Raw genomic sequence first — 57,671 nt, 5'->3', positions numbered from 1 at the left:
CATATTAATCCATCAAGTTACACGCAATCAGCAGAAAAAAATGCAAAAGCAATTGCACAAAAATATACCATTGAAAAACTAAAACCGTTTACAACTAAACTTTGGGTTCCAATAGACAAAATGACACTAACAAATCTGGGGAATGGTTACTTCAGAATTTTAGCACAGGTAGATATTGCATACAATGCTATCCCTGAAAGACTAACCTATGAAATTGGTCTGCATTACACAGATACTGATTTAAACAATACCGTTGTCGATAGTTTCAAACGGATTGAAAAGTAAACTTCTCTCTTCATATACTAAATAAAAAGGGGCTTGTGGCGAGCCCCTTTTCTTTTAAGCAGTTCCTTTATTCTTGTCCCACCAGAAAAACAGCATTGCTAAACAATACTTTACCACTCTCCCAAAAACTTCGGAATATTGGATTATCAGCCATATAAATGAATTGACCGGCACCTACTTCTTCAACACCGAAAATCAGCGTGTTTTTTAATTTCGATTTTGCTTTATAACCAACAAAACCACTTACAAGTCCATTGTCGCCAATAACACCTACATTCCAGTTGCCTTTAGGTAAAAGTTGATAAGTGTTTATATCCTGCCGAAGGGAAAAATAAGTGTCGGTATATCCAAAACCAAGTGGATGTGTATTATCCATCTTAATTTTATAAATACTTCCTATACTGTTTTCTGACAAATCATTTCTCGAACGACTGCTATAAGTTATCATATTTCCTTTTTCTGCTGAATTGGTATCGGTATCCTCCGTTTTTTGTTTCAAACTAAACCCGGCCTTACCTGCCAATTGCGCTACAGCATTTTCCATAGCAATAACTCTTCCTCCACCTCTCGCCCAGTCGCGCAGTTTTGAAAGGTCTCTATCAGAAGATAGTATCGAATATGTCCCATTAGGCAATATCAATACATCATAATCAGTGAGTTTGAGTCGATCGAATCGATCAGCCTGAACCACATCAACGGGGTAGTTCAACTGTTGTTCAAAGAAATGCCAAACTTCACCAAACGCATTCTCCGAAACATCATCACCCATTAAAACAGCCACTTTAGGAGCCTTAATCATATGAACAGACGAAGAACCAAAGTCAGCGCCTTTACTAACAAAGCCTGTTAACGTCATATCAATTTGTACACCAGTGGTCTGCGCTGCCGATTTAACAAGCTTATCAAAACTATTACCTACCAACTGATTGCCGGCACGGGTTATAATTAAAGTCCCCGGAGCATAGCTTTTTCCATTTAACTCAAAAGCAGTTTCAGCAAAACGAACCGATACTTTATCTTGCAATAACGCCGAAAGGAATCTTGCCGAAGCAACACTGTTCCATTCGCATAAATAAGCAACAGGCTGAACCGTTATACCTATGGCACTCTCTATTGGCAGCTTTGCAACTGCTGGCTTCAAGAGGGCTGCAGAAGCATAGGCATTTAAACCCCAAGAGTAAGGTAATGCCCATGATGTTAAATCATAAGTGATTGAATCGGCGAGCTTAGGCTTTGCATCAAACAATACATTAATGAATACTGATTTAGGTTGATAAGTATTAATAACCAAATCCGTTTTATCAATGGAAAAAGTTTCAACCTTGCCAGTTATGTAATTAAAACCCGATGCTGATTTTACCGATGACCCGTAACCATATTCGATCCCATTTTTATCAAGGAGTTTTGCAAAATCATTGATTTTTGCCGAATTGGCCCCTTTAATAATGTATGATTTATATTGGCCTTTCGGACTTGTTTTAGCTGAAGCAAAGTAGTTTTTAAACTCTTTTACTGCCTTATCGGCATTGGTAGAGGCAACCTCAATGGTGGATAAACTGGTTGTAAAGTGATGGTCAATCCTATTCTTCAATGTCAAGGTATCACCTTCACGGGTAATAACTCCTAAGCCAGCCCGTCCAGAGCCTCCTTGCTCAAAGGTCATCCCAATAGCACCATTAAACATAGGATAAGTATCACCATAACTTGGATAAAACAGGTCAAAAACCTCTTTGGTGAAATACAACCAATTATTCTGATCGAAATACATAGCGTTATTTTTACCAATTTGAACCTGGAAATCACGCTGCCACTGAGTAAGAGCTTCATGATATGGCGCAGCTGCTGGAGCAAAGAAATATGGCTCATTTATTCCCATTTCATGAAAATCAACGTGAACCTGCGGCAACCATTTATTATACAAGGCCATGCGATATTGGGTTTCCTGCTGCGTTTGCCAAGCCCAATCGCGATTCAAATCAAATAAATAATGATTGGGACGACCACCTGGCCAAGGTTCCTGATGCTCACGAGTGGCAAGGTTCATATTAGGATTTTTACCCACCCGTTCAGTATAAAAATTAACGTAACGCTCTCTTCCATCAGGATTTAAACATGGATCCATAATTACAATGGTATTTTTTAACCATTGCTTAGTTTTTGCATTTGACGGATTTACCAATTCAAACAAAACCTTCATTGAGGTTTCGGTTGATACCGCCTCGTTACCATGTACATTATAGCTCAGCCAAACAATAACTGGCTGCGAATTAGAAGGCTCACCCTCCTGGACACCGGCAAGCTTCAAGTTGTTATTCCTGATCTCTTCAATTTTAGAACTATTCTCATTTGAAGCAACAATGGCTACTTCTAATGGACGATGTTCATAGGTTTCACCATATTTTTGAAGTTTTACCATTGCAGAGTTCTTCGAAACATAATCGAAATAGGCTAATACCTTATAATGTGGGGTAAAACGAGAGCCCAGCGGATATCCTAAGAACTCATCTGGAGATTGTATTGTTTGTGCCTTAACGCCAATTGCCATTAGCAAAAACAGTAAAGCAGCACTTATCCTTTTATTCATTTCAGTTTTAATAATTGATGTTGAAAAATAAGAAAAACTACCGACAGGAGAGATTCTAAAGAAAAAAACCCGCCGGATCGTATAAAGCGGCGGGTTGATAAGTAAAGTTATACCTGATTAATAGTAGCCTTCATTTTGTGTTAGACTACCTTTAGTTGCGTCTATTTCACGTTTTGGAATAGGCAGGACTAATTCTGGATCATCCCATGAATATCCGCCTGTACTTGCTTTAACGCGGCGTATATCGTGAATACGGAGACCTTCATAAGCAAATTCCAGTTGTCGTTCATGCAAAACATTATCGACAGTTGGACTAGCGATATCAGTCACCCCTGCACGCTTACGAATTTGGTTTAGATCATTTGCAGGAGTATCTCCAATAGTTGTTCCTAAGCGCAGATTACACTCAGCACGAGTTAAATACATTTCAGCTAAACGAATAACAGGAATATTTTGACCAAAAGAAGTGAACTTACCCGTACATAAAACACTGGTCGATCTAGCTGAACCTTCTTCCGCATGATAGATCAAACTCATTTCACCACGTGTGTCATTATCCTCATAAGAATCAGCAAAGGCTGAATTTACCTGAGCATCCCCTCTTCCAACACTTCCTGCCTTACTTGCATAAAAGGTGGTTAATCCGTCATTGGCAGTTCCTGCATTATTCTGATCATTTTGTTGAATCTCAAAAATGCTTTCACTTGAATTGCGGTTATTAAAAGCGATTGTTACAACCGGATTCAGTCCGTAATTGCCACTGTCGATTACCTCATTTGCTGCATCTCTAGCTTTAGCATAGTCGCCCATTTGCAAATAAACCCTTGAAAGCATAGCCATAGCAGTATACTTTGTAAAGTAGTAAGAATCTCGTTCAGGCAACAATGATGCTGCTTCTGTTAAGTCGGTAATAACTTGATTATACACGACGTTTACCTTTTCTCTATGAGGAAGTACGGCTGCTCCTTCTTCATCATATACCGCAATTAAGGACAACGGCACCCCATCATTTGTGGCTGCAGTTGCTGCATCATATTGTTTAGCATACAAGCGAACTAATTCAAAGTGCATCATTCCACGCACCATTAATGCTGTTCCTTTAACTCTGTTTTGTTCATCAGTAGTAGTAGCAATTGAATATTTGTCCAAAATAACATTAGCCAACTCGATCGCTTGATAAGCATCAATCCAGGTACGTTGAACATCTGCATTATCAGTAAGCATGTTTCTTCTGGCAATCTGACGGTAACTTTGAAAAGATCCGCGCCAGGTTAAATAGCTATCCGACCCCAAAAGCTCAGGTACTAGATTCAGGTTAGTCCCATACAATGAACCCTTAGCTAACATTCCGTAACAGCCAATTCGTGCCGCTTCAAGATCTTCAGCAGTTTCAATGGCTACAGCAGCATCTACACCCTGTTTGGGTTTTATATTTAAGTTCTTATCACATGCTACCAATGAGGCACCAAGGAATAAAAGCAGCCCGTATTTTTTTATAATTGTTAATCTCATCTGTGTTAATTTTAGCATCTCATTAAAAACCTACATTTACACCTAACATAATAGTTCGTGCCTGAGGAGGAGTATAAAAATCATGTCCCAAGTTTACATTACCTGTATAGCTTGCATTCACTTCCGGATCATACCCTGTGTAATTTGTCCAAGTGAATAAATTTTGGGCCGAAGCATAAATTCTCAGATTTTCAATACCTAAACGTTTAGTGGTAGCAAGAGGAATGTTATAACCCAGCGTTACCGCTTTTAAACGTAAATAAGAACCGTCTTCAACCCAACGCGATGATTTACCAGCACCGTTTCCTTCATATAAACGAGGCTGAGGAATATTGGTGATCTGACCAGGGGTTTTCCAATAATTCATTTGATCAACCGTCTGATTGTCGAAATAATCACCATTAACTGATTGGAAGAAGCCTGCAATATTGTAAAGGTCGTTACCTGAAACAAATTGCGTTTGAATATCCAAATCAAAATTGTGATAAGAGAACTTGTTGCCTAAACCTCCGGTAAAATCAGGATTAGGGTTACCCAAAATCATTTCATCAGCAGCATCGTAATCATTGGTCTTCGATCCATCTTTATTCATATAAAGTGCATCACCATTCTCCGGATCAACTCCGGCATATTTTTTTCCGTAGAAAATGCCATATGGTTGGCCTTCCTCAATACGACTTAAAGTTCTTGACCCGCCAGAAATTATAGCTCCATTCATGTTAGTAACCTTATTTCGGTTAAATGAAATATTAAAGCTGGTTGACCATTTAAATTCATGAATTAAGTTTTGAGTATTTATGCTGAACTCAATACCACGGTTTGTTAAATCTCCAATGTTTTTGGTTATACCTGTATAGCCGTTTGTGGATGGAAGCGGTAATACCAACAATAGATCATTAGTTTTCTTTTGGTAAATATCTATCTCACCCGAAATACGATTATTGAAGAACCCATAATCAATTCCTATATCTCCCTGAGCGGTCCTTTCCCAACCTAAATCAGGAGAACCCAATGTAGTAGGAATTAATCCCGATTGATCAGCGTAGAAGATAGAACTATATAAAGAACGCGACGCAAAGTTGCCTATCTCTGAGTTTCCGGTTACACCATAACTTGCGCGAAGTTTTAAGAAGCTGATTGCATTATTGTTTGCTAAGAAGTTTTCTTCACTGGCAACCCAGCCGGCAGAAATAGATGGGAATGCACCATACCGATTATCTCTACCAAATCTTGAAGAACCATCGACACGAAGAGTGGCTCCGAACAAGTAGCGATCCTTAAATTTATAGTTACCACGTAAAATATAAGAAACAAAGCTATAACCAGTTTCGCTAGTTGAACCAGCCGAAATTACTGCTGCATTCTGGATTTTTTTGAATGTATCACTTGCAAAGTTTTTTCCTGAAACGGATGTCCCTAATAGTGTGCTCTCCTGGTAATCAAACCCGGCCAATACTTGTAAGTTATGGAATTGACTTAGCGTTTTATCCCAAGTTAGGTTGTTCTTGAATACCCAGTTGCTTGAACGAACCTGATTATCGCTCGAGAAGCCTTGCGGACCTCCATCTAATGTTTTACGTCCATTCCAAACACTTTCCTCAAGGTTCAAATAATCCAAACCTACCTCCGAACGGAATGTCAATTCAGGAATAACATTCCAGCTTAAATAAGCATTCCCTAGCGTTCTGAAGTTGGTTTGCGTATTCAAAGCATTATCAAGGTTAATCAGATTATTATAATATAGTGTTGCATTATTGTATTCCCCATCCTCAGCATACATTGGCTGAATAGGAGGAATTGCATTTAGCTGTACAGGGTTAGAAAACTCATTGTCAGCTGATACACGATCGTTTACTGATTTTACCAGGTTAATTGAAGTCCCAATTTTCACTTTTGGAGAAATCCCATGATCCAAACTTAAACGGCCGCTCATTCTTTTAAAATTATTGCCGAGAATAACCCCCTTTTGATCATTTAAGGTTGAACTTACAAAAAATGTAGTTTTGGCATCACCACCAGTTACTGATGCTGAATATTGCTGAACTGCGCCTTTTTGAAATGCAGCATTGTTCCAATCTGTTTCAAATGATTTGTTCCAGTCATCACTTCGAGATTCTGCTTCAAACTCTTCGGCAATATTATAGTCCATATTTTCGGCTGCGGCAGTAAATAACTCGCGATATTGTGCAGGGTTTAAGAATTGACGGAGATGGGTAGCGTCACTTACACCTCCAAAAGCGCTAAAAGAAACTTTTGTTTTACCAACTTTCCCCTTTTTGGTTGACACTATAATTACGCCGTTAGAAGCCCTGGAGCCGTAGATAGCTGCCGAAGCAGCATCCTTCAGCACTTCTATCGATTCAATATCATCCGGATTAATGTCTGCCATCGGGTTCATCGGCTCTCCTTGTGAACCTAAATCTTCAGTTACTACAGGAACACCGTCAATAACAAACAAAGGCTGGTTGCTTGCAGATATAGAGGAGATACCCCTAACACGAATATTCATGGCCTGACCGAGTTTACCACTTCCTGAGTTAATGTAAACACCTGTAGTACGTCCCTGCAAGGCACTCTCAAAAGAACTTAATGGTTGTTCCTTAAATTCTTTCGAGGTAACTTTCCCAATGGCTCCAGTTAAATCTCTTTTTAACTGAGTTCCATATCCTACTACAACCACCTCTTGCAATTGTTTCTGATCAGATAGAAGAGAAACATTTAAAACATCTCTGCTGCCCACTTTAATTTCCTGGTCCGAAAAACCTACTGCCTTAAAAACCAGTATGGCGGAAGCTTCTGCTTTAATCGAAAACTTTCCATTCCCATCTGTTTGAGTACCGTTTGAAGTTCCCTTTACTACCACACTTACTCCTGGTACAGCAGCACCGTCTTCTTTCGAAGTAACAGTACCACTTACTTGTTTCACTTGTGCCCAACTAAACAGGCAAAAGCAATTGAATAATACTAATAGTACAATTTTCCTCATATATTTAATTTTTGAATTATTCTTCTGTTAAATGAATGTTTTTCGAAACAGTAGTTTTTGAAAAATAGATGTATCCCAGTCTATAACTAGTGTTTATACAATATAGGGTTATATTTTAATTCCATTAATTTTTTATTAAATATATAACATAATTGTTATATAAAAGTATCAGAGGCTAAAAACATTCATCGGCACAGCTCTTTTCGAGAAAAAAAAATTCTTTATACAACTTGGTCTGTATTATTCATAGTAATCTTAAGTTAATGGAATATCCAATTAGCAATAACGATACTCCCGCTTATATTAGGTGCGCTATTAAATGGATTAACACTGTTAGTGAGTAATTACATTAAAAAAATAGCATTAAAAACTCATAGAACCCAAAAAACTGAGACTCTTTTAAGATTTACCAAACAAAAACGGTCGGCTTCATTTAAGAAACCGACCGTTTTAATTAGATCAAAAACTTTCTATTTAAACATAATTAGAACCTGATTTTTCTCAACTGTATCCCTTTCACCTACTTTAATAGCCTTAATAGTTCCATCGGCCTGAGCTTTAATAATATTCTCCATCTTCATCGCTTCAAGAACCAATAAAGCGTCGTCTTTCTTAATTTCATCCCCCTCCTTAACTAAAACCTTTAAAACCAATCCAGGCATTGGGGCTTTCAAGTCGTTTACTTTATGTGAACCTACAGCATCCATCCCAAGGCTACGTAATAATTCGTCAAACTTGTCTTTTAGTTCAACCACGTATTTAGTACCATTAACCAAAACAATTACACTCTTTTGTTCCGTGTTTAATTCCAAAATTTCAGCACTATACGATTTGCCATCGTCATTTATAATATAGAAGTTATCAGCAGATAGTTCCTGAATATCAGTTTTCAATAATTGATCATTAACTAAAACCCGACCATTGTCAGTTGAGATTGACAGTGTTTCCTTTTTATTGATAGTGGCTTTGTACATCTTAAGGTTTAATGATAAAGGCTTCAAACATAATTAAAATTCCCCTTATTGCAATTAATTGCTCATTGCATATTGTACCAGGTTAGCTCCCATTTGCAATGCCTTCTGATGCGTTTCCGCCGAGTCATTCGTATATATACCCTGATCTTCCCAGCCATTCCCTAAGTCAGATTCATAATCGTAAAAACACACCACACGGCCCTGATAAATCAAGGCAAAAGGTTGTGCTCTCTTTCCATCATGCTCATGAACTTTAGGCAAGCCGTTAGGAAATTTGAACTTCTGGTTAAATATTGGATGATTAGGAGGGAGTTCTACGAATTCAAGTTCTGGGAAAACTTTCTTCATCTCCAAACGCACAAATTTATCGAACCCATAGTTATCGCATATATGCAGAAAGCCTCCACCAATTAAATAACTACGAAGATTTAGTGCCTCCTGCTGCGATAAGATAATATTGCCGTGACCGGTTACAAATATGAATGGATAATTGAAAATTTCGGCGCTACCAGGTTCTACGATTGCCTCGTCAGGGTAAAAATTCGTGCCGATATTATCATTACAAAACTTAACAAGGTTTGGCAATGCGGTACGATCACCATACCAATCTCCACCACCGTTATATTTTAAACGTGCTATTTTATATGAAGGAGAATTAAAAGATGTAAGAAATAGGAAGGCGAAAAAAAATAGTGTAAGAAATGAAGTGTGAGCTATCAAGTGAAAGACCTTACCATTTCCGTTCAAACTTTTAAGCAGGGAATATGTTTTCGTTCGCATCATATTGGCTCTAATAATTAAAAGTGGTGTAATAAACTTTTACCGCATTAAAAGGATAACACACTGTTGTAAGTTAGCTTATTCATTCATGAAATTCAACTGAGCACAGGCTACTATTCCGGCAGTTTCGGTTCGAAGCCTACTTTCTCCAAGGGTTATTGGTTCGAAACCGTGTTTCATGGCCAATGTTATTTCATCTTCTGAAAAATCACCCTCAGGCCCTATTAGAACAAGAACATCAGTCTCTTTATGGTACGACTGGCCCAAAGATTTCCTACCTGCATCTAAACAGTGAGCAATGAATTTAACTTTTTCGTTTGACTGAACTATAAAACGTTTAAAATCGATGCTTTCATTGAGTTTTGGTTGGTAGGCTTTGAGGCTTTGTTTCATGGCAGAAACAATAATTTTATTCAACCGATCGAGCTTCACTTCCTTACGTTCAGAACGCTGACATATAATCGGAGTGATTTCATCAACACCCATTTCGGTTACTTTCTCCAGAAACCATTCAATTCGTTCAATACTTTTAGTTGGAGCAATCGCAATATGTAGGCGAAAGTTTCTTTTACCATAGCGCTCAGTTAGCTCCAAAACTTTTAATGCGCATCTTTTCGGATGCGCATCAATAATTTCTGTTTTATAAAATCCACCCTTTCCGTCAATAAGATAAACAATGTCTCCATTGATCAGGCGCAAAACTCTTATACAATGTTTGCTTTCTTCTTCATTCAACTGATATAAATCGCCCGAAATATCAGGCGTAAAGAACAAATGCATAAGCGAAGATTTAAAATTGAAAGGCAGCAACTATAATTGTGGTTCTCCAGGCTCCTGACTATGCATTACAATTCGAACAGATTCAACCATTCTGTTTGATTTCTTCAGAATTGTAAAGTTATATCCATATGCATCCATGCTGTCACCAACATCAGGAATACGTTCAAAAATAACATTCATTAACCCTGCTACTGAATCATAGTCATCATCTTCGGGCAATTCACTCGGAAGAAACTCATTAACATCAGTAATTGGAGCTGAAGCATTTACAATCCATTCGTTCTCTGCCACAGCTTCTACAACAGGAGCTTCCTCATCATATTCATCCTGAATTTCACCAACCAATTCTTCAACAATGTCTTCAAGAGTTACCATTCCGGCTGTACCGCCGAACTCATCAAGCACTATAGCCATAATTGGTTTCTTCTGTTGACGCAGCTCTGTAAGAAGATCGCTTATTTTTTTTGACTCAGGAGTATACAAAGGATCTCTTAACATTTCCTTCAAAACAATAGCCTGCTTAGTGGCAACTTTGGCTAATACATCCTTTGCATGAAGAATTCCAATAATGTTATCTATTGTTTTATCATAAACCGGTAACCGGGTATAACCTTCATGAACAACTGTCTTCACCACTTCATCGGGAGGCATACTAATATCAATAGCGGCAATTTGAGTCCGAGGAATCATGATATTCTTCACAATTCGCTCCTGAAAGTCGAATACATTCTGAATTAAATCATGCTCAGATTCCTCCAAAGCACCGCTCTGTTTTCCTTGTTCAAGAATCAACTGGAGTTCTTCAGAACTATGTGCTTCATGACTGTGTGCAGGGTCGATTCCAAATGCTTTTAATACAAGATTTGCAAAGCCATTTAAAAGCCAAATGGCCGGACGCGCAATGATGTAGAAAAAGTGAAGCGGATAAGATATAGCTATTGAAATAGCAATTGGTCGCTGTATTGCCATCGATTTGGGAGCAAGCTCACCAAACACAATATGCAAAATAGTTATTACAGAAAATGCAATAGGAGCAGCAATTGAATGGCTAACTAGTTCAGGATTAGCAAAATGAATGTTTAGCAAATTAAATGTCCCGATGATTATTTGAGACATTGTTTTTTCACCAAACCATCCTAAGCCTAGACTGGCTAATGTTATTCCTAGTTGAGTTGCCGCTAAATATCCATCGAGATGACGGATAATGTGCTTGGCCATTTTGGCAGGGGCACTACCTTCTTTGGCCTTAAGATCTATTTGTGAAGAACGGACCTTCACAATTGCAAACTCAGCTGCAACGAAAAATCCGTTCAGAAATACCAAAAATAGGATAAGAATTATATCGAATATCGTGACGGGATCTGTCGCCATGTAGTTTAGTTCTTATTCCTAAATGTTTTATCGTAAAGCTCCAACGCCTCATTAATCACCTTGTAAGCATAACGCTTGCCTAAAAAATGCTCTACTTTAACGTCTTTATGTTCCAAAGCCTTGTAATCCGAAAAGAAACGTGCAATTTCTTTTTCAGTATGTGGAGGCAATTCTGATAAATCATTAATGTGATTTACAGACATATCATTATTCGCTACAGCGATAATCTTGTCATCACGTTCATCGCCATCAATCATATGCATTACCCCAATAACTTTGGCTTCAATAATAGAAAGAGGAATTACTTCTTCTGAACAAAGTACCAAAATATCTAATGGGTCATTATCATCACAATAAGTTTGTGGTATAAAACCATAGTTAGCAGGGTACATAACTGATGAAAACAAAACACGGTCTAATTTTAATAAACCGGTTTTCTTATCAACTTCGTACTTTGCTTTTGACCCTTTAGGGATCTCAATAATAGCATTTACAATCTCCGGACTCTTATCACCCGGTTCTACCGAATGCCACGGATCAACTCCCATATTTATCTTTATATAAATTAAAACTTAAATTAAACCTCAGCGCCAGTGCCACTATTAACTTTCGTCCTGGTTTTTAAATAACCTATAATAACAGGCGTAGTAGTAATAACCACCAGACCAATTACAATAAGCTCAAGATGATTTCGTAGCCAAGGGAAAGCCTGACCAAGAAAATAGCCACCTAAAACCATTGACGCTACCCATCCTATACATCCCAATATGTTATAGAAAACGAATTTCTTCGAATCCATCTGAACTATCCCAGCAACAATAGGAGCAAAAGTACGAATGATAGGCAGGAAGCGAGCTAAAACAATCATTCCGGCTCCCCGTTTCTCATAAAACTCTTTTGCAGCATGTAAATGCTTCTGTTTGAAAAAGAAGGTATCCTTCTTCTTAAATAAAGAAGGCCCAGCTTTCAATCCAAACCAATATCCCACTGTGTTGCCTAATATCCCGGCTATAATTACTGTAATAGTAACAGCAGCAACCCCTATTTCAACATTATTAAAAACATTCATTGGATACTCTGCCAAATGCAGCCCTGTAATAAACAGCAGGGAATCACCTGGTAGAAAAAAGCCAATAAACAGCCCAGTTTCCGCGAAAATAACAAACAACAAAAGCCAAAAAGCAAATGGTTGTGCTAATATCCAGTTAGGGTCAATAATGTGTTTGAAAAATTCGAGAATTTCCTGCATGATTTTGAAAGCACTTCTTTAGACTATAAATGTAATGGTTACCGAGCTACCTACAAAATATTTGTAATTAAGCTTGGGGCAATACCAAGCAATATGGTAACTAAAACACAAAAGATAAGTACAAATTGATAAGACCCGTTCAACTGAATTGACTCTCCTGATTCAGAATCACGCAAATACATGGCAATTATCACCTTAAAGTAATAATAAATACCTACTGCAGCCATAAGAACAGCAATAGCAATTAACCATGTGTAATTAGCAGCGATGGCTACACCGAAAATATAAAACTTACCAAAAAATCCGGCAGTTAGAGGAATTCCACCTAATGAACATAGTGCAACGGTCATTACAAAAGCAAGCACCGGATTAGTTCGACCTAAGCCATTGAATGCAGATAAATCATCTGACCCCTTATGCTCCTTAACGGCAACTATAACACCAAATGAAGCAACTGACGCAATAGAATAGGCAACCGAATAAATTAAAATAGCATTAGGAGAGGCCTGTCCCAACAGCAATATGGCAATTAACATATAGCCTGCGTGGGAAATACTTGAGTACGCCAACATCCGTTTAACATTCTGTTGAAATGCAGCTGTTATGTTACCAATCAATAATGTAATAACTACCATTGCAGCAATTGTTACAGTCCAGATTGGAGGAACGGATGAAAATGCAGAGCCAAACAAGCGTAAGAAAGCCGCAAATCCAGCTGTTTTCACAACTGTTGACATATAAGAGGTAACCAACGTAGGGGCACCTTGATAAACATCTGGAGTCCAGAAATGAAAAGGTGCTGCACCTACTTTAAAGGTCATTGCAATAAGCATAAAAATAACACCTGTGTAGAACAAAAACGGTTGTTCTGACGCCTTTCCTGCAATTTCAGTCAAGTTAAAACTTCCGGTTGCACCATAAATCAAAGCAATACCAAAAAGCAAAATACCAGTAGCGAACGAACCCATTAGGAAATACTTTAGAGCGGCTTCATTTGAGCTAGTATCATTCTTTTTAATACCCGCCATTATGTACATGCTTACCGAAAGAATTTCGATTCCAATAAAAAGCATCGTCATATTTTGAAAAGACACCATTGTTATTCCACCTGTTAAGGCAAACAATAGGATGGTATAGTATTCAGCTACATTCGAGCTGATCTTTTCAAAGTAATTGCCAGACATTAAGAAAATAAGAATGGTTGTGGCAATTAGTAAAATACTGAATGCGATGGCATAATTATTAAATACCAACATTTCGTTGAAGTAAGATATATTCTTATCCCACCCACAAACAAGCGAGGCTTCGGCACCTAAAAGTCCTAAAACTGAAACAGGTAGTAAGGCGCCTTTAACCTTATATAAACCAAGGTAAAGAACTACAATCGCGGTAATCGCTATAATGATAATTGATGTCATTCTTTCTTATTATTTTAATCACTTTGATTTAACCGGCTGATACTATGGATCAACCTTTAACCAACGAGATATTTACTATTGCATTTTTAGTTTAATAATTTCCAGCAAGTTATTTACTGAAGCCTCTGAGATATGAAGCAGGTATTGTGGCTTAAATCCGAAGAAAATCACCATAGCACAGATTACAAACAATACTAATTTCTCTGTACCAATAACATCAGCAAAGGTTGAACTGGCCATTCCTTCTTTACCAAACATCACTGTTCCGTACATGCGTAACATATAAACCGCACCGAAAATAATGGTTAATCCTGCAACAATCGCGTACCAAACACCATACTCATAAATACTATTTAGAAGCAGGAACTCTCCAACAAACCCGTTGGTTAATGGTAAAGCAACAGCTCCTAACAAAATAATCAGGAAGGTAGCTGCCAATATAGGTGCTTTAGCAGCAATTCCACCTAACAAGTAGCTTTCACGAGCTTTTGTGCGATCGAAAATGATCTCAATCACAAAAAATAAACCAACCACATTAATACCATGGCTGATCATTTGAATCATTGCTCCCTGCATGCCTTGAACATTCAAAGCGAAGATACCGGCAGAAATTAGTCCAACGTGAGCAATTGAAGAATAGGCAATTAATCGTTTAATATCTTTTTGAGTAAAGGCTATTATCGAGGCGTAAACAACACCAATGATCGATAAAATTAAAGCTGTTTGACCCCATTGCATTAAGCCTAATGGCAAAACAGGTAGCAACCAACGGATTACTCCATAAATACCCATCTTCAGCATAATACCTGATAGTAACATAGTTCCTACAGTTGGAGCCGTGGTATAGGTATCAGGCTGCCAAGTATGGAAAGGGAATACCGGCATCTTGATAGCAAAGGCTAAGAAGAAACACCAGAATAACCAAGACTGCGTTCCTTTATCTAAAGCAACTTGATAAAATTGGTTAATATCAAAGCTATGCCCAGGTGTTTGAATGAACAGGTAGATAATGCCTATTAACATGAACAAACTACCAAACATCGTATAAACAAAGAACTTGAAGGTAACTCGAATTCGATCTTCGCCACCCCAAATTGCCGAAATAAAGTAAATTGGAATTAACGCTGCTTCCCAAGCCACATAAAACAAGAAAGCATCGAGCGAAGTAAACACCCCTATTAAACCAGTTTGCATAAACAACACCAAAGCATATAATGCATGAGGCTTGCGAAACTCTTTACGGAATGAAGACAAAATGATCAACGGAACTAATACTGTGGTTAATAAAACCAACAAGAAGCTAATTCCGTCCATACCTACTTTGAAGTGAATACCTAATGATTCAATCCATGGTTGGTTATAAATAAACTGAGAATCAGGATTCGTATAATCAAACTTAGTCCAGGCAAAAACAGCCATCGCTAACTCGATCAATGAAAAACCAAGTGCAATTTTCTTTACTTGTTCACCGCGAGTAAACGCAACTATTACCGAACCAAGAAGAGGGAATAAAACCAGTAATACTGTTATATAATTGATCATCTCTCTCTAAAACAAAAAGTTAAATACAAGAATTAAAATAATACCCACAACCATCATAAACATATAACTTCCGATGTAGCCGTTTTGAATACGACGGAACTTATCCGCACTCCATTGCGTTAATTGACCAAAGCCATTTACAATTCCATCGATAATTGATTTATCGAGAATCCTGTAGAAAAGCTGAGACAGATTATCAAGAGGACGAGTAAATACTGCATTGTAAATCTCGTCGATATAGAATTTATTGTAAGATGCTTTCTCTAAACCAACTCGGCGGGCCGTTTCTGCAGCGGGAACAGTTTCCTTTCTAACATAAACTGTATATGCGTAGAAAATTGAAATTAGAACACCTAAAACAGAAGCTCCCATTAAAGCGTACTCCGTTTCATGCGATAAATGGCCATGATGAGCAGCATTTAAAATTGTAGTAGATTGACTGAATACCGGTGACAAAAATTCATTAAGAAGGTGTGATTCTCCATGTCCACCAAACAGGTGTGCAATTGCTTCAGGAACCCCAACAAAGCCTCCTACAACCGAAAGAATTGCCAGAACAATAAGCGGAAAAGTCATTGACACAGGTGACTCGTGTAAATGATGATGCTGTGCTTCAGTTCCTCTGAATTTACCATTGAATGTTAAGAAGAACATACGGAACATATAAAACGCTGTAAGCAAAGCACCTAATACTCCTATTACCCAAATAGTAGGACTTACTTCAAATGCATGAGCCAAAATCTCATCTTTAGAAAAGAAACCTGAGAATGGAGGAATACCGGCAATTGCCAAGGTACCCATCAGCATGGTAAACCAGGTAATTGGTAAATGTTTTTTCAAACCACCCATTTGACGCATGTCCTGTTCACCACCCATAGCGTGAATAACACTACCAGCACCTAAGAATAATAAGGCTTTGAAGAACGCATGAGTCATTACGTGGAAGAAGGCTCCTGTGAATGCTCCAACTCCCAAACCTAAAAACATATATCCTAACTGGCTCACTGTTGAATAAGCCAATACTTTCTTAATGTCATTTTGAGTTAAAGCAATAACAGCAGCGAAAATTGCAGTAGCTAAACCAATACCTGCTACCACAGCCATCGAAATTGGAGACAACACATATAGCACATTTGAGCGGGCAATCATGTAAATACCAGCGGTAACCATGGTAGCTGCGTGAATAAGTGCCGAAACAGGTGTTGGACCCGCCATTGCATCAGGCAACCAGGTATATAATGGCAGCTGAGCACTTTTACCCATCGCTCCAACAAACAGTAATAAAGTGATTGCGGTTAAAACAGGTGTGCCAATTGCCTGTGCCTGCGGAAATATATCAGCATAACTGATGCTTCCAAAGGTTGAAAACAACATGAAAATTCCAATCAGGAAACCCAAGTCTCCGATACGGTTCATCACAAAAGCTTTCTTTGCAGCGTTAGCATATTCTGTTTTCTTAAACCAAAAACCAATGAGTAAGTACGAACATAAACCAACACCTTCCCAACCAATAAACATGATCACATAGTTAGAGCCTAAAACAAGCAATAACATAAAGAATACGAACAGATTCAGGTAGGCAAAGTATTTACCGTAGCCCTCGTCATCATGCATATAACCAGTAGAATATACGTGAATCAAAAATCCAACTCCGGTAATAATCAATAACATAATAGATGTTAACTGATCAATAAGGAACGAGAAAGGTATCTTTAATGTTCCTACAGAAATCCACTCATAAAGATCGATGGTTTTTGCACCATTTGCTTTGATATCAAAAAACACCAGAATGCTCAGGATAAACGATCCTAAAACACTCGCACAGCCAACAAGGCCAACTAAACCTTTCGGATTTTTCTTATATCCCAATCCATTGATCAGGAAACCAATTAAGGGAAGTACAGGTATCAGCCAGGCTAATTGTTCCGTCATTTCTTAGTTCAGTTTGCGTATTTATTCAGTGAGATGAATAATCATCAACACATCTTTTGTATTAATTTTTTAATTTATTTAACAGGTCAATATCAATTGAATTGTTGTTCCTGTAGATCATTACGATAATGGCCAGACCAACCGCAACTTCGGCTGCTGCTACTGCCATAATAAAGAACACGAAGACTTGTCCAGCGGCGTCACCTCTGTAGGCAGAGAAAGCCGTCAATAGCAAGTTTACTGCATTCAGCATCAACTCGATTGACATGAAAACGACAATGGCATTTCTTCGGGTTATTACTCCAATAATTCCTATAAAGAAAATAATTGAGCTTAATAGAATGTAATGATTAAGCGGAACCAATGTAATGGCATTCGTTATATTTTCCATATACTTATTTTGTCTCCTTTCTGGCAAGCAAAACTGCGCCTACCATTGCCGAAAGGAATAGAATAGATACAATTTCAAACGGTAAAAGGAAGTCTTTGAATAAAACTTTACCAAGGTTCTTTACCAAGCCCATGTCTACATTCTGAATTACCACCAGGTTTGAAGGATCAGAAGCTTTTAATGAACCTGTTAAAACAACTAAACCGATACCTCCGGTTATAATACCAATGAATTTAATCAGATTAGTCTTTTGAGGTTCGGTTTGAACGTTAAGGTTAAGCAACATGATAACAAATAGGAAAAGTACCATTATTGCTCCTGCATATACGATGATGTTCACAATACCCACAAATTGAGCATTCAAAAGAATGTACTCTCCTGTAAGGGTGAAGAATGTTAAAATCAGATATAAAACACTATGGATGGGATTCTTAGCCAGTACAACAAGTAGTGAACTGAAGATGGCTACAAATGCCAGAAAATAAAATAATGATTGAGTTACTGTCATGATAAAAACGCCGCGAATTTAATCAAATAGTTATTTTTTATGGATAGGTTCAACTAATTTGTCCTTACCATATACAAAATTTTCACGGTCGAAACTTGCCGGAGGAATGTCTCCATCTAAATAGATAGCCTCTTTAGGACAAGCTTCTTCACAAAAACCACAGAAAATACAACGCAACATATTGATCTCGTAAGTAGCTGCATATTTTTCTTCACGGTATAAGCCTTCTTCTCCTGGTTTACGCTCAGCTGCTACCATTGTAATTGCTTCAGCCGGGCATGACAATGCACACAAACCACAGGCAGTACAACGCTCACGACCTTCATCATCACGTTTTAACGAATGAATACCTCTAAAGTTGACAGAGAATTCGCGCTTTACATCAGGATACTGAATCGTCGCCTTTTTCTTGAAAAAGTGCTTAAGTGTAATTGTCAACCCCTGGAAAATAGCAGGCAAATACATCCTCTCTGCAAAGGTCATTGGCTTTTGCTCAACTACTTTTTTTCTATTGGTTAATGATTCCATTTTATCTTTTGTACTCACATCTAATCGACACCGATCAAATGAGGTGGTTTAATTAGTTAATATGTCCTGTTAAATACATTACTATACCTGTAATTCCGATGTTAGCAATTGCCAGAGGCACTAACATATTCCAGCCTAAGCGCATAAGTTGATCGTAGCGGAAGCGTGGGATTGTCCATCGCACCCAAACAAAGAAGAACAGGAAGAAACCTATTTTAAGGAAGAAAGCCAACAGGCCTAAAATTGTAATAACGTTTGACGCTACTCCCGCATTGACTAAAGCCTCTTGTCCCGGGAAGTTATATCCTCCAAAGAACAAGGCTGAGATCACTGCTGATGAAACAAACATGTTGATATATTCAGCAAACAAGTAAAAACCTAATTTCATACTTGAGTGCTCTGTGTGGTAACCCGCAACCAATTCTGATTCACACTCAGGTAAATCGAATGGAGTACGGTTACACTCAGCGAACATACAGATAAGGTAGATCAGGAATGCAACAGGCTGGTAGAACACATTCCATCCTAAACCTTCAGTTCCTTTAAGACCGTATAATGTAGAAGCCTGACCGTCAACAATACCGCGCATGCTTAAAGTTCCAGTCACCATCAATAAAGCAATAATGGCCATACCCATGGCAATCTCATAACTAATACTTTGAGAGGCGGCACGAATAGTACCCATTAATGAGTATTTGTTGTTAGAAGCCCAGCCCCCTATCATCATTCCATATACACCCAATGAAACTACTCCAAAGATGTATAAAAGGCCAACGTTAATATCAGTAACCTGCAAAGAGATCACCTTATCTCCAAATACGAGGTCGCGTCCCCAAGGAATCACTGCTGAGCTTATTGTTGCAGTAAACATGGCCAATGAAGGCCCCATAATGAACAGCAACTTGTTTGCATTTGCCGGAAGAATTTCTTCTTTGGTAAACAATTTAACCCCATCGGCCAGTGGTTGTAGAATACCAAAAGGTCCTGCACGGTTAGGACCCAAACGATCCTGGAAGAAACCCGCAAACTTGCGTTCAACCAAAGTCATGTACATGGCAACCACAAGGCTAACCACTAACACAACTGTTATCAATATGAATTTCTCTATTATTAATGCTGATTCCATTTTTCTTTTATCACGAATTCAGTCGAATTAAAGCGAAGCACATAAATCATTAATTAATGCTCGCACAATTCGTGTTCTGTTAAAAAATCTTTCTATCGATAACTGGCAATAATTCCTTCTCGTCGTAATGGTTTGAAGAAACAACTGAACGACGATCGACTTTGGTCGGGCCTTCAATTGTCCAGTCGCTGGTTTTCTTTTTGTCAAAACGACAAGTATTACAGATAAATTCCTCCAACTCACCATATTGGTCTTTACGACCAGTAACGCGAATCACTTCTTCACCTTTATACCATAAGGTTACTTTACCAGAACATTTCTCGCAATCGCAATGAGCGTTAACAGGCTTAGTAAACCATACACGATTCTTAAAACGGAAGGTTTTATCTGTTAATGCCCCAACCGGACAAACATCGATTACGTTTCCTGAAAAATCATTATCGATAGCTTTTGAAATATATGTGCCGATCTCTGAAGCATCTCCACGACCCAATATACCATGAACACGATTATCAGTAATCTGATCAGCCGTAAACACGCAACGATAGCATAAAATACAACGGTTCATATGCAATTTGATCTTGTCGCCTATGTCGACCATTTCAAACGTACGTCGCTTGAATTCGTAGCGGCTTTGATCTTTACCGTGTTCAAAAGAAAGATCCTGCAAATGGCACTCTCCAGCCTGATCACAAACAGGGCAATCTAACGGATGATTAATAAGCAAGAACTCAACAACTCCTTTACGAGCCTCAATAACTTCAGGAGAAGTAATGTTTTGCACCACCATTCCGTCCATTACAGTTGTACGACAAGAAGCTACCAGTTTTGGCATTGGACGTGGATCTTTAGCAGAACCTTGAGAAACCTTTACCAAACAAGTACGGCATTTACCGCCACTGCCTTTCAACTTGCTGTAGTAACACATTGCAGGAGGAACAATATCCCCTCCTATCATGCGCGCGGCATTAAGGATGGTTGTTCCGGGATCAACCTCAATCTCAATGTTATCTATTGTTACTTTTACCTTTTCAGACATAGTCTTTGTTAGAAGTGAGATTTGAGAAATGAGACTTGAGACTTATAGTAATTTAGTCTCGAATCACATACAACTCTCTTAATTATTTATTTTTCTCATCAGATATGGGATTGGAGACCTACGATTCATGTCTCCTTCTCACATCGGATATCACATATCTCTCTATTAATTTGCTTCTTCAACAACAGGAATTGGGTCAGCGTAATTTGCTAAGCCATAATTTCCATCCATTGCCGCCTGAGGATTGTTAACATGCCACTCAAACTCATCACGGAAGTGACGGATTGCACTAGCAACAGGCCAAGCTGCAGCGTCGCCCAATGGACAAATGGTATTCCCTTCAATTTTCTTCGAAACATCCACCAACAAATCGATATCGCTCATTTTACCATGACCGTACTCGATCCGGTGAAGCACTTTTTCCATCCATCCGGTTCCCTCACGACAAGGTGAACATTGTCCGCATGATTCATGATGATAGAAACGAGAGAAGTTCCAAGTATTGCGTACAATACAAGCATCTTCATCCATTACAATAAATCCACCTGAACCTAGCATGGTACCAGTAGCAAAACCACCCTCTGCCAATGATTCATAAGACATCAAACGAGGTTGACCGTTAGACAGCTTAAGAATTAAATTTGCAGGTAAAATTGGAACAGAAGAACCTCCAGCAACAACCGCTTTAAGACGTTTGCCGTTAGCGATACCTCCACAATATTCATCCGAATAAATAAACTCTTCAACTGAAAGTCCTAATTCAATCTCATAAACACCTGGCTTATTAATATTACCTGATGCTGAAATTAATTTAGTTCCGGTACTTCTACCTATACCAATTTTTGCATACTCATCGCCACCGTTGTTAACGATCCAGCTAACAGCAGCAATCGACTCAACGTTATTGACTACCGTTGGACAACCATATAATCCCGCAATAGCAGGGAACGGAGGTTTAATACGTGGGTTACCGCGTTTACCTTCCAAAGATTCTAAAAGCGCCGTTTCCTCTCCACAGATATAAGCTCCACCACCTGGCTGAACATAAATTTCCAGGTCATACCCTGTTCCTAAAATGTTTTTACCAAGGAATCCAGCATTCTTAGCTTCAGCAATAGCTTTTTCTAAAATGCGGATCTGTGGCATCATTTCACCACGAACATAGATATATGAAGTATTTGCTCCTAAAGCAAAACTCGACACAATCATACCTTCAATTAAAGTATGAGGAGTGTGAGTCATTAAATAACGATCTTTAAATGTTCCAGGTTCTGATTCGTCAGCATTACATACCAAGTAACGAGGAACACCTTCTGGTTTTGCCAGAAAGCTCCATTTCATTCCGGTAGGGAAGCCAGCTCCACCACGACCACGCAAGCCCGATTTTTTAACTTCTTCAACTACGTCATCAGCAGACATAGTTTTCAATGCCTTTTCGACTGCCGCATAACCACCGTACTGGCGATAAACCTCAAAGGTGTTAATTCCGGGAACGTTAATATTCTTTAATAATATCTTTTGAGCCATACTACCCGAATTAATTCTTGTTTTTAAGTTGGGTTAACAATTCGTCAACACTCTCTTCAGTCAAGTTCTCGTAAAATGTGTACTCAGGACCGATTTGTAAAACAGGACCATAACCACAAGCCGCTAAGCACTCTACACCTTTAAATGAAAACAAACCATCAGGCGTTACTTCACCTTCCTTAACTCCTAATTTTCTCTCCAGGATTGATAATATTTTTTCGGCACCAACTAAACAACAAGGTCCAGTACGGCAAACTTCCAGTACATATTTCCCTGAAGGTTTAAGGTGATACATTGTATAAAACGATGCTACCTCATACACTTCAATAGGATTGATGTTTAATAATGAAGCAACATAATCCATTACTTCTGTGCTACACCATCCGAATTCGGCCTGTGCCAAATGTAATAATGGCAATAAGGCTGATTTTTGTCGACCTTCCGGATAACGCGCAACAATCTCGTCGACTTTCTTAAGCGCTTCTGCGGAAAATTTTATTTCTTTTACTGCTAACATTCTTGTTGAGAAGTGAGAACTATGATTTTAATAAGAGGCTCTACCCTCCCTCTTAAATCAATTCTCTTGTGCAATATTTGTTATTTATTTTAATGCATGGAACCCAGAACATATTTGCCAAGGTTTTCACACCAATTGTATACTTACTAAGCGTCCAACTCTCCAGCAATAACATTCAGACTACTCATTGCAAGAATTGCATCGGATATCATACCACCTTTAGCAATATCTACATAAGCCTGATAATTAATAAAGCTTGGACGACGGAAGTGTAAACGGAATGGAGCACGTCCTCCATCTGTCACTAAGTAGAATCCTAATTCACCGTTTCCACCTTCTACTGAATGATAAATTTCAGCCTTAGGAATTGGAACCTCTCCCATCACAATCTTAAAGTGATAGATCAAAGACTCCATTGAACTGTAAACATCCTCTTTTGGAGGCAGGCAATAATCAGGAACTTCAGCATTAAAAATACCTTTAGGCTCATTTTCCATTTTAACTAAAGCCTGTTTAATAATGCTTAAGCTTTGCCACATTTCCTCATTGCGTACAAGGAAACGATCGTAGATATCACCGGTTGTTCCTACCGGAATCTCAAAATCAAACTCTTCATATGAACAATATGGCTTTGCAACTCGAACATCATAATCAACGCCACATGAACGTAACAAAGGTCCCGACCAGCTGTATGCTAGCGCTTTTTCAGCACTAACAGGAGTTACCCCAACACAACGATCAATAAAAATACGGTTCCGGTTAAAGAGGTTTTCGAACTCTCTCATTACATCAGGGAACTCAACGATGAATTTCTTGATCTTGGCAATTGCAACATCATTAAAGTCGCGTTCAAAACCACCAATACGTCCCATGTTTGTGGTTAAACGTGATCCACAGATTTCTTCGAAAATTTCATAGATATCCTCACGTTTTTGAAACACATAAAGAAACCCTGTAAATGCTCCCGAGTCAACACCAATTACCGAGTTACATACCAAGTGATCTGCAATACGACTTAACTCCATTGCAATAATTCGCATGTAATCAACACGTTTTGGCGTTTGTATACCCAATAATTTCTCCACTGTCATATGCCAACCCATATTATTAATAGGGGCCGAACAATAATTCAAACGATCAGTAAGTGGGGTGATTTGGTAAAATGGGCGGTGTTCTGCAATTTTCTCAAAAGCACGGTGTATGTATCCAATAGTCGACTGCGCGCTAACAATGCGCTCTCCATCAAGTTCCAGAATGTTCTGAAATACTCCGTGGGTCGCCGGGTGGGTTGGTCCCAGGTTAAGGGTTACGGTTTCCTTCTCTAATGAGTTATCACCTAATTTAATGTGGGCCATATACTTTTAATGTTGAATTAAGAATTATGAATTATAAATGCGCTCATTTTAAACTCACAACTCAACATTTCGATATTATCTTTTTAATTAGATTTCTTGAATTAAACCAGAATGCACTCTTTAACTAAGAGCATTCCTTCCATTTCTATCGACCAAAATAATCGTCGTTTTTGTCAGTACGATTTGGGTCTTCCAATGGAAACTCTTTTCTCATTGGAAAAGCAACCATATCATCAACATTCAAAATACGACGTAAATCAGGGTGCCCTTCGAAAATGATTCCGAAGAAATCGTATGTTTCTCTCTCCATCCAGTTAGCGCCTAAAAACACACCTGTTAAAGTTTGAATTCTTGGAGCACTTTCAGGTAAAAACACCTTTATACGAACACGAATATTATTGGTTAAGCTATGAAGATGGTACACTACTCCAAGTGGTAATTCCTGATCTGGGTAGTGAACACCACAAATATCTGTTAGAAAGCGAAATTTCAATTCTTCATTATCATATAGGAATTGAATTATTTCGATTACTTTATCTTTAGAAGTGGTTATGGTCAGCAAATCAAATGGTTCGCTAACATTAAAGATAGCATCAGCAAATTTAAACTGAAGTTTATCTAATACAGCTTGGTTATTCATTTCTTTTACTTCTGCCATATTATTGAATTCCGTATTTTGCTAATAATTGCTTGTATTCATCTGAATCACGACGACGAAGTGATTCGTTTTGAACCAATTCCTGAATTCGGGTAAGACCATCAATAATTCCTTCTGGACGAGGAGGACAGCCCGGAACATATACATCAACCGGAATAATCTCGTCAATACCTTGCAAAACGCTATAGGTATCAAACACACCTCCACTTGAAGCACAAGCTCCAACCGCCATTACCCAACGTGGTTCAGCCATTTGAAGATAAACCTGACGAAGAACCGGAGCCATTTTTTTGGCAATTGTTCCCATTACCATTAAAAGATCTGCCTGGCGAGGAGAGAAACTCAAGCGCTCGGCTCCAAAACGAGCTAAATCATAGTGAGAACCCATTGTCGCCATAAACTCAATACCACAGCATGATGTTGCAAATGGCAAAGGCCATAAAGAATAAGAACGCGCTAAGCCTACCGCTTTATCAAGAGAGGTTGCAAAGAAACCAGCACCTTCAACACCCGGAGGGGCTTCAACTATTTTAATATCGCTCATACGATGATAATTATCTCAAAAACCTCTTTTACTTATTAAAAAGAGTAACAAAAGTACAACAATAATCAGATTAATATTGTTCTAAAGTGCCATGGAACCATTTTAGAATGATTCTAAACACTATTCCCAATTAAGAGCGCCTTTCTTAATAATGTAGATAAATCCGAGTAACAGGAAAGTCATGAAGGTAAACATTTCGAGCATTCCCAAAATACCCAGTTCTCTAAAATTAACTGCCCATGGATACATGAAAATAACTTCCACGTCGAACAAAACGAACAAAATAGCTACAAGAAAGTACTTAATAGATATTGGGTGGCGAGCATTTCCCTGAGTCTCAACGCCCGACTCAAATGGGGTTAATTTATCTGAAGTTTTGCGCTTTGGACCAATCAGATGGGTTGCAAGCATTGTAACTACCACAAAACCAATCGCTACAAAGAATTGAAAAGCTACCGGCGCATAGTTAATAGGCAATTGCTCAAGTAATAACATACAGTAGTAATTAGGAATTTTTTGCAAAAATAAAAAAGAGAAGGTAAGTTTAAAACAAACCTTCTCTTTAAATCAATATTTTATTAAGAAATTTTAATATAGCCTAAAGCTAAATTATTTATTCTTTGCTCCTGGGCTATTTAATGCTTTTAAAACATCTAAGGCTTGAGGGTCATTAGGAACCAATTCGAGCACCTTATTGAAATAAGCTTTAGAAGCTGCAACATCTTTTAGAACCGAATAAGAATAGTCACCCATGTAGCGATAAGCATCTAACAGTACTTTCATATTCTTCTGCTTATCAACTTCTCCTAGTTCAATTACTTTCTCATAATACGGCTTAGCTAAACCTAATTTATTGCCTTCATCCATCTTATAATTTGCTAAAGCACGGTATGAATAACCTTGAATATAAGTTGGACTCAACTCAATAACTTTGGCAAATGCACTATCAGCTTTCTGATACTTATCAGAATACAATGCAGCTAAACCATAATATAAATAATCAACCGGTTGCTTTTTAACCTCCGTTTTGGCAAAATAGCCTTCATATGCCTTAATTGCTGCAGGATATTGCTTTGATAAATAACTCATCTTACCCAACATCGGATACAAATCAGTTCTTGATGGATCTTTATCGATTGCTTTCTGAAGGTATGAAATAGCCAAAGAATCCATCTTGTTATCAGACAAAATCTTAGCCATGTACTCATAATCAGTATTGATCAAATTTGATTCTGCTTGCTTAGTAAAGAAGGTGTTCATTGCACTTAAAGCCTCTTTTGGCTTTTTAATTTCATAAGCCGAATAAGCCAGTAAACGATACATTACTGGTTTAACCTGACATGTTTTCATTAACAGGTTAATTTCATCGTAGGCGGCCTGATATTGCTTTGCAAGATATAAAATACTAGCATAACGAGTATTTGAGTTACAAGAAGCATCAGTCAGTGCTAAGTACTTATTCTTGTATACATCTACCGCTTTTGCATATTGACCTGAAGAATAGTATAGCATTGCTAATTCACGATAAGCAGGACCATAATTAGGATCAATTGAAATCGCTTTCTCTAAAGGAGCTAAAGAAGACTCATAGCTCTGTGCACCGCGATAAATCAAGGACTGCTGAACATAAGCTCGTAAGTAATTTTTATCTAAATCCAATGCCTTATTATAATTTGCAATGGCATTATTTGCATCCTTCTTCAGCAAATAAGCATCACCTAAAGCGGTGTAAACTTCGGCGTTTTTAGATGCGATCTTTTTTGCCTGCTCTATGTAGCCAATGGCAGTTTCAAGAGCAGCTGCATCACCACCCTCTCCTGCTAATACATAAGCACGGGCAGTCTCAAGATAAGGACGGTAATCTTTTTCCTTTTGGCCTAATGCAATTGCTTTGTCAAACAATGGTTTGGCAGAATCAAAGTTTTTATTTAAAATATCAAGCTTACCTTGTCCAACATAGTTTAGGGCAAACTGTGGATTTGCCGCCACACCTTTGTCAAAAAATACCTTTGCTGAGTCAGGTTCTACCGTCTTTAAATAAACATCGCCCATGTAGTAATGACTCTCTGCTGCTGTAGCAGGATTCTGAGCCAGCATACTTAATATCGCTTTTGCTTTCTCGTACTGCTCAATTTCAATTGCTTTCCTAGCATCATTAATAGATTGGCTATAAGCAAATCCCGCCATCAAAAACAATGCAGCAACTATGTTTAAAGCCCTCTTAATCATTTTCATAATCACTTTTTATTTTATTGAAACAAATTATTATCAGATATCTGAATTAACCGTATTGGCATTCTTGCAGGAACCAAACCCGACTTTAACACAATACGTTGTCCTTTATCCCCAGCTACAAAAGCTGCAAAACCCGTTCCCAAGCCCATGTGCGATTCTCTGCTTAAGACATATACTCTTCTAACAAGAGGATAAAACCCTTGAGCTATATAGGCTTGGTATGGTTTGCGATATTCACCAGAACCAGGCTGTCCATCATCGGGCGCAATTGCCCCAACCTTGATTTTTTTTAAAAAACCTGTTGCAGTTGAATCATCGCTATCACTAATCCAGTTAACACCGATAATTCCTAATGCGTTTTTGTGTTTGCTAACATACTCAATTACCTCTTTATTTGTTTTAAGAGCAAAGAAGTTTTTTGCAGAAAACTGATTTTTGCCTGCCATCTCTTTCATATACCTAACAGTACTAGAATTAGGATTATCAAACACAACTGTAATATCTTCATTAGCATTAGCTTTATCGAGCTCATTCCAATTGGAAATAGTACCAGAAAAAATATCACGCAGATTAGGCATCGAAAAAGTTGAATCGGTATTCGCTGGATTTATAATTAACGCAATAGCGTCAATTGCAAATTTAGTACTTCGAACAACCAACTTTTTATCCTGAAGGGGTTTAAGCTCGGCAGGAGTAAGCTCACGAGTAACAACGATTGCTCTAGCTGAATCAGTTATCAGGTCATTTATCACATCGCCTTCAGATTTATAATGAGCCTTAATCTTGGCAGTTAAATAAATCGCATGAAACACGTCTAATTCCGCCTGAACAATCGGCTCAAAAGTTTCATCTACTGAAATATTAATCTCTCCTGATGTAGTAGTATCCAACACCTTTTGATTTGAGTTACTCCCACACCCGGAAAAAACTCCTGATATCAAGATAATCGCTCCACTAAGAGTTATTAATCTTCTAAAAGAGATCTTATTCATATTCAGAGTTGTTTTTTTTAACAAGCCTATACCCTCTAAACAATCCATAAAGAACTATGGCACTGCCAAGAATAATTTTATTTGTACTGGAGAGTCCGGAAAGAACATTTGGTTTAAAAATGATCATGCTTCCCAAAACCAGGTAAGCAATAATAAAGGCTACCCCTAAAATTAGCAAAAATCGCTCTTTTGGCGATTTTTGCTTAAAATTATTATCAAAGTTCTGCTCCATTTGAAGCCAATTGATAGTTAGTAATTAATCTAATCTGAACATGATTGGTAAGCTGAAGTGTACACGCACAGGCTTACCATTTTGTTTACCTGGTTTCCACTTAGGCATTGCTTTCACAACGCGCGCCGCTTCTTCATCACATCCTGAACCAATTCCACGAAGAACTTGAACATCAGTAATAGACCCGTCTTTTTCAACAACAAACGTAACAGTTACACGTCCTTGAACACCGTTTTCACGAGCCATCGGAGGGTATCTCAATGTTTTGCTGATAAATCTGCCGATTTGTTCCATACCACCCGGATATTCAGGGTTCTCTTCAACGTGATAGAAAATCTCTTGAGTATCTTCAACTACTTCATTACCAGTACCGGTTCCAATCACAGGTTCCTCAACAGTAGCAGGAGCATCGTCGTTACCTTTTACAGTTTGAGTACTAACTTCCGCTTTGATCTCATCTTGTACCGGAGGTGGCTCTTCGTCACGAACTTCTTCATCCTTCTTAATAACCGGAGGCGTAAACTTAATAGTTGAACGCACCGGTGGTGGTGGAGGCTCCGAAGGAGGAGGTGGTGGAGGCGGTTGTGTTTTATCAACTGGAGGCGGAGCCATCAGTTCATTGGCCTGAACCACTTTAATATCATTATCTTCAGGTATCACACCTGAAATAATGCGAGCAATAACTGGAGCTGCTACGCCTAATGAGAAGAAAATAATAGCCAATATAGTACCTTTCTTCATGTTCTTAGAATACTGCTTGCGCAGATCATAAGCACCATAGGCTTTATTTCGTCCTTCAAAGACGTATTCGCACCATCTGCTGTCTTCTAAATCAATCTTACCTGCCATTTCTAGACAATGTTTTTATCTTACTTTTTAACGTAAGGATTATCATTAATCATTTTCAAATCACCAGGAGTCATATCAACAATCGCATAACGACCATTGTTAGTGATATTCATTTCATCCAGAATATCGACAAGGTTTTTGTATTTAGACTTGTCATCAGCCTTAATCAATACGATTAATCCGTTTTTATTATTCCTGATCCTTGAATAATTCGCCTTAAACTCATCTTCGGTAATTCTACGCTCATTAGCCATCTGTTTAAAAATTTTGATGGAGTCAAGAGACGGGTTACGTTTACGACTTTCTTCTAATAGTACCTTACGGATACCATTAGCACCAAAGTTAGTAACTAAAGGATTTTGCACCTCTTCGCCAATACCGAAGTAATAAACAATTTGGTCCTTACCGGTTAAAAGGATAGTCATTGCTTGAGAAGCTTTAATCTTGGTTTTATCCTCATCTTTAAGCTGCTCATCTTTTACCGGCATATTTATATCCATTACTGATGGTTTACTCATCGAGGTGGTAAGCATGAAGAAAGTGATCAACAAGAAACCTAGGTCAACCATTGGTGTAAAATCTACACGAGTTGAAAGCTTCTTGCCTCTTTTCTTTCCACCCTTCTTATGTCCACCGCCCCCGGAGGTATCTATATCTGCCATTGCTCAAATTTCTTTAAAGGTTTATAAATTAGGAGCTTGTTCCATATTGGTAATAAAATTGAAACGGTTGGCCTTTTGAGCCTGCAACGTTGCAATGATATTTTTTACAACCGGATAGTTAGAATCGCGGTCACCTTTAATAGCAATAACTGCAGCGCTATTGGTAACTCGACGAGATTCAATAATCCAATCTTTCAATTCATTGGTTGCATTTTGAGTAGAGTCACAAGGAATACCTTTTGTTTCCTCATTGTATTTCTTACGTTGATCTTTACTCATTCCCAAATAACTTTTCAATTCACTTAGAGGAGTACCGAAATTGGCTAATTTCGAAAACTCTTCTTTTTCAGTTGCCGTAAAAGTAATTTGTCTTTTTGAGGCAATATTGTCCAATAGGGCTTTTCTAAATTCCGTTCCTTCCAATCCAAAGAAAATCTTACCGGTTTTATCAATAGAGATTTGCATTACTTTGGTATCCGGAAGTTTTATTTCCGATATAGAAGACGGAGTGTCAACCACAACAGCCTCTTCTGGCTTAAATTGTGTTGCCAACATGAAGAAGGTCAACAACAAGAAAGCCACATCGGTCATCGCTGTCATATCCACTACCGTGCTCTTCCGTGGAACTTTAACTTTTCCCATCTATCTTATTATTAACGTATAAACTATCTATTAATTATCTATCAATCAGACTAATACAAGCAAAAATCTTACTTGTGTTTAGCTGCGAAGTTTTGAATGATGCTGTAACCAGCCTCATCAATAGCATAAGTAATAGTATCGATACGTGTAGTAAAATATGCATAGAATACAGCTGCAATAGCAGAGTTACCAATACCTAATGCAGTGTTGATAAGCGCTTCAGAGATACCTACCGCAAGAGCTGCTGAGTCAGGAGCACCTGCATTACCAAGAGCCGAGAACGCTTTAATCATACCTAATACGGTACCTAATAGTGCGAATAAGGTTGATACTGATGCTAAAGTTGCGGTGATCACTAAATTTTTCTCTAACATTGGTAATTCAAGAGTTGTAGACTCTTCAACCTCTTTTTGAATAGCTAAAACTTTTTGGTCAACATCCATTCCTGTTGCAGTTTCCATCTCTTTGTATTTAACCAAAGTAGACTTAACTACATTTGCTACAGAACCTTTTTGAATGTCACACTCTTTGATAGCTGCATCAACGTTGCCTGCGTTCAATAATGAACGAACTTTAGCTACGAATGCTTGAGCAGAGCCTTTACCTGAAGCTGCTGAGATAGTAATGAAACGCTCAATTGCTACTGTAAGGTTAATTAAAACCAACGATAATAGGATAGGTACAATCACACCACCCATGTACACCAAGCCTAAATAGTGACCAGCGCCTTCTGCTATAGGATGACCTCCTACTACTCCACCCTCAAAATTTGACGGGCTACCCAAAATGAATTTGTAAATCAAAATACCTACTAAAATACAAGTAGGAATTACCCAAGCCGCAAAATTTGAATTGAACTTAGTGTTCTCTACTTTCTTAGCTGTTTGTTGTGCTGCGTTTGCCATTGTTTTAAAAAAATTTAATTAATCTTTAATCACTTAATTAAGTTTCAATTATGCTACTTTATTTTTTGAGCGTTTGCAAAAATATTAGTTTTTCGATAATAAAAAATTTTTTTTCAACGAATCTTAATTATTTAATATTGACTAAATCGATACCTGCCAGAATTTTATTCTTTGTTCTTAGCGTAAATCAATTAAAGTTCATTTTTATTAGTTTTAGTTAAGGACAAAACACGTCATTCTTTTATCACTTTTTTAATGAGATGCATTACATTAAATGATTCCATAAACTAGTTTAAAAAAAAATCCCAACATTATGTTGGGATTTATTGCAAACACAAACTATTATAAAAAATTAAACTTGAACGGACATTTTTGGCAATGCTGCTTTCATTTCATCACTCGCACAATCAGCAAATTGTTCAAAGTTTTTAATGAAACGCTGCGCCAAGTCATTGGCCTTTTGATCATAGCCTTCTTTATTCTCCCAGGTGTTTCTTGGATTTAAGACCTCGGAAGGAACATTTGGACATGTTGATGGTATATTTAAACCAAAAACAGCATCCTTGGTGTACTCTATGTTATTAAGCTCTCCTTTTAAAGCCGCTGAAATCATCGCACGAGTATAAGAAAGCTTCATTCGTGAGCCTACTCCATAAGGTCCGCCCGTCCATCCGGTATTAATTAACCAAACATTCACATTGTGCTCATCCAACTTCTTACCTAGTAAATCGGCATATTTTGTAGGATGCAAAGGAAGGAACGCTTTTCCGAAACCTGCTGAAAAAGTGGCTTGAGGTTCTGTAACCCCAGCTTCTGTTCCAGCAACCTTAGCTGTATATCCCGAAATAAAATGGAACATCGCCTGTGATTTTGTTAATCTTGAAATTGGTGGCAATACCCCAAATGCATCAGCCGTTAAAAAGAAAATATTCTTAGGAGATCCACCAATTGAGGGGTTTATAGCATTTGCAATATAATCAATGGGGTAAGAAACACGAGTATTTTCTGTTACATCAATGTTTGAAAAATCAACCGTTGATGTACCTGCATAGCAACGAGTGTTCTCTAAAAGTGAACCAAATTTTATAGCATTATATATCTGTGGCTCTTTTTCAGCAGTAAGGTCAACGCATTTGGCATAGCAACCACCTTCGAAATTAAATACGCTATCATTGGCCCAGCCATGCTCGTCATCACCTATTAAAGCTCTCTCTGGATCAGCTGAAAGAGTGGTCTTTCCGGTACCTGATAATCCGAAGAAAATTGCAGTATCGCCGTCTTTACCAATATTGGCTGAGCAGTGCATTGAAAGAACTTGTTTTTGATGAGGAAGAATAAAGTTAAGAGCGGAGAAAATTCCCTTCTTAATTTCACCAGTATAACCTGTCCCACCAATAATGATCATTTTACGGGAAAAATTCAGTATGGCAAAATTATGCTGCCGTGTTCCATCAATTTCTGGATCAGCTTTAAATCCTGGAGCAGCAATAATTGTCCATTCCGGTTCAAAACTAATTATCTCATCCTTGGAAGGTCGCAGAAATAGGTTATTTGCAAACAAACTCTGATAAGCGGTCTCGGTTACTACACGTACATTCAAACGATGATTTTGAGTTGCACAGGCGTAAGCATCCCGAACAAACACTTCCTTACCACCTAAGTATGCTTGCATACGATGTAAAAGCTGATCGAATTTTGCCGGCTCAAATTTGATATTGATATCACCCCACCATACGGCATCACGAGTTATATCGTCACAAACAATAAAGCGGTCTTTAGGCGAGCGTCCGGTAAATTCTCCGGTATCGATTGATAGTGCACCTGAATCAACTAAATGTCCTTCTCCACGACAAATAGCTTCTTCTACTAGTTCTGCTGGTGTTAAGTTCCAATAGGCAGCGGCTACATTACCTAAACCTAGGCTCAATAATGTAGCTTTCGGAGCCTTGAATCCTAATTCATTCTCCATAAAAATTTATTTGATTGATTGGTATGGCAAAAATGTGCAAAATCGGCCAAAAAGGCAAATAAACAGCGATTAGAACGCACGGATAGCGTTCAAAATACACTATTAAAAACGAGGTTTAAATGAAATAGATAGAGAATTAAAGCGGCAATTTAACCGCCAATTTTTTTTACTTTATAATTCATTGATTGCAAAAGTGTGATTATTCGATCGCGAAAATCACCTTGAATCAAAATTTCACCATTTTTTACTGACCCTCCAACACCACATTTTGCCTTCAACATTTTGCCAAGATCTTCAAGATCAGTTGTTGTGCCGACAAAACCTGTAATTAATGTAACCGCTTTGCCACCTCGTTGTTTCTTGTCCAACTGCACTCTCAAATCTTGCTTGTTTGGAGGCAAGGATTCCTGAATATCATCAGCTTCAAATTGATATTGAAAATCAGGATCTGTTGAATACATAATTCCGGTAATATTCTTTTTCTTCGACATCGCTTGATATGAATCTACTTATTTAACGGGACCAATACCTTCATTGAGGCCGGTACAATTTTAATATCTATTTGACCATTCAGATCACGAGGCTCACCGTCCAAATGAACCGCTCCGTTTTCTTTCCTTTTCACAATTATTTCTTTTGCTTTAATAATCTCAAGGAAGGAAGAGCGATGGGCAGTACCAGACATTAATCGGTACATCATTGCCGGAAATTGATATGCTACAAATGGCTTAACCACGGAAACGTCTAAAAGACCATCAGAAATATCAGCCAATGGAGCAATTTTAGCATTATTGCCAAATTGAGTTGAATTTGCAAAGCTGATCATAAATGCCTCTCGGATGTATTTCTTTCCATCGATGGTTAGTTCGTATTCTTGGGATTTGTAGTTTCTAAATTCTCTTAAAACAGCCTTTACATATCCTGAGAATCCTCTTTTTTTATTATTTGCAAAAAGTGCACTAATATGTGCATCAAAACCAAGTCCAGCTGTATTAAAAAATGGTATTCCATTAAGCATTGCTGAGTCAATCACCTTCTCAACGCTATGATTTAACGCTTCAATTGCTTTCCTAGGGTTAGTTGGAATGCCTAAATGCAAAGCAAGGCCATTTCCCGAGCCAAAAGGGATTATGCCCAATGCCGCATTTGATTTAAGGCTGATAATCCCACGTGCAACTTCGTTTACAGTTCCGTCTCCTCCAACGGCTACCACCACGTCAAACCCCAAATGCACCGCCGATTTGGAAAGTTTACGAGCATGATCAACGGCATTTGAATAGGCCATCTCATAATCATAAAGGTTATGATCCAAATGGTCAATTATAAGTTGTTCTATTCGTTTTTTGCTCTTGCCGCCCGAAATAGGATTAATTACAAAAAGGATATTTTTTTTCACGTTTAATATATGAATGGGTGATTAACCGGCAATTGCAAAGATGCGGAATTTACCATTGCTTTAGTAATGTCTTTTAAAAGCATTTATTAATATATATTTCCTATAGATTTTATATTTTTTTATTAATTCCCCGAAAATAAAATAATTGCTATTTTTGCCTCCGTTTAGTGGATTGATTTGACTGCTTGCAACCACGTAAAAAAAATGCTAAAACACTTTTTCTGCATTTTCTGTCAATAATCATTTCCACACTTTGAACTTATCACAATAGATTTTAGAAGTATATGGCTTATTTATTCACTTCGGAGTCGGTTTCAGAAGGACATCCGGATAAAGTTGCTGACCAGATTTCAGATGCTTTAATTGACAACTTTTTGGCATTCGACCCAGATTCAAAAGTTGCCTGTGAAACATTAGTTACGACCGGGCAAGTTGTTTTGGCGGGAGAAGTAAAATCAAAAACTTATTTGGATGTACAACAAATAACCCGCGATGTAATCCGTAAAATTGGTTACACTAAAAGTGAATATATGTTTGAGGCCAACTCATGTGGAGTACTTTCGGCCATTCATGAGCAATCAAGCGATATTAATCAAGGTGTTGAGCGAAGCAATCCGGAAGATCAAGGAGCTGGTGACCAAGGGATGATGTTTGGTTATGCAACCAACGAAACTGAAAACTACATGCCTTTGGCTCTTGACTTGGCACATCAGCTTTTAATTGAATTGGCTGCCTTGCGTAGAGAAAACAAGGAAATTCCTTATTTACGCCCTGATGCAAAATCACAGGTAACCATTGAATACGCTGATGATCATAAACCTATTCGTATTGATGCGATTGTAGTATCAACTCAACATGATGAATTTGATAACGAGGCTAACATGGCTAAGAAAATCAAAGAAGATATTATTAATATTTTAATACCTCGTGTAAAGGCAAAGCAAAAACCAGAGATCGCTGCATTATTTAATGATCAAATAAATTACCACATTAACCCTACCGGCAAGTTTGTTATTGGTGGGCCACATGGTGATACAGGCCTAACGGGTCGTAAAATTATTGTTGATACCTACGGAGGTAAAGGCGCCCACGGCGGTGGTGCATTCTCTGGAAAAGATCCTTCAAAAGTAGATCGTTCTGCGGCCTATGCAACTCGTCATATCGCTAAAAACCTTGTGGCTTCAGGCGTTTGCGAGGAAGTCCTTGTACAGGTTTCATATGCAATCGGTGTGGCAAAGCCAATGGGCTTATATATTAATACTTATGGCTCGGCAAAAGTAAATTTAACTGACGGTGAAATTGCTCAAAAGCTAAGCGATATTTTTGATATGCGCCCGTACTTTATTGAGACCCGATTAAAATTACGTAATCCTATTTATCAAGAAACTGCGGCTTATGGTCATATGGGTCGCAAAAATGAGTTTGTTTCAAAAACATTCTCATTACCTGACGGCAAAACGATTACTAAAGAAGTTGAGTTATTCACTTGGGAAAAGCTCGATTATGTAAACAAAATAAAAGAAGCTTTCGGCTTATAAGCCTCAAAAATCCTCTCGAAATTCGGGAGGATTTTTTTATTACTATTTTTGCGCCCATGCAGCATACGGAAAACCCCTGGATTACTTTAGATTCGAAAGAAGTTTATGATAACCCCTGGATTAATCTGACCGAGCACAATGTCATTAACCCCTCGGGCGGGAAAGGTATATATGGTGTAGTAACTTTCAAGAACTACGCAACTGGTATTATTCCGTATGATACTGAAGGAAACATTTGGCTGGTTGGACAATACCGGTATGCAACAAATGATTACAGCTGGGAAATTCCGGAGGGCGGTGGAGCATTGGCGATTGACCCTCTTGAATCAGCAAAAAGAGAGCTTTTGGAAGAAACCGGTTTAAAAGCCGAAAATTGGCAATTAATTCAGGAACTGCATTTGTCAAATTCAGTAACTACTGAAAAAGCCCTGATTTATCTAGCTACAGGCATAACAGAGCATGAGGCTGAACCGGAAGAAACAGAACAACTCACTGTTAAAAAGGTTCCTTTTGAAGAAGCCCTAAATATGGTATTAAGTGGCGAAATTACCGACGCTATGACAGTAGCAGCCATGTACCGACTTAAACTAATGTTGATTTCTAAATAAAAGAGAATGAAGAAGTTTTTTGGATACCTCCTATCCCCTATATTTTATATCGTATTCGGACTATTTTTAGTCGTATTTCATGTTTTTCAAGTAATAGCATTAAATCTATTTGGAAAAGAGGCCCACAAAAAATCCGTTGATATACTCAACTTCTTCCTGCTTTATAGCTTATTAATATTAGGCACCCGTATCAGCGTTAATTTTAAGTTTACTCCTCCGAAGGATCGTCCGATTATATTTACCGCTAACCATCAAAGCATGTTTGATATTCCTGGAATCATCTGGTTTCTAAGGCATTATTATCCAAAATTTGTATCAAAGATCGAGCTAGGAAAAGGAATTCCGAGTATTTCCTATAATTTAAGACACAGTGGGGCCGCACTGATTAATAGAAAAGATTCAAAACAGGCCTTAAAGGAGATTGCCAAACTAGGTAAACTGATCTCTAATCATAATTACTCCGTAGCTATTTTCCCCGAAGGTACTCGTTCAAAAACCGGAGTGATGAAGCGATTCGCAATAGGTGGTATTAATATTCTACTTAAAAAAGCCCCCAACGCCTTAGTGGTTCCTGTTGCAATTAATAATAACTGGAAAGTAAATCAGTACGGCAAATTTCCTCTCTCTGCATTTGAAAATGTTAGTTGGACAGTATTGGAGGGCATTGAATCAAAAGACAAGGAAATGGAAGTGTTGGTTCTCGAAGCTGAAAATGCAATAAAGGCGGAACTGAAAAGCTTAAATTAAAGAATATTCGAAACAAAGGGCCATATTAAATGGCCTTTTTCGTTTTAACAGCCCTAACTTATTGAATTTCATTTCGTTTTATTAAATTAAAGTTCTAATAAAACGAAAATGAGGCTTATTCTACTTCTCTTATTTCTTGCTTCGTTCATACCCGTTACGGAACAAACATCTATCCCTTCAAAAGTACCTTCAAACAAAATCCCCTTTTGCTATGGGGCAACAAATGAAGTAATTGAATTGAACGACAGCATTTCACCACATTTGTATATTGGATTGGGTGACTATCATTTTAGTGTTAGTACTAAAAATAATATGGCTGCAAAATTTTTTGACCAGGGTTTGAGTTTGTATTATGGATTCAATCATCCGGAGGCTTTGCGCTCATTTAAAGAAGCAGCAAAAAACGACTCAACGCTGGCTATGGCCTACTGGGGACAGGCATTATGCCTGGGGCCAAATATTAATATGCCAATGGACCTTGCAGAAAATCAAAAAGCTTATAATCTTATACAAAAAGCCTTGAAGCTAAGTGAAAAAGCCACTCCAAAAGAAAAGGCGTACATAGCAGCATTGTCTATAAGATATTCAACACAATTAAACAAAAGAGTTGAATTAGACAACTCTTATGCAATGGCCATGAAAGAACTTGTGAAGCAATTTCCGAATGATGCAGATGCCCTTGCCCTTTATGCAGAGGCTTTGATGGATCTCCATCCCTGGGATTTTTGGCAGAAAGATGGACAGCCGCAACCTTGGACACCTGAAATAACAGCAACCCTAGAAAAAGCATTATCTATCAATTCATCACATATTGGTGCTAATCACTTTTATATTCATGCTGTGGAAGCATCGCCTATGCCTGCTAAAGCCATTGCATCTGCTTCGCGACTAGGAAGTCTCGCTCCTGGTGCAGGACACCTGGTTCATATGCCATCACATATTTATATTCATGTGGGTGAATTTCATAAAGGGTCAGCGGTAAACATAAAAGCCATAAACATTGACAAAGAAAGCATTAAGAACGGAATGCTTAGCGTTGCATACCCTGAACATAATATTCACTTCCTATATACAACACTTACCCTTGAAGGAAAAAGTAAAGAGGCATTAATGTATGCGGAATTACTGAAAAACAGTATTCCGGCTAACATGTTAGAGGATGCCAATTATGGAGGAATGATGCAAAACATGTACGCGTCCCCTTTATATGCAATGGTAAGATTTGGAAAATGGAACGAAATATTAAAACAAAAAGAACCTTCAGGGAAGTACCCCTTATTACGGGGCATTTTCCATTATGCTGTAGGAATGGCTTATGTAAAAACCAATCGGCTCGACAGCGTATTAAAGCATCATGCAGCACTGCTCGGCTTACTTTCTGAGAAAAAAACAGAAGCTCTGGTAGTATGGCAAACAAATACCACAAAAAATCTTTTAGAGATTGCTGCCAATTTGTTGGAAGGTGAGTTTTATGCTGCCAAAAAAGATTATCCAAAAGCTTTGATTCCATTACAAAACGCCATAAAAGGTGAAGACGCATTATTTTACGATGAACCTGCCGATTGGCCGAATCCAACAAGAAATAATTATGGCGCGGTTCTACTTGAGGCAGGAAGAGCTGCGGAAGCGGAAGCTATATACAGAGAAGCTTTAAAGCAATATCCTGAAAATGGCTGGGCATTAATTGGTTTGTACAACACTTTAACCTTACAACAAAAAACCACGGAAGCTGTGGCAACTAAAAATAGATTTGACAAAGCCTTTGTCAATGCGGATATAACATTAAAAAGTTCTAGATTTTAAAAACTTCAATTAAGATGCAACATTTTGAAATCCAACTGCGTCTAATTAAAAAAATAAATTGAACACTGATTATGAACCTATTTAAAAAATCAATTACCGCCCTTGTATTATCGATTGTATTAGTCTACCCAGTTTTAACTTATGCGTCTAATTTTAATAAACATCAAACAGAAATCAGTAAAGATGTAACTGAAAACAGGAATGTTACCGGGTTTCACGGCATTAAAGTAAGTACTGGTATTAATGTTTTCATTACGCAAGGCACTGCCGAAAAAGTAAAAGTTACCGCCAGCGATAATATTATTCGCTACCTTAAAACGGAAGTAAATGGTGGAATTCTTGAAATTTACCTTGATAAGTCGGAAAAAAGTGGCTGGTCTTGGGGAATGGAAACTCGTAATGTATACATAACTGTTAAAGACATCGATGCTATTGTTGCCTCAAGCGGCTCAGATATATCTAGTACTTCTCGCTTAAAGCTTGATAAACTATTTGCCCAATCCTCATCGGGTTCGGATATAAAACTTGATCTTGATGTTAGGGAACTGATTTGCGAAACATCCAGCGGTTCTGATGCAGAGTTTAGTGGAATTACTAAATCATTTAATGTTGATGCATCAAGTGGAAGTGATGTAAAAGCCTTTAACCTTACCGCCGAAGTTTGTGTTGCCAAGGCAAGTAGCGGGTCTGATATCGATATTACTGTTACTAAACAGTTAACTGCCGACGCAAGCAGCGGAGGCGATATTTCTTATAAAGGCAAACCTCAAAAAATTGTTAAAAATGAATCGAGCGGGGGTGACGTTTCCGCTGAATAAATTATACCTATTAGCGAATGAGTAAGGCGGCTTGAACAAGCCGCCTTACTCATTAAAATACTTCTGTCAAACACATCACTATAACTGTTAAATTTAATTATGAATCGCATTAAAAAATCAATCACAGTATCAATAATTGCCCTTTCTTTGGTTGCTCCATTCACTTTCGGATGCACTTCAAACATTTCAAAAACAAAGAAGGTTATTGCTACTGAAGTTACTGAGAAAAGAAATGCAACGGGTTTCAAAGGAATAAAAGCGAGCAACGGAGTTGTTGTATATATTACTCCTGGAACAAGTGAAGCAGTGAGTGTAACCGCCAATCAGGATGATATTAAACGATTAAGAACTGAAGTTAAGGAGGGTGTTCTTGAGATATATGTTGCGAACAAAATAAGTTCTTGGTTCAACTGGAAAGGTGAGAATGAAACCTATAAAGTTTATGTTACCGCAAAGGAGATTAACTCAGTAGTTACCAGTAGTGGTGCCAATATTTTTTCGACTTCTAAGATTAAGACCGATAAGCTAATTGCACAAGCATCTTCTGGCTCATTTATAAAATTTGAAAGTGAGTCAAATGATCTTAATTGCGAATCGTCTAGTGGAGCTCAAATGGAGTTGATCGGAGGCACAAAATCAAGCATTATTCATACTTCAAGTGGAAGTTATATTAATGCCTCGAATTATATTACTGAAACATGTACAGCAAGGTCGAGTAGTGGTTCGAAAATGGACATAAACGTAGTTAAGCAGTTAGATGCTGAAGCAAGCAGCGGAGGTAGAATAATTTATAAAGGAAACCCTTCGAATATAAACCAAAATACAACAAGCGGAGGAGAAGTTGCCAGAAATTAAAAACTTCAGGATATAAACTAAAAAAGTAACCTGTATTTTGGTTGCTTTTTTAGTTTATAGAACAAATTGTTGATGACGATATGGGATCTCAACATCTTCAAAGCCCTGAAGGTGAAGTTTCTCTTTAAAAGCCTGTTGAACATTATATTCTCCATGAACCAAGAACAGTTTCTTAATTTTCGCTGGATCCTGGCAGGAAATAAACTTTGAAAGGTCTTTATAATCACCATGAGCGCTTAAAGAATCTATCTTTCCAATCTCTGCTCTAACAAAATATTTTGTTCCGAAAATATGCACCACATCCGGTTTTGTTAGCAATCTTCCACCTAAGGAATTTGGCTCACAATAACCAACCAGCAGAATGGTGTTTTGTGGCTCACTAATAGCATTGGCAATATGATGTTTCACCCTTCCTGCTTCAGCCATTCCAGATGCTGAAATAATAATGCATGGTTCATCACTATAATTCAAAGCCTTTGATTCTTCTACATCCTCAATAAATCTTAATCCTTTAAAATCGAATGGATCACGGTCGAACTTAAGGGTCTGCTCCACGTCATTATTAAAATACTCTGGATAGCCTTTTACAATTCTGGTCGTTTTTTCAGATAAAGGGCTGTCTACATATACATTTACCGGGGGTAACTCCTGCAAGTTCTCCAGGTTATTTAACAGATAGAGCAGCTCTTGTGTTCTGCCTACGCTAAACGCCGGAATAATCAATTTACCTTTCTTTTCGACACAGGTTTTCTTGATATATTTTAATAACTCTCGCTCAGTTGGAGCAACATCCAAATGTAACGAGTTTCCATAAGTAGATTCAAGAATGAGGTAATCTGCCTGCGGAAACACCGCCGGAGAGCGTAATATCTCTGCTTGGTATCTACCTACATCTCCGCTAAACGTAATTCGGGTTGATTTATTTCCCTCCTGAATATTTAAATGAACAGCAGCACTCCCGATAATATGACCTGCATCAGTCAACAAAATTTCCAGTTCCTTATCAATTCTAACCCACCGGTTGTAGTTAATTGGAACAAATCGATCATAACATTCCTCTACATCATCCATTGAATATAATGGATAAAGCGGCGGCTTCCCTTGACGACGTCGACGCTTGTTCAAAAAGTCAATATCCGACTTTTGAATACGTGCCGAATCTTGAAGCAGAAGTTTCGCAAGGTCAATTGTTGCTGGTGTGCAATAAATCTTTCCGCTAAAACCTTGTTTAACCAATCTTGGAATCAAGCCACAGTGATCAATGTGCGCATGAGACAAGATCAGTACATCAACCTCCTGCGGATTAAATCCAAAATGTTTGTTAAGCTCATCCGTCTCCGATCCTCCACCTTGAAACATACCACAGTCGAGTAGTATTTGTTTCCCTGAATTTGTTCGGATAAGATGCTTGCTCCCTGTAACATTTTGGGCGGCTCCGTGAAAAGTAATGTACATAACCAATAGGGTTTAAATTTATTGACGCAATGGCTTAGGGAAAACGGCTAAACTTTCGTGCCCAGCTTCATCAACAGATTGAACGGCAAAGAAATAGTTATCCTTTGAATACGGTAACCTCACTTTTGTATCCGTTACGAAAATCTTTTTTGCCCAGAAAGCGTCTGTCGTTTCCCTTACTAAAACATAATAGCCTTTAGGTTTTTTGCCTTCTGGCTTTCCCCAAACTAAATCGGTAAAGTTGGTAAGCTCTTTTGTTAAAACAGTTACATTCTTTGGTTCCTGCGGAGCGAAAGCCAAATTGGCTAAAGTGGCCGCATTTACTCCTGTCACTTTCTTCAAATAATTAAAGTCGACATAATCTGTTAAATCTCCAAAGTTTCTTCCATTCTCTGTTCGCAAATTCTGATGTTGCCGATCAAAGTTCTCGTTCATTTCTGTAAACCGAATGGCAGTAAAGCCTAGATTACTGAAAGGAATATGATCACCTCCGCGTAAATAACGATCACGACGATAGATTAACTTAACCTCCATATTGTCTACATAGCGTTCTCCGACTTCTTTAACATAACGAGCAAACTGCCTTGCAGGGCTATCCGTTTCACCGCCGGTTTGCTGCCTGATAAGTGCAATAGGGCCACTCTCATTTGCAGGCACACCCTCACTGAACACACGCAATCGCATATTATCTTTAATATCCGTTTCGGCGCCATAACTATTGCCAACAATATCATTGGTAATCATTCCTTTAACGTTCCAGTTTTCTGCTACTGCCCGCTTAGCCAAATTATTAGCACCAAACAATCCTTGTTCTTCACCTGTTACACAAGCAAAAATAATGGTGGCGTTAAAACGATGCTTGCTCATTACACGAGCCAGTTCCATTACTGCTACTGTGCCCGAGCCGTCATCATTTGCCCCCGGAGCAACAATTGTATCGTTATTCACGTCCGATGCGCGTGAATCAAAATGACCGGTAACAATATAAACTCGCTTATCAGCTGTATCAACTCCTGGTAAAATAGCTAATACATTTTTGAGTGTTGTTTTCTTAGTTACTCTCCCTCCATCAGGCTCTACTGTAAATGCATCAAACTCAACTTTAAGACGGCCGCCGCTTTCCTTGCTATATTTTTGAAATTCGGAAAAAATAAAATTCCTTGCGGCACCTATTCCTACACTCTTTGATAATGTATCACTAAGGGTGTGACGTGTTTTAAAAGAAACGAGCTTAACATTCAATGCTTTCAAGTTATCGGCAGAAATCTCTTCGACAATTGTCTTAATTTCAGGGTCCCGGTTAATGATAACCTGCGCCTTTACCAATGATATCCCGGCAATTAAACAACAAAAGATTAACAGATATTTTTTCATCCCTTTATTTAAAATGTTTTATTCTAAAACGGTAACCTTTAATGAGGATGGAGCATCGGCCTGACGCAAAACTTTGATTTCTGCTTTCTGAAAGTCCTCATCACGGGCTTCATATATATTCTCAACATATTTCTGTGGATTCCTATCTACTAATGGGAACCAAGTACTTTGCACCTGGATCATTATCTTATGACCTTTACGAAAAGTATGCATCACATCGGGCAAGTAGAACTTTACTTGTTCTGTTTTACCTGAAATTAAAGGTTCAGGCTTTTCGAAACTATTACGGTAGCGTGAGCGCATCACTTCGCCCCGCAATAGCATTTGGTATCCGCCAATTTTAACTTCTTTGCCTTTCAACACATAACTGCTAAGCGTATCAGGATACACGTCTATTAACTTCACAACAAAATCGGCATCAGTACCAGTTGTTGTAATAAAAAGATTTGCATTTAGAGGGCCTGCCAGCGTAATATCAGTATCGAGTGTGTTCGTTTCATAAACCAATACATCAGGTCTTCTACTGGCAAATCGCTGATCATCGATCATGTACTCCCTTGTACGATTCATTCCTATCCCGTCCTGATACGGAACCGGTTTTTGCGGGTCACTTATATAAGAATCAGCTGCTGTAGTTTCTTTTGGAGCTTCAAATGAAAGCTTTCCGCTCGCATGGAAAAAGAGTGTCTTCTCTTTTGACTCTGCAGGTGGCCAAGCAGAAAACTTTTTCCAGCTATCAGCACCAATATCAAATGTTAAGGCTTCTGGAATTTCCGGATTTCCCACACCTTTCAGGTAGTACAAGAAGAAAGGCAACTCGATATTTTGCTGATACCATAAACTTGTTTGAGATCCAAACTTAATATCGCCAAAATAAGAGCCGTCACTCCTAGCCCATCCGCCATGAAACCAAGGTCCCATTACCAATGTATTGGTAGTTTTAGGGCTGTTTTTTTCAATGGATTTATACGTCTCTAAAGCTCCCCAACAATCTTCCGCATCGAAAAAACCTCCCACTACCAGCATTGCTGGTTTAATATTTTTAAGGTGTTGTCGAATATCCCGCGCTTTCCAAAAAGCATCATAATTTGGGTGTGCAACCAAATCCTTATAGAAATCGACTTTCCCCTTAAATACTTCTTTTTCTAAATTCTTCAAGGCTCCCTTCTTCAGATAAAACTCATAAGCATCAGTAGTTTTAAACTGATAGCCATTCGGCCACTCTTTTATAAGGTTGGGTCGTGGTAAGCCAAAAACTGAATAAAAGGCAAAAGTATCAAACATAAAAAGCGCCCCATTATGGTGAAAGTCATCTCCCAAAAACCAATTGGTAACAGGAGCTTGTGGAGACACCGCTTTTATAGCCGGATGACCCGACAGTGCCGCCGTAGTTGAATAAAATCCTGGATAAGAAATTCCGAATACTCCTACTTTACCATTATTCCCTTTAACATTTTTTAATAACCAATCTACCGTGTCGTAAGTATCAGTCGATTCATCAATTGAAGATGATATCTTGTCTTTAACCTGTGGACGAATGTTTACATATTCGCCCTCTGACATGAATTTTCCTCGTACATCCTGGTATACGAATATGAAACCTTCATGCAAAGCAAATGAAGATGGGCCCAATGAGGTTTTATACTTTCCTTCACCATAAGGACCAACAGAATAAGGTGTTCGATTTAAAAGAAAAGGATATTTCTTTGATTTGTCTTTCGGTGAATAAACAACGGTGAAGAGTTTCTTACCGTCACGCATTGCAATCTGATATTCATTCTTATCATAATTATTGATTACAAAAGCTGAATCGGTTTCTTGTGCGAAAAGGTTTGAAATGAGTAGATGAACTAAAATAAAACTAAAAACGATTGAATAAATCTTCTTCATATAGTGTGTTTTGGCTTGAATTGTAAATATAAGATTGTGGCGTGCAAAACATTCCATTCAACGAATAAGTGTAATAGAAAAATGATTCATTTATTCTTCCATTCAAGTATTGAAAGACTAATAACAGCTATTCATGCCAAATAACCAATTGTTGCTGTGGAATTTACTACCCAATTAAGAGATAGGTCAGGATGTTAAGCTTTACAAACACCTGAGGATTTCTGTCGACGAATGCGAACATTATGTCTACCTCTGTCATTTTATTTTCCAAGATTTTAGCGGTATATTCATTATCAGTAATTATTACTTTGACATTAATTAAATCAAGCTTAAAATCGTCCTAGGTGTACCTACAATTTAAAATGTTCAAACATTTGTCGGAGGCACAATAATTGCCATAAGTCATTCTCAAATATTTACACATTGAGAACAGTCTTTAGAAGAATGCTAGTTTCTTCAGTCTAAACATTATGTATCTAATAAAAAAACTTTCCAAAGGATCTCAATTTTCTAAAAACTTTCTGACTCTATTATCTGGAACAGCCATTTCTCAAGCCATTCCAGTGCTAATAAGTCCAATACTTACCCGTTTATACACTCCTGAAAATATTGGCGTTTTTGCCATTTACTTTAGCGCCTCTAATGTACTATCTATCTTAGTATCAGGAAGGTACGAGCTGGCCATTTTGCTTCCTAAAGAAGACTATCAAGCTAAACTATTAGTATGGCTGTCTACCTTGCTTACCTTTATTATCTGTGGCATTTTCCTTCTTTTGCTCTTCTTGTTTAAAGAACCCATTGCCGGTTTGTTTAACCTGAGCAAAACTTCTAACCTGATTTATATTCTGCCGTTCTTAACCCTCACCACCTCCATTTTTCAAATAGTGAGTTATTGGTTAAACAGAAAAAACGACTATGCTACTATGGCAACAGCGAAGGTATGGCAGAGCACAGGGATGGCTTTTGTACAAATTACTTTTAGCTTTTTAGGAGATATTGGATTAATAGCTGGCCGATTAATTGGGCAAATCGCAAGTACTATTTATAGCTTGCCTCAATTATTAAAAAGAAATCGTTGGAAAAAATTAAAGTTCGACATAACAGAACTGAAACAAACTGCTGTTGAATATGCCGACTTCCCTAAATACTCAATGCCAAACAATTTTATAAACAACATGTCGAGTAATTTGCCTGTTTTCTTACTGACAAATTTCTTTAGTATTACTTCAACAGGATTATTTTCTTGGTCGAGCCGTATTGTTCAAGTGCCAATGGGGATGATTACTGCAAGTATGCAGCAAGTATTTTTTCAGGAGGCCTCAAGAATTCATAATGAAGGGGGCAACCTTTACTCGCTTGTTGTTCGAACTTATAAAAAACTACTAATTATGGCTATTGGGCCCTACATAATTTTTGGCATTTTTGCGCCCTTTATATTTAAAATTGCTTTTGGACATCAATGGGAAGAGGCTGGAGTTTATACTCAATATTTAATTCCTTGGTTATTTTTGGCATTTTTAAACTCTCCTATTACTTCAATTATTCCGGTGTTAAATAAACAAAAGAATTATTTAATATTCGAAATCCTAATCCTCGTAATCAGATTTGTGGCAATTTTTGTTGGTTACAAATTTTTCCATAGTGTAGACATTTCCATCATTTTATATAGTTCGGCAGGTTTTCTTTACAGTATCTTTTTATTCTTCTATCTAATTAATCTAGCAAAAAAACCACAACCTGTACTAAACTAGATAAAACTTCAACTCCCGACGTAAGTTTCCATTTGAGGAGTTTAAAATGTAGAACTTATATAAACAAAAACGACAAGCTGAATAGCTTGTCGTTTTTGTTTATATAAAGCTGAAATAACTTGATTAGTGAGCTGCTTTTGCAACTAAGTAATCCCTGTTCATACGAGCAATATTTTCCAATGAAATTCCCTTCGGACACTCAACTTCACAAGCACCAGTATTCGTACAGTTACCAAAACCTTCTTTATCCATTTGCTCAACCATATTTTGAACGCGTGAATAACGCTCTGGCTGACCTTGGGGCAATAAAGCAAGTTGAGAAACTTTAGCTGATACAAATAGCATTGCAGAAGCATTCTTACAGGTTGCCACGCAGGCACCACAACCAATACAGGCGGCTGCTTCAAACGATTTATCAGCATCATCCTTAGAGATTGGTAATGAATTGGCATCTTGTGCATTACCCGTATTTACAGAAATGAATCCACCTGCAGCAATAATACGGTCAAATGCCGAACGGTCAACAACTAAGTCCTTGATAACCGGGAATGCTGTGGCTCTCCAAGGCTCAACAACTACAGTTTCTCCGTCTTTAAATGAACGCATATGTAACTGACAGGTTGTAATGCCTTCTTTAGGTCCATGCGGACGACCATTAATGTACATCGAGCACATTCCGCAAATACCTTCACGGCAATCATGATCAAATGCAATAGGTTCTTGTCCTTTTTCAACCAAGTCTTCATTTAAAACGTCGAACATTTCGAGGAAAGACATGTCGGGAGATACATTACTAACAGGATAGGTAACTAATTCTCCTTTTTGATTTCCATTTTTTTGGCGCCAAACTTTCAGCGTCAAATTCATATTTCCGTCACTCATGTTTTTGAGTATTTTTTATGATCAAAGAATAAAGAGCAAAGAACAATGACTTTATACTTTGTCGTTGTTCTTTGTTCTAACTATCTATTACTTATAGCTACGTTGAGCAATTTTAATATTCTCGTATTTAAGCTCTTCTTTATGAAGCTCCCAGTTGCTTTCGTCTTTGTATTCCCAGGCTGCCACATATGCATAGTTCTCGTCATCACGCATTGCTTCACCTTCCTCCGTTTGGTATTCTTCGCGGAAGTGGCCACCACATGATTCGTTACGGGTTAATGCATCTTTACACATCAATTCGCCAAGCTCTAAGAAATCGGCAACACGACCAGCTTTTTCCAACTCAGGATTAAGCTCATTAGCAGAACCTGGTACACGAACATCTTTCCAAAATTCTTTGCGAAGAGCCTGAATCTCTGTAATTGCTTCTTGCAAGCCTTGAGCATTTCTAGCCATACCGCATTTATCCCACATAATTTTACCAAGTTTTTTGTGGAAATAGTCTACGGTTTTAGTTCCTTTAATGTTCAAGAAAGTATCTATCTGAGCTTTAACTTTGCTCTCTGCCTCAACAAAAGCAGGATGATCAGTAGAAATTGCTTTTGTGCGAATTTCATTTGAAAGGTATGCCCCGATAGTGTAAGGAATTACAAAGTAGCCGTCGGCCAAACCTTGCATCAATGCAGATGCACCTAAACGGTTAGCACCGTGATCAGAGAAGTTAGCTTCACCTAATGAATACATACCTGGTACGGTTGTCATCAGGTTGTAATCAACCCAAATACCACCCATTGTATAGTGAACCGCAGGATAGATCTGCATTGGCTCATTATATGGATTTACCCCGGTAATTTGTTCGTACATATCGAACAGGTTTCCGTATTTCTCTTTTACAACTGCTTTACCTAATTCAACAATTTTAGCGGCAGAAGCGTCAATGCCATGCTTAGTTGCCTCAATTTTGCCATAACGCTCAATTGCAGCAGCATAATCTAAATAAACTGCCTGCCCGGTGTTATTTACTCCGTAGCCGGCATCACAACGTTCTTTAGCAGCACGAGAAGCTACGTCACGAGGAACCAAGTTACCAAATGCAGGGTAACGACGCTCTAAGTAATAATCACGATCGTCTTCAGCTATATCATTAGGGCCTTTTTTACGGGTTCGTAAGGCCTCTGCATCTTCTTTCTTTTTAGGAACCCAAATACGTCCGTCGTTACGCAACGACTCCGACATTAAGGTTAATTTCGACTGGTGATCACCAGAAACAGGAATACAAGTTGGGTGAATTTGCGTATAACAAGGATTACCGAAGAATGCACCTTTTTTATGTGCTTTCCATGCTGCAGTCACGTTACAACCCATCGCATTAGTTGACAGGAAGAAAACGTTTCCATATCCTCCGGTACACAGCAATACTGCATGACCAAAGTGACGCTCCAACTGACCGGTAACCATATCACGGGCAATGATACCACGTGCTTTTCCGTCGATGATCACAACGTCTAACATTTCATGACGAGTGTACATCTTCACAGAACCCATACCAACTTGACGTTGTAAGCCAGAATATGCCCCAAGTAACAACTGCTGACCTGTTTGACCAGCTGCGTAGAATGTACGCTGAACCTGAGTACCACCGAAAGAACGGTTACTTAACAATCCTCCGTACTCGCGAGCAAAAGGAACTCCTGAGGCAACACATTGGTCAATGATATTACCGCTTACTTCAGCTAAACGATGAACGTTTCCTTCACGGGCACGGTAGTCACCCCCTTTAATAGTATCATAAAATAAACGATAAACGCTATCACCATCATTCTGATAGTTTTTAGCTGCATTGATACCACCTTGTGCTGCAATTGAGTGAGCACGGCGAGCAGAATCCTGGTAGCAGAATACTTTTACTTTGTAACCCATCTCTGCTAATGAAGCCGCAGCAGATGCGCCAGCCAAACCTGATCCAACAACAATGATTTCAAGGTTACGCTTATTTGCAGGATTTACCAATGGAACGGTTGAACGGTACTTTTTCCACTTCTCCGCCAAAGGGCCTTCAGGTATTTTTGAATCTAAAGCCATGTGATGATCAGATTTTACTTGTTAATAACGAAATGAACATATAAAGGCATCAAAGCGAACAATACCGGAACAATGATAGAGTACCATTTTCCAATAGCTTTAATTGCCGGGGTATATTTGTAATGATTTAATCCTAAGGATTGGAATGCGCTTTGGAATCCGTGCATTAAGTGATACGATAACGAAACCATAGCTAGAACATAAACTGCAACCACAATAGGATTACTGAATATGACCTTCATTTGAGCAAACATATCATGAGTGCCGGCTTCAACACCTTCTGGAATTCCACCCCAAATACCAAATCGGGCCTCAACCCAGAAATGACAAAGGTGAACAATCAAGAACATCAAGATTAATGTTCCCAATAAACCCATTGATCTTGAATACCATTTACTATTTACTGCCGATGCTGAAACTGCGTACCCCTCTGGACGAGCAGCCTGATTACGGCGGGTAAGTACAATGGATTGAACAATGTGCAGGATAATGCCAGCAAAAAGGACAATTTCCATTGATCGGATCAACCAGTTTGTACCCATAAAATGAGCAGCGGTATTAAATAGCTCACCCGAACTATCTAAAAAAATCATTGCGTTAACCCCTACGTGAACGATTAAAAAAGTTATCAGGAAAATGCCTGTGATACCCATCACAAACTTTCGCCCTAAGGATGATGTAAAAAAAGATGAAGAACTACTCATTTTTACGAGAATTTATTTTTGGAACACAAATGTATCTAAAAATTGAAAAAACACTTATTAAGCATCTTATTTAGATTCATTCTATCTGTCTTTTTCTTAATAATTCGTTTACAATTGACCTTTTAGCCTGATAATTCTAAAGGGTTCAACTAAATAACAGCTCTGTATCAAGAGATTATTTGATTTTAAACTCAATGTATTTTAATCACTTAATACCGAAAAGAGTTATAAATAAGAACCCAGTCAAAATCGCCACGGCGATACCAACCATTCCCGGTATCATAAAACTATGATTCAAAACATACTTCCCTATTTTGGTAGAACCTGTTCTGTCGAAGTTGATTGCAGCCAAGAGCGTTGGATAACCGGGCAAAAAGAAATCACTATTCACAGCAGGAAACATTGCAATCAATGAGGGATTGGCTAATCCCAATGTTATTCCTAAAGGCATCATGGTTTTAGTTGTAGCACTTTGACTAAACATTAGCATTCCCATTATAAAGATTGCCACTGCAAACAGCCATGGATAAGATGCAGTAATTGCTCCCAGCATTTGCTTAATAACCTCCTCATTATTCGCCATAAACGTTGAACTCATCCATACCACTCCAAACACCGATACAACTGCAGAGGCCATGGAAGTAAACAAGCTAGCCTTTGTGATTTCAGCTGGGGAAGTTTTTGTAATAAGCATGATAAGCGCCGCAGCAGATAAAGTAACTACCTCAATGATGGTAACCATTTTTAGTGAACCATCTGCATTTACACTAAAATTTGCAACTCCGGGAGCCATATCGGGAACCAAATTAGGAAATGCTCCTCCAAGTAAAATCATCAAAATAGCAGCTCCAAATATGGCCACAGAAATCTTGGCTCCTGATTTAAATTCCTTTTTAATTGTGCCGCTTTCCACCTCCAGGCTTTTAGCAAACTCCGGATCTTTCATTCGTTCCAAAAAATCAGGATCCTGATCCAGCTCCTTACCCATTTTATATACAGCAATGCAGGAAGCAATTACTCCAAGCACACAAGACGGAATACAAACTTTCATTATATCTATTGAAGCCCCCGGGTAAGCAAGAATAGCGGCCATTGCCGCGGTGGCAGCCGACATGGGACTTCCGGTTAGTGCCAAATGCGAAGCAACAACCGAAGCACTCAATGGTCTTTCGGGCCGTATTCTTTTTTTGGCTGAAACCTCCGCAATAATTGGAAGTAAAGAGTACACAATATGAGCTGTTCCAGCAAAAAGACAAAGGACATATGTAGTTAATGGTGCCACAAAAGTTATACGCTTCGGGTTTTTACGGATAACGTTTTCAGCAATACTTACAAGATAGTCTAATCCACCGGCCGCCTGTAATGTTGCTGCAGTTGTAACTATCGCTAAGATGATCAACATTACATCTTGAGGGGGCTCGGTAGGGCGTAACCTGAATACCTGAACATAAATAAACATGCCTAAAACTCCCATCAACCCTAACCCAATACCTTTTAGACGTGATCCTACAAGGATCATCACAAGCAGAACAATAAATTGCAACCAGATCATATAGCGATAATTAAGTATTTATTGATGCATTTCGAACACAGTAATAACTAAAAACTTTCCAGACAAAACCGCCTGGAAAGTCTCTTTATAGTTAAATAGCTTCTGTTAATAGAAACCTCATCATTGCTTTCCGTTTCTATTAGTACTTAAAGTACATATCCTGAATCTTAGCTTTATCCGTTGTAGTTGTTAAAGCCAGCATTAAAAGAATCCGTGCCTTTTGAGCATTATAATCATCGGAAACAATTGTTCCTAAAGCGGCGTCATCAACTTCATCATGAAGTGTTACACGACCGCCCGGAGTTCGGGTTGCTCTTACTATAATTACACCTTTATCGGTTGCAGCCTTTATAGCATCATAGTTCTTTTTGTTCATGTTTCCATTTCCAACTCCGGTAAAAACAACTCCTTTAGCCCCAGCGTCTACAAAAGCATTTAAGGCAGTTGGGTCAGCATCCGCATACATATATGCAACATCAACCCGAGGAAGTGTAGTTAATTTAGAAACATCAAAAGGCGTATTCGCTCCTGATTGTCTAACGGGAGTATAATAATATTGCACTTTTTTGTCATAGATCAGACCTATAGGGCCAAAGTTGGTAGAGAGAAACGTTTCGAGTGATGTAGAATTGGTTTTTGTAACGGATTTTGCATCAAATACACGTTCATTCATGGCCAACATAACGCCCCGTCCCTGACTATTTGGATCAGCCGCAACAACTACAGCATCTAATAAATTCTTAGGACCATCAGCACTTATAGCTGTGGCAGGGCGCATTGCACCAACAAGCACAACAGGTTTGTTGTATTTAACTGTGAGATCTAGGAAGAAAGCAGTTTCTTCCTGCGTATCAGTACCATGAGTAATAACAATTGCATCAGCTTCATTTTTAGCGAAAATTTCGTTAATGCGTTTTGCCAATTTTAACCAAACCTCAACCGACATATCCTGGCTACCGATTGATGCCACTTGCTCTCCTGTTATTTTGGCGAGTTTATGGATTTGGGGAACCGCGTTTAATAATTCATCAATAGGCAATTTTCCGGCAGTATAGGCTGCTCTGTCTGCAGATGCTCCGGCGCCGGCAATTGTACCTCCGGTTGCAAGTATTTTTACACGTACATTTTGAGCAAAAGAAGTAAATGAAATTGTTACTGCTACTATTAACAAGTAGATTTTAGAGAGAGAGCGTTTCATATCGATATCTTTTATTGATTAAACTTTTTATTCTTTAATAAACTTAGGATGAATCATGTTTTCAATACTGTAAATCTCGTCCCATTTTTCCTGTGTAATCAGCTTACGATCTTTCACAACAATATCATGAACTGATTTACCTGTATTAAGGGCCTCTTTAGCAATAGAAGCCGATTCTTCATAGCCTAATATTGGGTTCAAAGAAGTAACTATTCCAATACTATTCATTACAAGGTTTTTACAAACCTCCTCATTTGCGGTAATACCGTTAATACATTTCGAAATAAGTGTATGAATTGCATTGGTCATGTATTCCAAGGAGGTAAACAAGCTAAAAGCAATTACTGGCTCCATTACATTCAACTGAAGTTGTCCTCCCTCTGCTGCCAATGTAATAGTAACATCTGCCCCAATCACATAATAAGCTGTTTGGTTTACCACCTCAGGAATCACCGGATTAACTTTACCCGGCATAATCGACGACCCGGGCTGCATTTTAGGAAGATTGATTTCATTTAAACCCGTGCGTGGGCCGGATGAGAGTAAGCGCAAATCGTTACAAATCTTCGAGATTTTAATTACACTCCGTTTTAATGTTCCCGAAATCTGAACGTATGCCCCGGTATCAGAGGTTGCTTCAATTAAATCTTCGGCAAGCGTAATCGGAATTCCCGAAATATCTGCCAGATACTTAGTACATAACTCCGGATAGCCCTCCGGTGCATTTATGCGTGTTCCAATAGCTGTTGCTCCCATATTACACTCGCAAATCAGTTTTTGTGATTCACGCATCCGTTGAATATCCTCACCTACTGTGGTTGCCCATCCATGAAACTCACTGCCTAAAGTCATTGGAACTGCGTCTTGTAATTGGGTACGACCCATTTTAAGCACATCCTTAAACTCGTTACTCTTTCTTGAAAAAGCTGCCTGAAGGGACTCTAAAGATTTGATGTATATATCAAGTTTCTTGTATAATGCAATCCGGAAGGCTGTTGGATATGCATCATTTGTGGATTGAGAGCAGTTTACATGGTTATTGGGGTGCAAATAATCATATTCCCCTTTTTGATGCCCCATATATTCAAGGCCAATATTGGCAATTACTTCATTCGCATTCATATTACACGAAGTACCAGCTCCACCCTGAATTAAATCCGACACAAACTGATCAATATACTCCCCGCTGATAAGTTTATCACAGGCATAAACCATTGCTTCAGTAACTTTTGAATCTAAAACTCCACAATCACGATTCGCCAAAGCTGCCGCCTTTTTTACATATCCAAATGCTTGTATAAACAGCGGTTCTTTTGAAATGGGAATGCCTGTAATACTAAAATTCTCAAGTGCTCTAAGGGTTTGTACACCATAATAAACGGAGTTAGAAATCTCTTTTTCACCAAGAAAATCATGTTCAATTCGAGTTGATGACATAGCTATATATTTTAAGATGATTGATCGATAAACTATTCCTGATTACAAGAATACCAATGGAGTGCTGATACCAAACGTGAATCGGTTATTACTGTAATTACTATTGTTCAACGAGGATTTAGCAAAGTCGGTAAATCGGTAGTCGTGCCCAACATAGCTCACAAAAATCTTTATGTTAAGATCTTTTGATGGCAATATTTCTATACCGGGTATGTAGCAATAGCCCGTATAGATGTCTTGTTTTGAATCAGCGTTTGCATAATAAGTGTTCGCTTTATCCCATCTTCCTTTATCGATAAAGCCGACAAAGAACAAGTTAACTTTTGGAATCAAGCGAAAGTCAATACGGGTCCAGTAACTATTGTAAACCGTGTTCTGTGCAGTTCTATCATCGTAAGCAGTGCCACTGGTAATATAATTCGTAATTATACCTTCTCTATCCAGTTGTTCATCGCACCATTTATAATCGAACTGTATCTGAAACCTTTTAGAAGGAGTAAACTGAAGGCCAAATGATGCATAATTTATGAAGTAATTTTTCGCTTCGTTGAATAAGCTATACGACCATATTGTTTGTAGCTTATCTTTAAACAGGTTTCCTCGCCAGTTTGCTATATAGGCCAATGGAGCCTTGCTTTCCTGAATAAGTCCAACATCTCCAGGATATAGTTCGTCAAAACTTTTTGTTCGGGTATTTAAAACCTGTAAAGAAATAGAATGTTGTTTATTGAGATTAAAGCGAGAACCTATACCGGTTAAAAAGTTGTCGGCGGCGTCAATAAAATCGGTGTATTGATAAATGAAAATTGGGTTTGTATCGAACTCAAATCCACCCCAATCAGCGCACATTTTACCAAATGACAAATACCAAAATTCCGAATCCTTTTTCATTTGAAACTCCACAAAAGCTAAGTCTGTTGACCGACTTATGTTATCTACAGATTCTGACGTTGCAGGACGGGTATATCGGTCTCTAAACCTAAAGAAGGTTCTCTTACTAATGTTTCCTTTAAACTCAAGTCTGAACTGCTCCATTTGGAACCTAAAGTTGTTAAACCCATCCTGATCGAAGTAAGCATTTCCCGCTGCACGAATATTAGCGATAAGGTTTACATTTTTTAAGAGTTCTTGTTTTTCAACAGGAATTATGGATTTAGCAATAGTTGAATCTATCTGCTTCTGGGCAAAAGCTGCTAATGGCAAAAGCAAGATAATGAGTGCGTAAATAGTTTTTTTCATGGTTATAAGTTTAAATAAGTTACATAGGAGAAAAGGATGCTAAATACGAAAAGGACGAGCTAAATCTGAAATTAAACTTTGAACTTATGAATGGATAGGACGGGATGACTTAATTGCCATTTAAATTACACAATTATATTTTAAGTAGAAAATATTGTTTTTGAAACAATGATCAACAAAAAGAGGCTGTCTCAAAAGGGGCAGCCTTTTTAGTTGCCGAGAATTGACTGTATATTTTTTGATTGAGAAT

51 protein-coding genes (1 of these 51 running past the window's edge) are annotated in these 57,671 nt (G+C 38.2%); 8 read left to right on the top strand and 43 right to left on the bottom strand.

Annotation, left to right across the window (positions count from 1 at the left end):
• Positions 1-285, top strand: partial view of a hypothetical protein gene (locus tag NF867_RS00255; RefSeq protein ID WP_252585436.1) — the 3' portion only. 78 nt of this gene lie to the left of the window's left edge; the window shows 285 of its 363 coding nt (coding positions 79-363); its start codon lies beyond the left edge, outside the window; it ends in the stop codon at positions 283-285.
• Positions 286-352: 67 nt separating this feature from the next.
• On the opposite strand, the gene NF867_RS00250 is transcribed toward NF867_RS00255, so the two are convergent.
• The 33 genes from NF867_RS00250 to NF867_RS00090 all read right to left on the bottom strand — a co-directional run bounded on the left by NF867_RS00250 (position 353) and on the right by NF867_RS00090 (position 35,488).
• Positions 353-2,869, bottom strand: coding sequence for a M14 family metallopeptidase (locus NF867_RS00250; protein ID WP_252585434.1), 2,517 nt, complete (start codon positions 2,867-2,869; stop codon positions 353-355).
• A gap of 117 nt (positions 2,870-2,986) precedes the next feature.
• Positions 2,987-4,381, bottom strand: coding sequence for a RagB/SusD family nutrient uptake outer membrane protein (locus NF867_RS00245; protein WP_252585432.1), 1,395 nt, complete (start codon positions 4,379-4,381; stop codon positions 2,987-2,989).
• A gap of 22 nt (positions 4,382-4,403) precedes the next feature.
• Entirely contained in the window at positions 4,404-7,367 is a 2,964-nt protein-coding gene (locus tag NF867_RS00240) for a SusC/RagA family TonB-linked outer membrane protein (protein WP_252585431.1), read from the bottom strand.
• Between the two features lie 470 nt (positions 7,368-7,837).
• Positions 7,838-8,341 (bottom strand): acyl-CoA carboxylase biotin carboxyl carrier protein subunit, encoded by a 504-nt coding sequence (locus tag NF867_RS18280; RefSeq protein ID WP_256471337.1) that lies wholly within the window; start codon positions 8,339-8,341, stop codon positions 7,838-7,840.
• Positions 8,342-8,395: 54 nt separating this feature from the next.
• On the bottom strand, positions 8,396-9,124 hold the full coding sequence (locus NF867_RS00230; protein ID WP_252585429.1) for a DUF4159 domain-containing protein: 729 nt from the start codon (positions 9,122-9,124) through the stop codon (positions 8,396-8,398).
• A gap of 75 nt (positions 9,125-9,199) precedes the next feature.
• The gene (locus NF867_RS00225; RefSeq protein ID WP_252585427.1) at positions 9,200-9,901 is read right to left on the bottom strand and encodes a 16S rRNA (uracil(1498)-N(3))-methyltransferase; all 702 of its coding nucleotides are present in this window, start codon (positions 9,899-9,901) and stop codon (positions 9,200-9,202) included.
• Between the two features lie 30 nt (positions 9,902-9,931).
• A complete protein-coding gene (locus tag NF867_RS00220) occupies positions 9,932-11,272 on the bottom strand; it encodes a hemolysin family protein (RefSeq protein ID WP_252585425.1) in 1,341 nt (446 codons plus the stop codon).
• A gap of 5 nt (positions 11,273-11,277) precedes the next feature.
• On the bottom strand, positions 11,278-11,820 hold the full coding sequence (locus NF867_RS00215) for an inorganic diphosphatase (protein ID WP_252585423.1): 543 nt from the start codon (positions 11,818-11,820) through the stop codon (positions 11,278-11,280).
• A 29-nt stretch (positions 11,821-11,849) separates the two neighbouring features.
• Positions 11,850-12,521 carry a DedA family protein gene (locus NF867_RS00210; RefSeq protein ID WP_252585421.1) on the bottom strand — a complete coding sequence of 224 codons (672 nt, stop codon included), beginning with the start codon at positions 12,519-12,521 and terminating at the stop codon, positions 11,850-11,852.
• A gap of 50 nt (positions 12,522-12,571) precedes the next feature.
• Positions 12,572-13,939: an NADH-quinone oxidoreductase subunit N gene (locus tag NF867_RS00205; RefSeq protein ID WP_252585420.1), complete on the bottom strand. Its 1,368-nt coding sequence runs from the start codon at positions 13,937-13,939 to the stop codon at positions 12,572-12,574.
• Positions 13,940-14,014: 75 nt separating this feature from the next.
• The gene (locus tag NF867_RS00200) at positions 14,015-15,481 is read right to left on the bottom strand and encodes a complex I subunit 4 family protein (protein WP_252585419.1); all 1,467 of its coding nucleotides are present in this window, start codon (positions 15,479-15,481) and stop codon (positions 14,015-14,017) included.
• Between the two features lie 6 nt (positions 15,482-15,487).
• The gene (gene nuoL, locus NF867_RS00195) at positions 15,488-17,413 is read right to left on the bottom strand and encodes an NADH-quinone oxidoreductase subunit L (protein ID WP_252585418.1); all 1,926 of its coding nucleotides are present in this window, start codon (positions 17,411-17,413) and stop codon (positions 15,488-15,490) included.
• A 61-nt stretch (positions 17,414-17,474) separates the two neighbouring features.
• Positions 17,475-17,804, bottom strand: a complete 330-nt coding sequence (gene nuoK, locus NF867_RS00190) for an NADH-quinone oxidoreductase subunit NuoK (protein WP_252585417.1) — start codon at positions 17,802-17,804, stop codon at positions 17,475-17,477.
• A gap of 4 nt (positions 17,805-17,808) precedes the next feature.
• Entirely contained in the window at positions 17,809-18,312 is a 504-nt protein-coding gene (locus tag NF867_RS00185) for an NADH-quinone oxidoreductase subunit J family protein (RefSeq protein ID WP_252585416.1), read from the bottom strand.
• 30 nt (positions 18,313-18,342) lie between these two features.
• A complete protein-coding gene (locus tag NF867_RS00180) occupies positions 18,343-18,840 on the bottom strand; it encodes a NuoI/complex I 23 kDa subunit family protein (protein ID WP_252585415.1) in 498 nt (165 codons plus the stop codon).
• Between the two features lie 52 nt (positions 18,841-18,892).
• A complete protein-coding gene (gene nuoH / locus NF867_RS00175; RefSeq protein WP_252585414.1) occupies positions 18,893-19,966 on the bottom strand; it encodes an NADH-quinone oxidoreductase subunit NuoH in 1,074 nt (357 codons plus the stop codon).
• Positions 19,967-20,045: 79 nt separating this feature from the next.
• Positions 20,046-21,005, bottom strand: coding sequence for an NADH-quinone oxidoreductase subunit G (locus NF867_RS00170; RefSeq protein WP_252585413.1), 960 nt, complete (start codon positions 21,003-21,005; stop codon positions 20,046-20,048).
• A 165-nt stretch (positions 21,006-21,170) separates the two neighbouring features.
• Positions 21,171-22,532, bottom strand: coding sequence for an NADH-quinone oxidoreductase subunit NuoF (nuoF, locus tag NF867_RS00165; protein WP_252585410.1), 1,362 nt, complete (start codon positions 22,530-22,532; stop codon positions 21,171-21,173).
• A gap of 10 nt (positions 22,533-22,542) precedes the next feature.
• A complete protein-coding gene (locus NF867_RS00160) occupies positions 22,543-23,049 on the bottom strand; it encodes an NADH-quinone oxidoreductase subunit NuoE family protein (protein WP_252585407.1) in 507 nt (168 codons plus the stop codon).
• 146 nt (positions 23,050-23,195) lie between these two features.
• The gene (locus NF867_RS00155; RefSeq protein ID WP_252585405.1) at positions 23,196-24,404 is read right to left on the bottom strand and encodes an NADH-quinone oxidoreductase subunit D; all 1,209 of its coding nucleotides are present in this window, start codon (positions 24,402-24,404) and stop codon (positions 23,196-23,198) included.
• A 145-nt stretch (positions 24,405-24,549) separates the two neighbouring features.
• Complete coding sequence (locus tag NF867_RS00150) at positions 24,550-25,062, bottom strand: NADH-quinone oxidoreductase subunit C (protein ID WP_252585403.1); 513 nt, start codon at positions 25,060-25,062, stop codon at positions 24,550-24,552.
• Between the two features lies 1 nt (position 25,063).
• On the bottom strand, positions 25,064-25,606 hold the full coding sequence (locus NF867_RS00145) for an NADH-quinone oxidoreductase subunit B (protein WP_252585401.1): 543 nt from the start codon (positions 25,604-25,606) through the stop codon (positions 25,064-25,066).
• A 120-nt stretch (positions 25,607-25,726) separates the two neighbouring features.
• The gene (locus tag NF867_RS00140) at positions 25,727-26,101 is read right to left on the bottom strand and encodes an NADH-quinone oxidoreductase subunit A (RefSeq protein ID WP_252585395.1); all 375 of its coding nucleotides are present in this window, start codon (positions 26,099-26,101) and stop codon (positions 25,727-25,729) included.
• 114 nt (positions 26,102-26,215) lie between these two features.
• Positions 26,216-27,841, bottom strand: coding sequence for a tetratricopeptide repeat protein (locus NF867_RS00135; RefSeq protein ID WP_252585392.1), 1,626 nt, complete (start codon positions 27,839-27,841; stop codon positions 26,216-26,218).
• A 14-nt stretch (positions 27,842-27,855) separates the two neighbouring features.
• A complete protein-coding gene (locus NF867_RS00130; RefSeq protein WP_252585390.1) occupies positions 27,856-28,833 on the bottom strand; it encodes a PstS family phosphate ABC transporter substrate-binding protein in 978 nt (325 codons plus the stop codon).
• A complete protein-coding gene (locus NF867_RS00125) occupies positions 28,826-29,065 on the bottom strand; it encodes a hypothetical protein (protein ID WP_252585387.1) in 240 nt (79 codons plus the stop codon). The genes NF867_RS00130 and NF867_RS00125 overlap by 8 nt, the downstream gene beginning before the upstream one ends.
• Before the next feature lie 24 nt (positions 29,066-29,089).
• Entirely contained in the window at positions 29,090-29,914 is an 825-nt protein-coding gene (locus tag NF867_RS00120) for an energy transducer TonB (protein ID WP_252585386.1), read from the bottom strand.
• Between the two features lie 20 nt (positions 29,915-29,934).
• On the bottom strand, positions 29,935-30,576 hold the full coding sequence (locus tag NF867_RS00115; RefSeq protein ID WP_252585380.1) for an ExbD/TolR family protein: 642 nt from the start codon (positions 30,574-30,576) through the stop codon (positions 29,935-29,937).
• 21 nt (positions 30,577-30,597) lie between these two features.
• Positions 30,598-31,218, bottom strand: a complete 621-nt coding sequence (locus tag NF867_RS00110) for an ExbD/TolR family protein (RefSeq protein ID WP_252585378.1) — start codon at positions 31,216-31,218, stop codon at positions 30,598-30,600.
• 68 nt (positions 31,219-31,286) lie between these two features.
• Positions 31,287-32,123, bottom strand: a complete 837-nt coding sequence (locus NF867_RS00105; RefSeq protein WP_252585376.1) for a MotA/TolQ/ExbB proton channel family protein — start codon at positions 32,121-32,123, stop codon at positions 31,287-31,289.
• A gap of 352 nt (positions 32,124-32,475) precedes the next feature.
• Positions 32,476-34,092, bottom strand: coding sequence for a phosphoenolpyruvate carboxykinase (ATP) (pckA, locus tag NF867_RS00100; protein ID WP_252585374.1), 1,617 nt, complete (start codon positions 34,090-34,092; stop codon positions 32,476-32,478).
• Positions 34,093-34,241: 149 nt separating this feature from the next.
• Entirely contained in the window at positions 34,242-34,583 is a 342-nt protein-coding gene (locus NF867_RS00095; protein WP_252585372.1) for a translation initiation factor, read from the bottom strand.
• Between the two features lie 14 nt (positions 34,584-34,597).
• Positions 34,598-35,488: a diacylglycerol/lipid kinase family protein gene (locus tag NF867_RS00090; protein ID WP_252585371.1), complete on the bottom strand. Its 891-nt coding sequence runs from the start codon at positions 35,486-35,488 to the stop codon at positions 34,598-34,600.
• Positions 35,489-35,772: 284 nt separating this feature from the next.
• On the opposite strand from NF867_RS00090, the gene metK reads away from it, so the two are divergent.
• The 6 genes from metK to NF867_RS00060 all read left to right on the top strand — a co-directional run bounded on the left by metK (position 35,773) and on the right by NF867_RS00060 (position 41,857).
• Positions 35,773-37,026, top strand: coding sequence for a methionine adenosyltransferase (gene metK, locus NF867_RS00085; protein ID WP_252585369.1), 1,254 nt, complete (start codon positions 35,773-35,775; stop codon positions 37,024-37,026).
• A 56-nt stretch (positions 37,027-37,082) separates the two neighbouring features.
• Entirely contained in the window at positions 37,083-37,634 is a 552-nt protein-coding gene (locus NF867_RS00080; RefSeq protein ID WP_252585365.1) for an NUDIX domain-containing protein, read from the top strand.
• A gap of 6 nt (positions 37,635-37,640) precedes the next feature.
• Positions 37,641-38,381, top strand: coding sequence for a lysophospholipid acyltransferase family protein (locus tag NF867_RS00075; protein ID WP_252585363.1), 741 nt, complete (start codon positions 37,641-37,643; stop codon positions 38,379-38,381).
• Positions 38,382-38,489: 108 nt separating this feature from the next.
• Positions 38,490-40,184 (top strand): tetratricopeptide repeat protein, encoded by a 1,695-nt coding sequence (locus NF867_RS00070; RefSeq protein ID WP_252585356.1) that lies wholly within the window; start codon positions 38,490-38,492, stop codon positions 40,182-40,184.
• Between the two features lie 71 nt (positions 40,185-40,255).
• Positions 40,256-41,002: a head GIN domain-containing protein gene (locus NF867_RS00065; protein ID WP_252585354.1), complete on the top strand. Its 747-nt coding sequence runs from the start codon at positions 40,256-40,258 to the stop codon at positions 41,000-41,002.
• 99 nt (positions 41,003-41,101) lie between these two features.
• Complete coding sequence (locus NF867_RS00060) at positions 41,102-41,857, top strand: head GIN domain-containing protein (protein WP_252585352.1); 756 nt, start codon at positions 41,102-41,104, stop codon at positions 41,855-41,857.
• A 54-nt stretch (positions 41,858-41,911) separates the two neighbouring features.
• On the opposite strand, the gene NF867_RS00055 is transcribed toward NF867_RS00060, so the two are convergent.
• The 3 genes from NF867_RS00055 to NF867_RS00045 are packed head-to-tail and all read right to left on the bottom strand — an operon-like array spanning position 41,912 to position 46,576.
• Positions 41,912-43,312: an MBL fold metallo-hydrolase gene (locus NF867_RS00055; RefSeq protein WP_252585350.1), complete on the bottom strand. Its 1,401-nt coding sequence runs from the start codon at positions 43,310-43,312 to the stop codon at positions 41,912-41,914.
• Positions 43,313-43,330: 18 nt separating this feature from the next.
• On the bottom strand, positions 43,331-44,686 hold the full coding sequence (locus NF867_RS00050) for a M20/M25/M40 family metallo-hydrolase (RefSeq protein WP_252585348.1): 1,356 nt from the start codon (positions 44,684-44,686) through the stop codon (positions 43,331-43,333).
• Positions 44,687-44,704: 18 nt separating this feature from the next.
• A complete protein-coding gene (locus tag NF867_RS00045; protein ID WP_252585346.1) occupies positions 44,705-46,576 on the bottom strand; it encodes a CocE/NonD family hydrolase in 1,872 nt (623 codons plus the stop codon).
• Positions 46,577-47,046: 470 nt separating this feature from the next.
• Between NF867_RS00045 and NF867_RS00040 the strand changes: the two genes are divergently transcribed.
• Complete coding sequence (locus NF867_RS00040) at positions 47,047-48,327, top strand: lipopolysaccharide biosynthesis protein (RefSeq protein ID WP_252585340.1); 1,281 nt, start codon at positions 47,047-47,049, stop codon at positions 48,325-48,327.
• A gap of 123 nt (positions 48,328-48,450) precedes the next feature.
• Here the strand turns inward: NF867_RS00040 and NF867_RS00035 are convergent, their stop codons facing one another.
• The 7 genes from NF867_RS00035 to NF867_RS00005 form a co-directional block, all read right to left on the bottom strand.
• Positions 48,451-49,209, bottom strand: a complete 759-nt coding sequence (locus NF867_RS00035) for a succinate dehydrogenase/fumarate reductase iron-sulfur subunit (RefSeq protein ID WP_252585338.1) — start codon at positions 49,207-49,209, stop codon at positions 48,451-48,453.
• A gap of 87 nt (positions 49,210-49,296) precedes the next feature.
• Positions 49,297-51,291 (bottom strand): fumarate reductase/succinate dehydrogenase flavoprotein subunit, encoded by a 1,995-nt coding sequence (locus NF867_RS00030; protein WP_252585336.1) that lies wholly within the window; start codon positions 51,289-51,291, stop codon positions 49,297-49,299.
• A 14-nt stretch (positions 51,292-51,305) separates the two neighbouring features.
• The gene (locus NF867_RS00025; protein WP_252585333.1) at positions 51,306-51,995 is read right to left on the bottom strand and encodes a succinate dehydrogenase cytochrome b subunit; all 690 of its coding nucleotides are present in this window, start codon (positions 51,993-51,995) and stop codon (positions 51,306-51,308) included.
• 205 nt (positions 51,996-52,200) lie between these two features.
• Positions 52,201-53,547, bottom strand: coding sequence for an anaerobic C4-dicarboxylate transporter family protein (locus NF867_RS00020; RefSeq protein ID WP_252585331.1), 1,347 nt, complete (start codon positions 53,545-53,547; stop codon positions 52,201-52,203).
• 139 nt (positions 53,548-53,686) lie between these two features.
• Positions 53,687-54,745, bottom strand: coding sequence for a type II asparaginase (locus NF867_RS00015; protein WP_252585329.1), 1,059 nt, complete (start codon positions 54,743-54,745; stop codon positions 53,687-53,689).
• A 27-nt stretch (positions 54,746-54,772) separates the two neighbouring features.
• Positions 54,773-56,182: an aspartate ammonia-lyase gene (gene aspA / locus NF867_RS00010; protein WP_252585326.1), complete on the bottom strand. Its 1,410-nt coding sequence runs from the start codon at positions 56,180-56,182 to the stop codon at positions 54,773-54,775.
• Positions 56,183-56,224: 42 nt separating this feature from the next.
• A complete protein-coding gene (locus NF867_RS00005; RefSeq protein ID WP_252585324.1) occupies positions 56,225-57,421 on the bottom strand; it encodes a porin in 1,197 nt (398 codons plus the stop codon).
• Between the last annotated feature and the right edge of the window lie 250 nt (positions 57,422-57,671).

It is taken from the genome of Solitalea agri (genome assembly GCF_023914155.1).
GTDB classification, from domain to species: Bacteria; Bacteroidota; Bacteroidia; order Sphingobacteriales; family Sphingobacteriaceae; genus Solitalea; species Solitalea agri.
The sequence above is the reverse complement of the archived record's forward strand: the minus strand, read 5'-3'. Positions and strand labels throughout refer to the sequence as shown.

Bases quoted from the DNA above. Each gene is read 5' to 3' on its own strand.
- NF867_RS00250 (WP_252585434.1), bottom strand. From the start codon at position 2,869: ATGAATAAAAGGATAAGTGCTGCTTTACTGTTTTTGCTAATGGCAATT.
- NF867_RS00245 (WP_252585432.1), bottom strand. From the start codon at position 4,381: ATGAGATTAACAATTATAAAAAAATACGGGCTGCTTTTATTCCTTGGT.
- NF867_RS00240 (WP_252585431.1), bottom strand. From the start codon at position 7,367: ATGAGGAAAATTGTACTATTAGTATTATTCAATTGCTTTTGCCTGTTT.
- NF867_RS18280 (WP_256471337.1), bottom strand. From the start codon at position 8,341: ATGTACAAAGCCACTATCAATAAAAAGGAAACACTGTCAATCTCAACT.
- NF867_RS00230 (WP_252585429.1), bottom strand. From the start codon at position 9,124: ATGATGCGAACGAAAACATATTCCCTGCTTAAAAGTTTGAACGGAAAT.
- NF867_RS00225 (WP_252585427.1), bottom strand. From the start codon at position 9,901: ATGCATTTGTTCTTTACGCCTGATATTTCGGGCGATTTATATCAGTTG.
- NF867_RS00220 (WP_252585425.1), bottom strand. From the start codon at position 11,272: ATGGCGACAGATCCCGTCACGATATTCGATATAATTCTTATCCTATTT.
- NF867_RS00215 (WP_252585423.1), bottom strand. From the start codon at position 11,820: ATGGGAGTTGATCCGTGGCATTCGGTAGAACCGGGTGATAAGAGTCCG.
- NF867_RS00210 (WP_252585421.1), bottom strand. From the start codon at position 12,521: ATGCAGGAAATTCTCGAATTTTTCAAACACATTATTGACCCTAACTGG.
- NF867_RS00205 (WP_252585420.1), bottom strand. From the start codon at position 13,939: ATGACATCAATTATCATTATAGCGATTACCGCGATTGTAGTTCTTTAC.
- NF867_RS00200 (WP_252585419.1), bottom strand. From the start codon at position 15,481: ATGATCAATTATATAACAGTATTACTGGTTTTATTCCCTCTTCTTGGT.
- nuoL (WP_252585418.1), bottom strand. From the start codon at position 17,413: ATGACGGAACAATTAGCCTGGCTGATACCTGTACTTCCCTTAATTGGT.
- nuoK (WP_252585417.1), bottom strand. From the start codon at position 17,804: ATGGAAAATATAACGAATGCCATTACATTGGTTCCGCTTAATCATTAC.
- NF867_RS00185 (WP_252585416.1), bottom strand. From the start codon at position 18,312: ATGACAGTAACTCAATCATTATTTTATTTTCTGGCATTTGTAGCCATC.
- NF867_RS00180 (WP_252585415.1), bottom strand. From the start codon at position 18,840: ATGGAATCATTAACCAATAGAAAAAAAGTAGTTGAGCAAAAGCCAATG.
- nuoH (WP_252585414.1), bottom strand. From the start codon at position 19,966: ATGGAATCAGCATTAATAATAGAGAAATTCATATTGATAACAGTTGTG.
- NF867_RS00170 (WP_252585413.1), bottom strand. From the start codon at position 21,005: ATGTCTGAAAAGGTAAAAGTAACAATAGATAACATTGAGATTGAGGTT.
- nuoF (WP_252585410.1), bottom strand. From the start codon at position 22,532: ATGGCTCAAAAGATATTATTAAAGAATATTAACGTTCCCGGAATTAAC.
- NF867_RS00160 (WP_252585407.1), bottom strand. From the start codon at position 23,049: ATGTTAGCAGTAAAAGAAATAAAATTTTCCGCAGAAGCGCTTAAGAAA.
- NF867_RS00155 (WP_252585405.1), bottom strand. From the start codon at position 24,404: ATGGCCCACATTAAATTAGGTGATAACTCATTAGAGAAGGAAACCGTA.
- NF867_RS00150 (WP_252585403.1), bottom strand. From the start codon at position 25,062: ATGGCAGAAGTAAAAGAAATGAATAACCAAGCTGTATTAGATAAACTT.
- NF867_RS00145 (WP_252585401.1), bottom strand. From the start codon at position 25,606: ATGAGCGATATTAAAATAGTTGAAGCCCCTCCGGGTGTTGAAGGTGCT.
- NF867_RS00140 (WP_252585395.1), bottom strand. From the start codon at position 26,101: ATGTTATTACTTGAGCAATTGCCTATTAACTATGCGCCGGTAGCTTTT.
- NF867_RS00135 (WP_252585392.1), bottom strand. From the start codon at position 27,841: ATGAAAATGATTAAGAGGGCTTTAAACATAGTTGCTGCATTGTTTTTG.
- NF867_RS00130 (WP_252585390.1), bottom strand. From the start codon at position 28,833: ATGAATAAGATCTCTTTTAGAAGATTAATAACTCTTAGTGGAGCGATT.
- NF867_RS00125 (WP_252585387.1), bottom strand. From the start codon at position 29,065: ATGGAGCAGAACTTTGATAATAATTTTAAGCAAAAATCGCCAAAAGAG.
- NF867_RS00120 (WP_252585386.1), bottom strand. From the start codon at position 29,914: ATGGCAGGTAAGATTGATTTAGAAGACAGCAGATGGTGCGAATACGTC.
- NF867_RS00115 (WP_252585380.1), bottom strand. From the start codon at position 30,576: ATGGCAGATATAGATACCTCCGGGGGCGGTGGACATAAGAAGGGTGGA.
- NF867_RS00110 (WP_252585378.1), bottom strand. From the start codon at position 31,218: ATGGGAAAAGTTAAAGTTCCACGGAAGAGCACGGTAGTGGATATGACA.
- NF867_RS00105 (WP_252585376.1), bottom strand. From the start codon at position 32,123: ATGGCAAACGCAGCACAACAAACAGCTAAGAAAGTAGAGAACACTAAG.
- pckA (WP_252585374.1), bottom strand. From the start codon at position 34,092: ATGGAGAATGAATTAGGATTCAAGGCTCCGAAAGCTACATTATTGAGC.
- NF867_RS00095 (WP_252585372.1), bottom strand. From the start codon at position 34,583: ATGTCGAAGAAAAAGAATATTACCGGAATTATGTATTCAACAGATCCT.
- metK (WP_252585369.1), top strand. From the start codon at position 35,773: ATGGCTTATTTATTCACTTCGGAGTCGGTTTCAGAAGGACATCCGGAT.
- NF867_RS00080 (WP_252585365.1), top strand. From the start codon at position 37,083: ATGCAGCATACGGAAAACCCCTGGATTACTTTAGATTCGAAAGAAGTT.
- NF867_RS00075 (WP_252585363.1), top strand. From the start codon at position 37,641: ATGAAGAAGTTTTTTGGATACCTCCTATCCCCTATATTTTATATCGTA.
- NF867_RS00070 (WP_252585356.1), top strand. From the start codon at position 38,490: ATGAGGCTTATTCTACTTCTCTTATTTCTTGCTTCGTTCATACCCGTT.
- NF867_RS00065 (WP_252585354.1), top strand. From the start codon at position 40,256: ATGAACCTATTTAAAAAATCAATTACCGCCCTTGTATTATCGATTGTA.
- NF867_RS00060 (WP_252585352.1), top strand. From the start codon at position 41,102: ATGAATCGCATTAAAAAATCAATCACAGTATCAATAATTGCCCTTTCT.
- NF867_RS00055 (WP_252585350.1), bottom strand. From the start codon at position 43,312: ATGTACATTACTTTTCACGGAGCCGCCCAAAATGTTACAGGGAGCAAG.
- NF867_RS00050 (WP_252585348.1), bottom strand. From the start codon at position 44,686: ATGAAAAAATATCTGTTAATCTTTTGTTGTTTAATTGCCGGGATATCA.
- NF867_RS00045 (WP_252585346.1), bottom strand. From the start codon at position 46,576: ATGAAGAAGATTTATTCAATCGTTTTTAGTTTTATTTTAGTTCATCTA.
- NF867_RS00040 (WP_252585340.1), top strand. From the start codon at position 47,047: ATGTATCTAATAAAAAAACTTTCCAAAGGATCTCAATTTTCTAAAAAC.
- NF867_RS00035 (WP_252585338.1), bottom strand. From the start codon at position 49,209: ATGAGTGACGGAAATATGAATTTGACGCTGAAAGTTTGGCGCCAAAAA.
- NF867_RS00030 (WP_252585336.1), bottom strand. From the start codon at position 51,291: ATGGCTTTAGATTCAAAAATACCTGAAGGCCCTTTGGCGGAGAAGTGG.
- NF867_RS00025 (WP_252585333.1), bottom strand. From the start codon at position 51,995: ATGAGTAGTTCTTCATCTTTTTTTACATCATCCTTAGGGCGAAAGTTT.
- NF867_RS00020 (WP_252585331.1), bottom strand. From the start codon at position 53,547: ATGATCTGGTTGCAATTTATTGTTCTGCTTGTGATGATCCTTGTAGGA.
- NF867_RS00015 (WP_252585329.1), bottom strand. From the start codon at position 54,745: ATGAAACGCTCTCTCTCTAAAATCTACTTGTTAATAGTAGCAGTAACA.
- aspA (WP_252585326.1), bottom strand. From the start codon at position 56,182: ATGTCATCAACTCGAATTGAACATGATTTTCTTGGTGAAAAAGAGATT.
- NF867_RS00005 (WP_252585324.1), bottom strand. From the start codon at position 57,421: ATGAAAAAAACTATTTACGCACTCATTATCTTGCTTTTGCCATTAGCA.